This window comes from Prauserella rugosa, assembly GCF_000719975.1.
GTDB lineage: Bacteria > Actinomycetota > Actinomycetes > Mycobacteriales > Pseudonocardiaceae > Prauserella > Prauserella rugosa.
On the sequence record NZ_JOIJ01000007.1, the window covers coordinates 283,720 to 340,396 of the forward strand.

Below are 56,677 nucleotides of genomic sequence, written 5' to 3' on the forward strand. Positions count from 1 at the left end.
CACGCGCGGACGCGCGCGCGAGGTCGTCCAGCCACGTACCGCCGGGAATCGCCTCGGCGACGTCCTCGAAACTCACCACGTCACCTCCGCAAAGCCCTTGAACATGCCGTGCCGCGGACCGCGCGCCCACGTCGGCTCCCACGCGTCCTCGTCGCCCGGCCTGCACAGGAATCCGTCGAGCAGGCCGCTCATCGGGCGGACCCGGTCGAGGTACATCGCCGGCTGTTCGGCGATCACGCCGTTGAGCGTGAGCATCCCGTACAGCGCCTCGCGCGCGGGCCCGGTGAGGCGTTTCAGGCTGCCCCAGTCGTCCGGGATGAGCAGCACGTCGACATCGCGCGGCACGTTCTCCGAGCGCACCGTGATCTCGCCCGCGATCCACGCCCTGCCGGAGGGGATCAGACCACCGACGACACCGAGGTAGCCGGACAGCGCACTGAACAGCACCTCGCGTTCGTTGCGGTGCGGGGCGTCCCACACGAACCGTTCGTAGAGGTCCGACAGATCGGCGGGGTGTCGTCCAGGAGGCAGAACGTTGTCCGGAGTCCAGTAGGGGAGCGGCATCCACGTTCCTTACATCGCCGACGAAGCGCCGGAAGCGGCTCAGCGAACTTATCAGCCGCGACGCGACGCGCCCTCAGCCGCCTGAACGGGGGATATCGTGCTCGGTGGCGTGAACGTCGGCTTCGTCGGGCCACTCGTTGCGCGCGTGCCAGGCGCGGCGGGGAGGCAGCGTTCCGGACGTGCGGCCCGTGCCCGCCCATTCGTCGAGGGAACCGAGTACCTCACCCTCGTCGGCTCGTCCGCTGTCACCGGCCTGCGTGCGCTCGACGTCCGGCGTCCGCGGCGCGCGTGTCCTGCCCGTGCGGTGCGCCGCGCGCGAGCCCGCGTGCCTGCCGTGGGCTCGGTGCGACTCGCCGTGCTCGGCTTCCGGGTCCTCGCCGGGAAGCGTGCCCGTGGCCGGGAGCATGCCGGTCTGTTCCTCCGCGGAGACCGGAGGCAGCAACGCCGTTCCGGGGTGCTCACGTGCCGGGTCGCCGGCTCCCGCACGCGCGGGAACGTCCGGTGTCGCCTCCACGTCGGCCCGCGGGCTGCACTGCGGAGGCCGCAGGATCAGTGCGGTCGACAGGGCGCCGAGTGCGAACGCGATCAGCAGCCACAGCCAGATTTGTCCGAACAGCCACAGCATTCCCGTTCCCCTCCGTCCCGAAGCCCCTCCCGGAGCGTTCGTGTCTCAGAGCACCGTGATCTCGACGCGCCTGTCCCGCCGGTCCTCGGCAGCCGAACCGTTCGACCGGTCGCCGCCGGCAGGCTGGGTGTCGGCGTGCGCGATGGTCGTCAGCCTGCGATGGTTCACACCGGCCTCGACGAGCGCCGTCGCGACCGCTTCGGCACGTCCGCGCGACAGTTCCCGCGCCTGCCGTTGGTTCAGCTCCGGCACCTGGGCGGCGTGGCCGCCGATCCGGAACCGCAACTCCGGTGGCGTCGAGCGCATGACGTCGGCCAGCTGCGCGATGGCCCGGCTGCTCGCACCCTTCAGCTCGGTGCTGTAGGCCGCGAACCGGATCGGCGCACGCTCCAGCACCCGGTCGATCGAACTCTGCGCCCTGCGCTGGGCGTCGGTCATCTGCTTCTCGCGGACGTCGACGCCGCGGACACCCTCGATACCGCCGACGACCGCCTCGACACGTTCGGACCTGCCCTCCGGCACGTCCGAGATCACCGCGTCCCTGCCGTCCATCGTGACGTCGGCCGACCGCATGCCCGCGTCGTCGAGTGCGGCGCGGACGTGCGGGTGCAGGCTGCGTTCGATGCGGTCGGCCGACGCCCACGTCGCGGCGAATGCCAACATCCCCGACACTGCGAGCGCGAGCGGAATCAGCCAGAACCGGACATTGTTCCTGGCCATGCTTCGACGATAGGCGCACTCGACGGCATCCGCGAATGCTGAGATCGCTGGTGCGCGTGTGGGTGGGCGGCGGGCCCGTGGATCAGCTGTCGGCGTGGTCCACCAGGGTGCTGCCCTGCTGCGAGGCCAGCTCTCGTTCCGCCAACTCCCGGAGCGGGGCGAGACGCGGGCGCTTGGCCGTGATGCCGTCGCCGAGCGATTCGCCGCGAAGCTGACGCCGGATCCATGGCAGCAGGTGGACACGGGTCCACTCGAGATCGCTCCGGCGCAGGGTCAGCCAGTTGGGGTGGCCGCCGGTCTCCGGCCACGGTTCACGCCAGTCCTCGGCGGTCGGCACGCCCAGCACCTCGGCGGTGCGCAGCGCGATCCGCCGATGTCCCTCGGCCGTGAAGTGCAGGCGGTCGTCGCTCCAGGCGCGCACGTCGTGCAGCGCGTCCATGGACCACAGGTCGACGACCTTCGCCCCCTGCCGGTCGGCGATCGCGCGCAGGTGGGCGTTGTAGATCGCGACCTTGCCGCGCAGCACGCTCATCACGGACATGCCCTTGGTGTCCGGACCGGTGAAGATCAACACGTCGATGCCCTCGGCGCGCAATGCGGCGACCCCCTCCTCGAACTCGGCCGCCTTCTCGTCGGGGTCGGCGCCGGGCACGATGATGTCGTTGCCGCCCGCGCACAGCGTGACCAGATCGGGCTTCACCTCGAGTGCGATCGGGAGCTGTTCGGTGAGGATCTCGGTGAGCATCTTGCCGCGCACGGCCAGGTTGGCGTAGGCGAAATCGGGCGATCCGTCCGCCAGGATCTCGGCCAGCCGGTCGGCCCACCCCCGATAGGTGCCATCCGGCCGCTCGTCGTTCATCCCCTCGGTGAAGCTGTCCCCGATGGCAACGAAGCTGCGGTATCCGGTCACGACGTCTCCCTCCGCCCTGTGCATCGCGCGTCTCCCAGTCGATCAACGGCCGGCGCGGGCACGGTAATCCCCTGAGGTCGTTCGGCGGGCGCCGGTCGGATCAAGAGCCACAGTCTCCTCCTTCGACATCGACTTACGCAGCCGTAATCTCACGGACGACCGTTCACCTGTGGCGAAGCTAACGTCGGCGGATCGGCCGCGGCCTTCGCGGAGGATCAGGCAAGGTGGAGACCGTGAACGACACCCCGCCCGAGGAACCCGAGACGCCGCCCGGCCGCCGCGAGTCGCTGGCGAGCCTGCTCGGTGGGCGCAAGGGCGCGCTGGACGCCAGTCTCCCGCCCGTGGCCTTCGTCGTGGGCTGGTTGGTGTCCGGATCGTCGATCGGCTGGGGTGCGGCCGCCGCGATCGCCGTCAGCGCGGTGGTGGGCATCGTGCGGCTGGTGCGTGGCGACAAGGTCAGGGCGGTGCTGATCAGCCTCGCCGCCGTGGTCGTGGCGGCGCTGATCGCCCTGCGGACCGGGCGCGCCGAGGACTTCTTCCTGATCCAGCTGTTGTCCAATGTGGCCAGTGCGCTGGCGTGGGCGGTGAGCATCGTCATCCGGTGGCCGCTGCTCGGCGTGGTGGTCGGCACCGTGCTCGGGCAGAAGACCCGCTGGCGGAAGGACCCCGACCTGCTGCGGGCCTACTCGCTGGCCAGCTGGGTGTGGGTGTTCGGCCAGTACACGGTGCGGGTCGTGGTCTTCGGCGTCCTGTGGTGGGCGGGCGAGGTCGTCGCGCTCGGCGTGGCCAGGACGGTGCTGTCGTGGCCGCTGGTTGCGGTGACCGTCGCCGTCAGCGGCTGGGTCCTGCACCGGGCGCTGCCCGACCGGCATCCGGGGCTGCGGCATCCGGTGGTCGAGGCCGAGAAGTAGGTGGCCCCCGGCGAGGGGGGAGGTCCGGGGGCCGCGATCACTCTACTCTGTTCGGGTGAGGTACGTGTTGGCCGAACCCCTTCAACGCGGCCAGCCACGCGGCGCCGAGTACGCCGTCCTTGCTTTCCCGCACGTCATGGCTCCGCAGCCGATCATGGACGCGGGCCCGCACCGGGCTGCCCGCTCCGAGCACGCTGCCCACGAGCACGATCGGCGTGGTCTCGTCCGGCTCGCGCGCGGCGAGTGCGGTCTCGGCCAGCCACGCCGCGGCGTCGTCGACGATGCGCGCCGCCACCGGATCGGCCGGGGCACGCCGGCCACCCGTGGTGCTCGCCGCGGCGCTCACCAGCGGTGCGAACCGGGCCAGTTGTACGGGCGCGTGCTGGTTGACCACCGTGATGAGGCGGTGGAACGCCCGCGGTTCGGTCACCTCGATCCCGGCCTCGTCCAGCACCGCCGTGGCCAGCGGGCCGAGCGGAGCACGTCCGGTGAGCGCGTCGAGGGTGGCCCGGACCGCCTCCCTGCCGATCCAGTACCCGGAACCCTCGTCGCCGAGCAGCCATCCGTACCCGCCCGCGACCGACACCATCCGGTGGTCGCGGATGCGGCCGGCGATCGACCCCGTGCCCGAGACGAGCACCGTGCCGTCGGGCGCGTCCGTGGCCGAGGCGAACGCGGTCTCGGCGTCCGACACGATGTGCGGGGAACTGCCCAGTCCCGCGTCCCGCCAGGTGCGGTCGAACAGGTTCGCGATCGCCGGATCGGTGAGCTTGCTGGACCCGGCCATGCCGACGACACAGTGCGCGAGCTCGCTGCGGTCCAGATCGGCGGTCGCGGCCGCCACCGCCTCCGCGATGGCCGCGGCCGCCTTGTCCGGAGGGTGTGAGTTCGGATTGGCCCCACCCGCGCGGCCGGTACCCAGCACGTGGACGTTCTCGTCGACGGCGCACGCCCTCGTGCTCGTGCCGCCCGCGTCCACTCCCACGACGTACATCAGCGCGTCTTGGTCACTTTGTGCAGGCCACGCGGGTTGTCCGGGTTGCCGCCGCGTGCGAGGGACAACCGCAGCGCGAGCCGCTGGACCGGCAGGATCTCCAGCACGGGTGCGATCTCCTCGACCGTCTCCGGGACGTCGATGCGCAGCGCGGCCGGCATCCGCGACGCGGCAGACCCCACGGCGAGCACGTCCGCGCCGCGGTCGCCGACCGCCGCGAGGACGTCGCCCATGACGTCGCCGCCCCTGCCCGTGCTCGTCACGCCCAGCACGGCCGTCTCCTCGTCGACCGCGGCCACGGGGCCGTGCAGGAGGTCCGCACCGCTGTAGGCCCTGGTCTGGAGATAGCTGGTCTCGGCGAGCTTGAGCGACGACTCGAGCGCCGTCGCGTAGGAGTAGCCACGCGCGGCCGCCACGACGCGGTCGGCGAACCGGTAGCGGTCGACGGCGCGCGCGACCTGGTCCGCCGAGTCGCGCAGTGTCGCCTCGGCGCGTTCGCCGATGTCGGCTGCGGCCTCGCCCTTGCCGCCGCGGATGGCGTCGACCAGCAGGTACAGGCTCAGCAGCGTGGCCGTGTACGTCTTCGTGGCCGCCACGGCGCGCTCCTGACCCGCCCCGATGTCGACGGCCAGGTCGGCAGCCGCGAACAGCTGCGACGACGGAGTGTTGCTGACCGCGACGGTCCGTGCGCCCGCCTCCCGCGCCGCCTGGGTGACCTCGAGCAGGTCGGGTGATCCACCGCTCTGGCTCACCGACACCAGCAGCACGTCCCGCAGGTCGGGACGGGCGCCGTACAGCGTCGTCGTCGAAGGGGACACCAGGCCGACGGGCAGGCCGAGCAGCACCTCGATGAGGTACTTGGCGTAGATCGCCGCGTGGTCGCTCGAACCACGTGCGGCCAGCAGGGCGAACCTCGGCGGGTGGTTGGCGATGTCCTCTGCGACGGCCGCGATGTCGGCGCGGTTCTGCGCGATCGTGGCCAGCATGTTCGGCTGCTGGTCGATCTCCGCGGTCATCAGGGCGCCGGGCTCGGCATCTGTCACGATGATCCTCTCGTATCCCCTCGAAGGTCTAGACCAATAGTAGACAGGTTGAAACTGGCTCGCGAAGGGTAGTTTTGCGAGTAAGCGTCGGGGCGCTGAGTGAAGGAGTCGTCATGTTGGAGGTTTCCGGGGCCAAGGGCGGTACCGCAACCGTCGCGCGGCCTGGGCGTGAGCCGAAGTACTGGGCTCTGAAACAGCATCTGCTGGATCAGCTGGATTCGCTACCCGCGGGGGCGCCGATTCCCACCGAGCGTGCACTCGCCGGGGAGTTCCACGTCTCCCGCACCACGGTCCGTCAGGCCTTGGCCGACCTGACCGCGGAGGGCAGGCTGCATCGGGTGCAGGGCAAGGGCACGTTCGCCGCCGAACCGAAGGTGGCGCAGCGGTTGCAGCTCTCGTCCTACACCGAGGACATGCGTGCGCAGGGGCTCGAACCCTCGTCCCAGTTGCTCGAGGTGGACGAGGTGTTCGCGGAGGGTGACCTTCCGAAACTCCTCGGTATCCGCACCGGGGCGAAGGTGCTGCTGTTGCGCAGGCTGCGGCTCGCCGACGGCGAGCCGATGGCCCTCGAGACGACCCACCTGCCGTTGGCCCGGTTCCGCGGGCTGCGCAGGCACGTCATCGAGGGCGGATCGCTCTACGAAGCGCTCGCGGAGCGGTACGGGGTCGAGATGGAGAAGGCCGAGGAGACGATCGAGACGTCACTGGCCGGTCCCGAGGAGGCCGAACTGCTGGGCGCCGACGTCGGCGTGCCGGTGCTTCTGCTCAACCGGCAGACGTTCGGGTCCGACGGCAAGCCGGTGGAGTTCGTGCGGTCGATCTACCGCGGCGACCGCTACAAGTTCGTCACCACGCTGACGCGTCCTTGACGCGTTCTTGACACCGCCGTCCGAAATGGACGGAAGGCCACGTGTTCGCTCTCACGTCGGAAAATCTTGAATTCCGCGAAACGACGGGAGCATCGGAGACGATGCATTCGTTGAGAGTGGGGAGACGGGGAGCGGAGTGCGAACAGCGAGGCCATGACGCAGGACGACAGAACACGGATCAGTAAGGCACCCGAGGGTGCGGAGACGGCGCGGCCGGACGACTCCGGAGGGGAGAAGGAGAAGTCCGGTCTGCGGCCGGCGCAGATCGTGGCGGGTGGGGTCGCCGCGACGACGGCGGCGTTCCTGTGCTCGTTCCTCGGCGTGTACGGCACCGTGATCGGCGCAGGAGCGATCAGCGTGCTGAGTACCGTCGGCAGCGAGCTGTACCTGCGCTCGGCGCGCAAGTCGAAGGAGGCGGCCAAGAAGGCCAAGGCCAAGGCCGCCGCGCTGGCGGAGGCGAAGGGACGCACGGCGGTACTGCCGTCGGCGAAGAGGAACCCCGCAGCGCAGGCCGTGGCGAACACGGCGGAACGGAACACGGCGGAACACCGCGCATCAGTGCCGGACCCACGGCGTGATGCCGGTGCGACGAGGACGATGGCTCTGCCCGGCGCCTCGTCGACCCGGTCGTGGTCCGCACCCGGCGGGCCGGACCAGCCGACCAGGCGGATCCTGTCCAACGCCGATCAGCCCACGGACTACCTGGGCGTGCCCGCCGCGGCGGACACCTCGGGTGGTGACTCCGCGAGGGGGAGTTGGCTGAAGCGGCGTTGGCCGGTCCTGGCCGCCACGAGTGCCGTCGTGTTCGCCATCGGCCTGTTCGTCGTCACCGGTTTCGAGCTGGCCACGGGTCAGTCGCTCAACGGGCAGGGCCGCAGCACCGTCAGCCAGATCGTGGGCGACCGCGGGCACCAGCACGACACCGGAGGCGGTGTCGAGCAGGAGCAGCGCGACGACGTCGACGCGCCCGCCCCTTCGACCTCGACCGAGGGGACCACCGAGACCGAGGGAGACGGTTCGGCGACGCCCACGGAGCAGCCCACCGAGTCGTCGACCCCCGCCCCGCAGCAGCCCGAGCCCACGGACACGGCCGAGCCGACCGAGACCGAGCAGCCGGGGCAGACGGAGGTTCCGACCGAGCAGCCCACCGAACAGCCGCAGACCGGCGGCGACGGTGGTGCGGGAACGGGCGCCGGAACCGAGACGCCCTGACCTCACCGGCGGCGCGTCAGGCGAGGGCCGCGTGCTTCAGGAAAGGGCGGAGCGTAGCTGCGAGGCCGCGGCGCTCGGGTCGTCGGCGTCGGTGATGGCGCGCACCACCACGGCGCGTCGTGCTCCGGCGTCGACGACCTCGGGCATGCGTTCGGCGTCGATGCCGCCGATGGCGAACCACGGCCGCGGGGTGTCGACCGCGGTGGCCACCTCGCGCACCAGCTCGAGACCGGGTGCCGCCCGGCCGGGTTTCGTGGGCGTCGGCCAGCACGGGCCGACGCAGAAGTAGTCGACCCCCGGTTCGGCGGCCGCCGCACCTGCCTGCTCGAACGAGTGCGTCGAGCGGCCGATCACCGGCTCGTCCCCGAGGATGCGCCTGGCCACCTGCACGGGCAGGTCGTCCTGGCCGAGGTGCAGCACGTCGGCGCCTGCGGCGAGTGCGACGTCGGCGCGGTCGTTCACGGCCAGCAGCGCTCCGCGGGCGGCGCACACCTCGGCGAGCTGTTCGAGTGCGGCGAGTTCCTCGCGCGCCTCCAGCGCGGGTTTCTCCCGTAGCTGAACGATGTCCACGCCACCGGCCAGCGCGGCGTCGGCGAACTCGGTCAGGTCCGGCCGCATCGGCGTGCACAGGTACAACCGGGCGTCGGCGAGCCGCCGACGAATCTGATCACCGCTGAGGCCGGGCATGGCGTCACCGTAACGCGTCGGGGTAGGTTGTTGGCGTCCGCACGGGAGCCCCACCGGGCTGAGAGGGAGCACGGCCGCCGCTACGCGGCCCGACTCCGACCGTGGAACCTGATCCGGATCATGCCGGCGCAGGGAGCGTGAACCGCATGTACGAACTGGCCGTCGTGGGTGGCGGCGTGATCGGCCTCGCCGTGGCATGGCGGGCCGCGTCGTCGGGACATCGCGTCACCGTGTTCGATCCCGACCAGACCCGAGCGGCCTCGCGGGTGGCCGGAGGCATGCTCGCCCCCGTCACCGAGGCGTGGCCCGGCGAGGAGGACGTCCTTGCGCTGGGTGAGGAATCGCTGCGCCGTTGGCCGGACTTCGCCGCCCGGCTGGCCGCCGACGGCCACGATCCGGCGCTCTCCACGGCTGGCACGGTCGTCGCCGCGTTCGACCGTGCCGACGCCGACACCCTGCGCACCCTTGCGGCGTATCTGCACGAGCTCGGCCGGGACGCCGACTACGTCGCCGCGAGACAGTTGCGGCGCAGCGAGCCCGGACTGTCGGGGGCCGTCACCGGTGGTCTGATCGTGCCCGGCGATCTGGCGGTCGACACCCGGCTGCTGCTCGACTCACTGCGGATGGCGGCGCTCGCGGGCGGGGCGACGTTGCTGTCGGAGGAGGTGCTCGAGGCCGGCGAGTCCGCCACGGTGCGTACCAGGGCGGCGACCCGCCGATTCGACGCCGTCGTGGTGTCCGCGGGCGCGTGGAGCGGGCGACTGCTGCCCCATCTCGCCCAGCACATCCGTCCGCTCAAGGGCGAGATCATGCGGTTGCGGGCGCGCAGGACGACGTTGCCGCCTCCCACCAGGACCGTGCGTGCCATGGTCGAGGGCGAGCCCGTCTACCTCGTGCCGCGGGCGGGCGGGCACGACGGCGACCTCGTGCTCGGGGCCACGCAGTACGAGGCGGGGTTCGACACCGCCGTGACCGCCCGCGGCGTGCGCAGGCTGCTCGACGCGGCCGAACGCGTCTTTCCCGGGATCGCCGAGTACGAGGTCGTCGAGACCGCGGCGGGCCTGCGTGCGGGCAGTGCCGACAACCTTCCGCTGTTGGGCGAGGTCGCCGACGGGGTGTACGCCGCGACGGGGCACCACCGGGGCGGACTGCTTCTCGCGCCGGTCACGGCCGACGCCGTCGTGGCGTGGCTCGCGGGGGTGCCTGCGCCACCCGGCGTGGCCGCCGCCCATCCGGACCGGACGAAGGAGCGGGTCTGATGCGCGTGCACGTCAACGACGAACCCCACGAACTGCCGGACGGATCCACCGTCGCCGACGTCCTCGCCGAACTGGACGTGCCCGCGCGAGGCGTGGCGGTGGCACTCGACGGTTCGGTGGTCCGCCGAGCCGAATGGTCGGACGTCGTCGTGACCGACGGAGCACGTGTCGAGGTGCTCACGGCGGTGCAGGGCGGCTGAGAAACCGTGGCCGACGAACGTGGCTGAGCGATACGTGGCCGACGAACGTGGCGGAGAGAACGAGGTGGCCTGAGATGACGGATGCGAACCCGGCCGACCCCCTGGTGATCGGCGACCACAAACTCTCGTCGCGGTTGATCATCGGTACGGGCGGTGCGGCGAACCTGGAGGTGCTGGAACGCGCCCTCGTGGCCTCCGGCACGGAGCTGACGACCGTCGCCATGCGACGCGCCGACCTCGGCGCCGGTTCGGGCGTGCTCGATCTGGTGCGGCGCCTGGGGATCACGGTGCTGCCCAACACCGCCGGATGCCGTACGGCCGCCGAGGCCGTCCTGACGGCCGAACTCGCCCGCGAGGCCCTCGAGACCGATCTGGTCAAGCTCGAGGTGCACGCCGACGACCGGACGTTGCTGCCCGACCCGACCGAGACGGTCGACGCGGCCGCCCAGCTCGTCGAAGCCGGCTTCACCGTGCTCGCCTACACCAACGACGACCCGGTGACCGCGCTGCGCCTCGAGGAGGCCGGGTGCGCCGCCGTCATGCCGCTCGGATCGCCGATCGGCACGGGGCTCGGCATCCGCAACCCGCACAACATCGAGCTCATCGTCTCGCGCGCAGGTGTCCCGGTGATCCTCGACGCGGGGATCGGCACGGCCTCCGACGCGGCCCAGGCCATGGAGCTCGGCTGCAGCGCGGTGCTGCTGTCGACCGCCGTCACGCGCGCGCAGGATCCGGAGCGGATGGCCTCGGCGATGAGCGCGGCGGTGACGGCGGGCAGGTTGGCCAGGGAGGCGGGGCGCATCCCGAAGCGGTTCTGGGCGCAGGCGTCCAGTCCACCGCGCTGACGGCCTGGTGGTGAGGGCTGTTCGGCGGGCCGCGTATCGCATTCGCATCACGTCGTCACCCCGTGGCCGAGGTGGGAACGTATGGTGAACGCCCACTCAACGTGTGCGAGAAAGCGAAGGAGCGTAGGTGTCCACGCCGAACGACATCCCGCACAGGCTGTACCTGACCATCGGGCGACTGTCGCGCGCGCTGCGGCAGGCCGGGGCTCCCGGCCCCGGGCACGGCGCGATCTCCGCCATGGCCACGCTCGCCGCGCAGGGAGAGCTCCGGCTGGGCGACCTGGCGTTGAAGGAGGGCGTCGCGGCGGCGACGATGTCGCGCATCGTGGCCTCGCTCGTCGAGGCCGGATACGTGACGAGGGAACCGGATCCGGTCGACCGGCGCGCATGGCTGGCGGCGATCACCGACGAGGGCAGGCGCGTGCTCGGCGACGTCCAGTCGGTGCGGATCCGTGAGCTCTGCACCCGCATCGAGCGGCTCCCCGACGACCGCCGGGCCGCGCTCGAAGCCGCCCTTCCCGCCCTGGAGGCCCTCCTCGACGAGGAACAACCCCAGCCCTGAGCGCGAGAGCCGCGTCCGGACTACGGATCAGACCTGGGGGTCGACGTCCTCGGGGGCGAGCCGCCAGAAGGCCGACACCGGGCCGATCTTGGCGCCCATCGGGTAGGAGTGGGCGACCGCGCCGGTGACGAACCACTTCGCGAACCTCGCCGCGTCGACCATCGACATGCCGCGCGCGAGGCCTGCCGTCAACGCCGATGCCATCGCATCGCCCGCACCGTGCGTGTGCGGGGTGTCGAGGCGCGGTGCGGGCAGCTCGACGAACTCGGAGCCGTCGTAGAGCACGTCGACGCATTCGGTGTCCTGCACCAGATGGCCGCTCTTGACCAGGACGTAGCGCGGTCCCAGGTCGTGCAGCGCGACAGCGGCGTCGCGCATGTCGGAGCGATCGGTGACCTCGATGCCGGTCAGCAGGCGCACCTCGTCCAGGTTCGGGGTGACGACGGTGGCCCGGGGCAGCAGCCGCTCGCGCAGCGCGGTCAGGCCGCCGTCGTCGAACAGGGGGTGGCCCGTCATCGACGCCGCGACCGGGTCGACCACGAACGGCACGTCGCGGCCCGCGCCGATGCCCGCGTCGTCACAGGCGTCCGCCACCTCCTCGATGATCTCGGCGGAGGCGAGCATCCCCGTCTTGGCCGCGTCGACCCCCATGTCGGAGGCGACCGCGGCGACCTGCCCGGACACGATTCGCGCGGGGATGTCGCTGCGGTCGTGCACGCCGAGGGTGTTCTGCACGGTCACCGCCGTCACGGCGACGAGTCCGTGGACGCCGCAGGTGAGGAACGTGCGCAGGTCGGCCTGGAGACCCGCGGCCCCACCGGAGTCGGAACCGGCGATCGTCAGTGCGGCAGGAGGTCGGGTGGTCATCCCTCCAGTGTCTCTGCCGCCTCCGCGACCGGGCCAGTGGGCGTCGGCATGAACACACCACGATGAACTGAGCGTGAACGATCGATTCTCCGTGGTCATGGGCGCTGCCGGCCGACCATAGGCTGCGAGCACCATGAAAATCGCGGAAACGCTGCAGACGCTCGCATCGGTGCTGGGATCTGGGCAGGGCCTGGTGGCCATGTTGGTCCTGTCGGTGCTGGCGATCGCGGCTCCGTTCGCGGATCGGTATCTGATCCGCCGCAAACGTCTGGCCTACCGGGTGCTGTACAACTCGAAACTCGGCGTGAGCCCGGACGTCGACGACGAGGACGTCACCGCCGGTCTTCCGCCGGGTGCCGATCCGGGCATGCGGGAGCTCGCCGACGAGATGAGCCGTATGACGAGCGTCGTCGTGCGGCTGCGCAACGCGGGGATCGAGGACATCCGCCCCGAGGATCTGCAGGGGCATCCGCTGACGCTCGATTTCGGCGGGCGCGTGATCTGGAACGCGCGCATCTCCGATCCCAGCGTCGAGAACCACCGGCTCGCGCACAAACGCAGTCTGACCTTCCTGCCCGCCGACGGTGCCGACTCCGAGCCCGCGCAGCAGCCGTCGGCGAAGCTCGAGGAGGTGCGGAAGAGTTCGCGGCGCAGGTTCCCGTGGAACCGCAGGGCGGAAACAGCCGTCGCGGAGGCGCCGGCCGAGTCCGAATATCCACAGTGGACACGTCTGCAGTTGCGTGGGTTCGCGTTGCAGCGCAAGGAGAAGCTCAAGATCGCGATCGTGCTGCGGGAACCGAGGGATTCGCGGCGGCACACCAAGGACATCAGCATCCACGGCCAACTGGCGGGCGGCAGGCTCGTGGACGAGCGCGAGCAGACGAGGGTGACGTGGCCGCGTGTGGTCACCACGGCAGGCGTGCTCCCTGGTGGGCGTGCTGCTGGCCACGCTGCTCGCGAACGCCTCCCGTCCGGCCGCCGATCCCGCGCTGGCCTGCGGCGACGGTGAGCTGCGGGTGGTGGGGTCGAGTGCCTTCGCACCCGCGGTCGAGAACATCGCCGACGAATACGAACGTCTCTGCGCGGGCGCGACCGTCACGATCACCCCGACCGGCAGCAACGCGGGCGTGCTCGAGCTGCTGAACGAGCGGACGGAGGCCGGCACCACGGTCGCCCTCTCCGACGGGCTCGCGCGGCAGGACGCCGACGATCTGCACGCCACCCCGCTGGCCGTGATCGTCTACACGATGGTGGTCAACGAGTCGGTGGGCGTCGACGAGCTGTCCCTCGAACAGCTGCGCGGCATCTACTCCGGGCGGTACCGCGACTGGAGCGAGGTGCGCCCAGGCCCTTCGCTGCCGATCCGCATCGTCGGCCGCGGCGGGGAGTCCGGATCCCGCACAACCTTCGAGCAGAAGGTCCTCGGCCGGCCGGAGGGAGCGCTGACGTCCGACACCTGTGACGGCGCCGACCGCGTCGACGACGCCGACATCGTGCGGTGTGAACGGGGCAGCGAACGTCAGGTCCTCGAGGAGGTCTCGAGCACGCGCGGGGCGATCGGCTACGTCGACGTCCCCTCGGCCGGTGCCGCCCGCGCCGACGGGCGCGAACTCTCGGTCGTCGAACTCGACGGGACCTATCCCGACGTCGGCACCGTCCAGGACGGCTATCCGTTCTGGACGATCGAGTACCTCTACACCAAGGGTGATCCCGACTCGGCGCCCGTGCAGTCCGGGTTCCTGGAGTACCTGCGCAGCGGAACCGCGCGCGACGAGCTGCACAGCGCGAGGTACGTGCCCTGCCTGCGCAAGGACGGCAGGTTGCACGCGCTCTGCCGCTGGTGACCACCCGCGGCTCGGTTCAGACGAGCCGCCAGAACGGCGACACCGGCCCGATGCCCTGCCCGAGCGGGTAGGCCGAGGCCACCGAACGCTCGATGAACCGCTTGCCGTCCCGGACCGCTGTGGGCAGGTCCGCGCCGTGGGCCAGCGAGGCCGTGATCGCCGAGGCGAGGGTGTCGCCGCCGCCGTGGGTGTGCGGGGTGTCGTGCCGCGGGCCTTCGAGGTCGAGGTACTCGGTTCCGTCGGAGAGCAGGTCGACGCAGAGCGGTCCGTCGCCGAGGTGGCCGCCCTTGACCAGAACCCATTGCGGGCCCAGTGCCAGCAGCGCGTCGGCCGCGGCTCGCCTGCTCGCCGCGTCGGTGACCTCGACACCGGTGAGCAGGCGTACCTCGTCCAGGTTCGGCGTCACGAGAGTGGCCCGCGGGAACAGTTCCGTGCGGATGGCCTCGAGGGCCTCCTCGCGCAGCAGTGGATCGCCGTGCATCGACGCGGCGACGGGGTCCACGACGAACGGCGTCTCCGTCCCGCGTCCGATGTGGACCTCGTCGAGCGTCTTCGCCACGGCCGTGATGATCTCGGCGGTGGCGAGCATGCCGGTCTTGGCGGCGCTTGCACCCATGTCGCCGGTCACGGCGCGGATCTGTGCCGTGACGACGTCGGTGTGTACCTCGGCGAATCCCTCGACGCCGAGCGAGTTCTGCACGGTCACGGCCGTCACCGCGGTCATGCCGTGCACCCCGCAGGCGAAGAACGTGCGCAGGTCCGCCTGGATTCCGGCGCCACCGCCGGAGTCCGAGCCCGCAATCGTCAGTGCCGTGGGCGGTGGGGTGCTCATTCGACCACCGGGAGGTAGACCTGGTTGCCGCGTTCGGCGAACTCCTCGGACTTGGCCTGCATACCCGCCTCGATGGCATCCACAGTGGACAGGCCGTGCTCCTCGGCGTAGCGGCGAACGTCCTGCGTGATCCGCATCGAGCAGAACTTCGGCCCGCACATGGAACAGAAGTGCGCGGTCTTCGCCGGCTCGGCGGGCAGGGTCTCGTCGTGGTAGGCGCGCGCGGTGTCCGGGTCGAGCGAGAGGTTGAACTGGTCGATCCAGCGGAACTCGAACCGCGCCTTCGAGAGCTCGTCGTCGCGTTCCTGCGCCCGCGGATGCCCCTTGGCGAGATCGGCCGCGTGGGCCGCGATCTTGTAGGTGATCACGCCCGTCTTCACGTCGTCCCGGTTGGGCAGTCCCAGGTGTTCCTTCGGCGTCACGTAGCACAGCATCGCCGTTCCGTGCCGGCCGATCTCGGCCGCACCGATCGCCGACGTGATGTGGTCGTAGGCAGGCGCGATGTCCGTCGTGAGTGGACCGAGCGTGTAGAACGGCGCCTCACCGCAGAGCCGTTCCTCGAGTTCGACGTTCTCCTTGATCTTGTGCATCGGGACGTGCCCCGGGCCTTCGATCATCACCTGCACGCCGTGTTCGCGCGCGATGTGGGTGAGCTCGCCGAGGGTCTCGAGTTCGGCGAACTGCGCGCGGTCGTTGGCGTCGGCCACCGAACCCGGCCGGAGTCCGTCGCCGAGGGAGAACGTGACGTCGTAGGAGCGCAGGATCTCGCAGAGTTCGGAGAAATGCGTGTACAGGAACGATTCGCGGTGGTGGGCGAGACACCAGGCGGCCATGATCGAACCACCGCGGGACACGATGCCGGTGACCCGGCGCGCGGTCAGCGGGACGTAGCGCAACAGCACGCCCGCATGCACCGTCATGTAGTCGACGCCCTGCTCACACTGCTCGATGACCGTGTCCCGGTACAGCTCCCAGCTGAGCTTCTCCGGTTCTCCGTCGACCTTCTCGAGTGCCTGGTAGATCGGCACCGTCCCGATGGGAACCGGCGAGTTGCGCAGGATCCACTCCCGCGTCTCGTGAATCCGCTTTCCCGTGGACAGGTCCATCACCGTGTCGGCGCCCCACCTGGTCGCCCACACCATCTTCTCGACCTCTTCCTCGACCGACGACGTGACGGCCGAGTTGCCGAGGTTGGCGTTGACCTTCACGAGGAAGTTCTTGCCGATGATCATCGGCTCGGCCTCGGGATGGTTGCGGTTGACGGGGATCACCGCACGTCCTGCGGCCACTTCGGACCGGACGAACTCGGCGCTCACGCCTTCCCGGACCGCGACGAACTCCATCTCGCGCGTGATGACACCGTCGCGTGCCCACGCGAGCTGGGTGCGATGTTCGGACGACCAGCCGCGGCGAAGCGGATACAGTCCGTTGTGGACATTGATCTCGACGTCCGGATCGGTGTACGGCCCGGAGGTGTCATACACGTCGAAGTGGTCCCCGTTCGACAGCGCGATCCTGCGCATCGGAACGGAAAGTCCGGATTCGGTGGCCACGTATGTCTTCGTCGAGCCCTCGATGGGGCCGGTGGTGACCTGGTCGGACACAGGCGTCTGCAACGACGTTCACTCCCTACGCTGGCATTACCCAGTCAGGTTCGTGCGGTCGGCGACACCGGGTGATTCCCAGTCGCCCTCTCAGCCCGCCAAGGCGCGAGCTCCCGCGTTCGATGTAGTTGTTCCGACAGCGACGATGCCATCATCGGGCGCCACAAGCAACACCGCGCCCCGCGGCGATCGAGTCACCTGCGGGGCGCGGTGTTCGCTGTGGAAGCGTGTGAGCGGGGCGGAGCTCAGTGCTGTTTCGGCGGTGTCCAGGTGTTGCCGGGGACCGTCCAGTCGTTCTTCTTGATCATCTTCTTCGCGGCGCGCGCGTGCCTGCCGACCAGCCGGTCGAGGTAGAGGTAGCCGTCGAGATGGTCGGTCTCGTGCTGCAGGCAGCGGGCGAAGTATCCGGTGCCCTCGACCTCGATCGCGTTGCCGTCGGTGTCGAACCCGGTGACCTTCGCCCACGAGGCGCGCCCGGTCGGGTAGGCCTCGCCGGGAACCGACAGGCAGCCCTCCCAGTCGTCGTCCGGGTCGGGCATGGTCTCCGGGATCTCGGAGGTCTCCAGCTTGGGGTTGACCACGACGCCCTTGTGCTGGACGCCCTCGTCGTCGTGGCAGTCGTAGACGAACAGCCGCAGGTCCAGGCCGATCTGGTTGGCGGCGAGGCCCACGCCCTCGGCCGCGTACATCGTCTCGAACATGTCATCGACCAGGGTGCGGAGTTTGTCGTCGTACTCCGTCACCTCGCGGGTGGGGTTGTGCAACACGGGGTCACCGGCGATGACGATGGGATGAATGCTCACCGACCCATTGAAGCAGGATCGCGGAGCGATTCCTTGGGGGGTGGTGGCCGGGTGACGGGCGGGCCAGCGCCGCGTCGCGGCTCCGTGGGGGGTTGGCGGTCGGGCGGCGGGCCGGGCTGGTTCCGATGCCACTCGACCGGTCTACCCGGCGGGACGCGCCGGGGCCGGGTTCCACCACTCGGGGTGGTCGTGCGTGATCTAATGGCGCCTGCGGAAACCACACGCGTGTTATTTCGCCGAGAACGTTGCGAGGAGTCACATGGACGCCGCGGAGTCGATGGCGGGCAAGGGCAAGCCTGACAAGCCGTCCGCTTCGGCGGAGGGCACCGACGACTCCGGTGGGCTGTCCGAGCGCGAACGCGAGGTCCTGGCGTTCGAACGGCAGTGGTGGAAGTACGCCGGCGCGAAGGAACAGGCCATTCGCGAGCTGTTCGCGATGTCGCCGACGCGCTACTACCAGATTCTGAACCGGCTGATCGACAAGCAGGACGCCATGCGCGCCGACCCGATGCTGGTCAAGCGACTGCGGAAGGCCAGGGCCTCCCGGCAGCGGGTGCGCGCCGCGCGGCGGTTGGGGATTGAACTGTCATGAGCATCTTCGACGGTCTGTCCAGGCCGATGCGCGCCGCGGGGCTGGGACTGCTCGCCGTCGCCGTCATCGCGGCGGTCATCGGCGGCGTGACGTTGGTGAGCGGCGGCGGGGACGAGGAACCGGCCGCGCAGCAGACGTCGCAGAACAACCAACCCGACGGCGGCCAGTCCGGTTCCCCGGACGGCACCGACGGGCAGTCGCCAACCTCCGGCAACGGTTCCGGCGACGGCAACGGGAACGGCAACGGCAACAGCTCGGGCGACGAGTCCGGCAACGGTTCCGGCAACGGTTCTGACGAGGGCTCCGGCAACGGTTCCGACGGTTCGAACGGTTCCGACGGTTCGAACGGCTCCGGCGACTCCGACGGCTCTGGTGGCTCCGGCGACTCGGCCGAGGCAGGCGACGGCTCCGGCGGCGCGACCGACGGCGGCAACAAACAGGTCGGCGCCGCCGCGGTGGGCGTGCGGGTCTACAACAACAGCACCGTGTCCGGTCTGGCACACACCGCCGCGGGCGACCTGCGCGGCCGGGGCTGGAACGTCGTCGAGGTGGGCAACTACTCGCAGGGCGTCATCCCGTCGAGCACCGTGTACTTCCGGCCCGGCACCGCCGAGGAACCCGCGGCGCGTCAGCTCGCGGGCCAGCTCGGCATGCGGGTCGAGAAGCGGTTCGACGGCATCGAGGACTCCAGTCCCGGCGTCATCGTGATCGTCACCAAGGACTACGCCGACCGCTGAGCCGCTCGGGCCACCGGCCCGGCTCGGCAGGCAGGGCGCACGCCGGGCCCGGCGGCCCTCACCGGTTTCGCGCGTACGCCTCCAGCTCGGCCAGCTGCGCCGGGTCCAACGAGGGCTTCACGACCTGCCTCGCCTTGTCCAGATGCGCGGCGGTGACCTCCGTGGCCTCCAGCGACTCCCGCATCGCCGTGAGCGCGGCCTCACGGATCAACGCCGAACAGTCCGCGGCCGAGTAGCGCTCCAACGACCGGGCGAGTTCGTCCAGGTCGACGTCACCGGCCAGCGGGGTGTTCTTCGCCGCCGACCGGAGGATGTCGGCGCGGGCCTCCTCGGTGGGCGGCGGCACGTAGATCTGCCGTTCCAGCCTTCCGGGGCGCAGCAACGCGGGGTCGACCAGCTCGGGCCGGTTCGTGGCGCCCAGCACCACCACGTCCCGCAACGGTTCGACCCCGTCGAGTTCGGTCAGCAACGCCGCCACGACCCGGTCGGACACCCCGGAATCGCTCGACGCGCCGCGCCGAGGGGCGAGTGCGTCGACCTCGTCGAGGAAGATCAACGACGGGGCCGCCTCGGCCGCGCGGTGGAACAGCTCGCGCACCGCCCGTTCGGACTCGCCGACGAACTTGTCCATCAGCTCGGCACCCTTGACCGCGAACACGTTCAGCGCGCCCTCACCTGCGAGCGCACGCACGAGGAACGTCTTGCCGTTGCCGGGCGGGCCGTACAGGAGCACACCCCGCGGCGGTGCCACGCCGAGACGCGCGAAGGAGTCGGGGTAGCGCAGCGGCCACAGCACCGCCTCGGTGAGCGACTGCTTGATGTCGCCCATGCCGCCGACGTCGTCGAGCGTCAGCCCGCCCGTGGCGAGCGTGTCCGATTCGGACATCGAGAGTGGGCGGACCGACGTCAGTGCGTCGAGCAGGTCCTGGTGGGCGATGCGGGGTTCGGTCTCCCCACCCTCGTCGCGTTGGCGCAGCGCGGCGCGGACCGCCGCGTCGCGGCGCAGGGCGAGCAGATCGGCAGCGACCCAACCCGGCGTACGCTCGGCGATCCCGGCGAAGTCCACATCGGATTCCACCGGGATGTCGCGCATCAGGATGCGCAGCAGTTCGGTTCGGACACTCGCATCCGGTTGCGCGAGGGTCAGTTCGCGGTCGAGCAGGTCGACCGCGTTCAGCCGCGGATCGACCGCTTCCGGATGTGCCGTCGTGGCCACGAGCGCGAACCCGGGCCGGGTCAGCGCGGTGCGGAGGCGGTCGAGCAGCACCGTCGCCACCGGCGGCTGGTTCTGCGCGGGCAGGAGCGCATCGACGTCGGTCAGCAGCAGCACACCCGTCCCGTCCCCGGACGTCGCGGCCTCGACGGCCTGCGCGAGACGGTTCAGCGCGGCGTCCGGTTCGAGCACCGCGATCGTCGGTGCGGCCAGCGTCACGACGCGTACCTGTTCGGCGTGGGCCACCGAGCGCACGAGCGTGGCCTTGCCGACGCCCTCCGGTCCCGCCAGCAGCACGCCGAGGCGGGCCGACGTGCCCAGCTTCGCCAGCAGCTCGGGACGGTGGAACGCGAGGTCGAACCACTCCGACAGCGTGCGCGCCGCCGCGCCGTGTCCGGCGAGCTCGGACACCGGCGGGACGTCGGCCGCGTCGGCCGGTTCGGAGACGGTGATCTCGGCGACGTCCGGTTCGGCCGTCTGCGCCTGCCGCGTGGCCGGGGCGGTCGACGTGACGGCGTGGCCGGCGCCTGCGTCCACGGGAGCGGCGCCCGCCGCCTCGCCGGCTTCGGCTGCCGCACCCGGCTCGGTGGACTCCGTGCCGCGCCAGCGCACCACGGTGGACGGTCCGACGACCACCGGAGCGTCGGTGGGTTCGGTGGCCGTGACCGTCAGCAGTTCGGTGGTCCAGGTCGCACCGATCGCGCGCGAGAGCGTGCCGCGCACGGCGGCCACGTCGGCGCCGGGCGGCGGGGCGAGGTCCTGCGGCAGCAGCGACACGGCGTCGCCGACCGTCAGCACCTTGCCCGCGAGCGCCTGCCGCAGGGTCTGGGCGGTGAGCGACATCGTGGCGAGGCGGGATCCCGACACGGTCACCGTTCGCGCCACGGGCGCCTCGCACGGCGCCACCACCACGTCCGCGCCCTCGGTGACCCCGAGGTTCGACAACGTCAGCTCGTCGGCCAGCAGAACGCCCGGTGCCCCACCGTCGGTCGAAGGGGCGGCCAGCGCGGCGCTGACGCGCGCACCCGTGAGCCGCACGGCGTCCCAGCCGCGCAGGCCGAGTGCGTCGAACACCTCGGGGTGCAGACGGACTACGCCGCGCCGCGAATCGAGCGCGGACGGGGTGTGCCGGACGGTGAGCGTGAGCTGTGCGGAGGACGTCACGGTCGCCACTCTATGGGCAGTGGCGACCGGGCGTGGCGAAGGAGCCGGACACGGTCACCTGCCCTGCGTCAGCGTTCGCGCTGGCGCAGGCCGATGCGGCGCCAGCCCCGCTTGCGCGACGAGGTCCGCGCCGGATCGGCGGGCGGGTAGACGCGGGATACGTGCGAGGAGGCGGGCGCGTTGTCCGAGCGCTGCACCGCCCGCCGTGCGACACCCGCGACCCGGCGCAGCCGCGGCTTGCGGAGTCCGAGCCTGCGCTGGCCGCGCAGACCGCGGCGGATGGCCCTGCGCTCGTGCCCCGGCACGTCCCACGCCTCCGGATGCGCGGCCAGCCAGTGGTAGCGGCGCACCGCGTACGGGATGTGCGCCAGGTACAGCACGAGTGCCGTGGCGAGGGAGATCAGCGGGTACTGGATCACCGCGGCTGCCAGCAGGCCCACTCCGACCAGCAGCGGGGCGACCGCCTTGGCCGGGGCGCGCAGCTTCTTGAGCGACAACGTCGGGATCCGGCTGATCAGCAGTGCCGCCGTCGCCACCGTCCACAGCACGACGACGAGCTGTGCCGACCACCAGCCGTCGCCGAACTGCAGCGTGAGCATCACCGGCAGCAGCGCCACGAGACCGCCTGCGGGCGCGGGAACACCGACGAAGAACTCGCCGGCGAACGCGGGCTGGTCCTCGTCGAGCAACGTGTTGAACCGGGCGAGCCGCAGCACCATGCACACGGCGAAGATCAACGTGGCGACCCAGCCGAACCGGTCGTCACCCGGCATCCACACGTACAGCACCAGTGCCGGGGCGACACCGAAGGAGATGGCGTCGGACAGCGAGTCGAGCTCGGCGCCCATCTTCGACGAGGCGTCGAGCAGCCGCGCGATGCGCCCGTCGAGGCTGTCGAGGATGGCGGCGATGCCGATCGCGCCGATGGCGAGCACGTAGTCGCCGGTCAGCGCGAACTGGACGGAGGAAAGGCCCGCGCACAGCGCGAGCACGGTGATGGCGTTCGGCAGCAGCCGCACGCCGGGCGTGGTGCGGGACATGGCTTCTCAGTCCCTCGCAGCGATCGGTGCCGTCTCGGCGATGGCGGTCTCGCCGCCGATGGTGCGCTGACCCTTGCGCACCAGCACGCGGCTGCCGTGCGGCAGGTACGTGTCCACCCGTGAGCCGAACCGGATGAGCCCGTACGTCCGCCCGACCTGATGGCGCTCACCCTCGCCGACCTGGCACACGATCCGGCGGGCGACCAGGCCCGCGATCTGTGTGACGACCACGTCGTGGCCTGCGTCGGTGCGCACGAGCAGGGAGTTGCGCTCGTTGTCCTCGCTGGCCTTGTCGAGGTCGGCGGACAGGAACTTGCCCGGCCGGTAGGCCGCGCGTTCGACGACCCCCGTGACCGGCATGCGCTGCACGTGCACGTCGAACACCGACAGGAACACGCTCACGCGGGTGCGCGGCTCGTCGGAAAGGCCGAGCTCCGCGGGAGGGGCGGCCTCCTCGATCAGCGACACCGTGCCGTCGGCGGCGGCGACCACGAGGTCGGATCGCTCCGGTGGCACCCGCACCGGCTCGCGGAAGAACGCGGCCGTGGCGAGCGTTCCCAGGCCCGCGAGAACACCGAGCGGTGCGGAGACCTTACGGAGCGCGAGCGTCGCGGCGATCCCGCCGAGCACGAACGGCCTGCCGGCCGGATGCATCGGCGGCAGCGTCTCCCTGGTGATCGCCGCGGCGTGGCCGAGCGAGTTGGAACCCATGTGCCGTCTTGTCCCGTTCACGTAGGTGGCTCCTCGAACGTGCACACGCTACTCGGCTCGGGTAACGGCCCGGTCGCCCGCCCGGACCATCGGCCCGCGGTGGCCCCGGGACGTCGCGCCCGCCGACCGGATCAGAAGAGCAGGACGTCGACCTCGGAGCCCTGGGCCGCCTCGGTGACGTCCTCCCCGAGCACGATCAGGCAGTTGGCCTGGGTGAACGCCGCCAGCAGGTGCGAGCCGGGACCGCCGCGAGGGCCGACGACGCCGGTCACGTCGCCGTCCGTGCGGCTGTAGAACCCCCGGCGGAACTGCCGCTTGCCGGAGGGGGAGGAGAGCGTTTCGAGCAGGCGGGCGCGCACCCGCGTGCGGTCGACGTCGTCGTGGCCGAGTGAGCTGAGGATCGCCGGGCGCAGGAAGGCCTCGAACGACACCAGCACGCTCACCGGATTGCCGGGCAGCGTGACGACCGGGACGCCGTCCCACGTGCCGTGCCCCTGCGGGCCGCCGGGCTGCATCGCCACCTTCGTGAACGTCACGCCCGCTCCGGTGAGCGTGTCCTTGACGACCTCGTAGGCGCCCGCGCTGACCCCACCCGAGGTCACGACGAGGTCGACGTCGGGCAGTGCCGGTTCGATGGCAGCGCGGAAGCTGTCGACGTCGTCGGCGACGCTGCGCACCGTCGTCACCGTGCAGCCCAGCGACCGCAGCGCCGCGGCGAGCATGATGCTGTTCGACTCGTAGATCTGGCCGTGCTCGAGCGGCTCGGGCGGGAGCACCAGTTCGGTACCGGTGGACACGACGAGCACCCGCGGCGGGGTGTGCACGGCGAGGGTGTCCCTGCCGACCGCCGAGGCGAGGCCCAGCTGCGCCGGTCCGCACACGGTGCCCGCGGTCAGCGCGACCGTTCCCCTTGCGACGTCCTCACCCGCGCGGCGCACGTGCGTGCCGGAGGCCGACTCGGCGTACACCCGCACCGTGTCGCGGCCCCCGTCGGTGCGCTCGACCATGACGACCGCGTCGGCCCCGTCCGGCATCGGCGCCCCCGTCATGATCCGGTGCGCCGTGCCGGGCGGCAGCGGCGGAACGTCGACCCGGCCCGCGGGGATGTCCTCACCGACGCGCAGCTGCACCGGGGCGTCCTCGCTCGCGCCCGCGACCTCGTCCGAGCGCACGGCGTAGCCGTCCATCGCGGAGTTGTCGAAGGGCGGCAGGGACACGCTCGCCGTCACGTCCTCGGCCAGCACCAGCCCTGCGCAGTCCTGGACGGGCACGCTCACCGCGGGCCGCCTGCCCAGCAGTTCGGTCACCTGTGCGCGATAGTCGTCGACGGAGATCACTCCGGCCACCCTTCTGACATCCATGACCGTCCCGGTGAATACGGCGTCACCGCCCATGAGCACTGTGTCAGACTCTCCCCGCCCTGCGCCCGCGCGGGGAGAAGCAGGCGGGCACGGACACGGGGAGAGCCCATGCAGGTACAGCTACGGCATCAGCCGTCGTTCGCCGTCGCGCGCCTCATGCTCGCACCGGGAGAACCGGTGCAGGTGGAAGCAGGCGCCATGTCGGCGACGAGCTACGGGGTACAGGTGCAGGCCTCGACGCAGGGCGGCGTGATGAAGGGTCTCGGCCGCGCGATGCTGGGCGGGGAGTCGCTGTTCATCAGCACCTACACCGCCCCGCAGAACGGCGGATGGGTGGACGTCGCCGCTCACCTGCCCGGCGACCTGCAGGTGATCAACCTCGACGGCCGCACCGGATGGTGCGTCACCCGCGGCTCCTGGATCGCCTCGGCGCACGGCGTGCAGATGCAGACCAAATGGGGTGGGTTCAGCAATCTGTTCGGCGGCGAGGGCGGCTTTCTGACCTACGTGACCGGCCAGGGTCCCGTCGTCGTGTCCTGCTACGGGGCGCTGGAGGTCGTCACGCTGCAGCCGGGCGAGATGATCACGATCGACTCCGGTCACGTCGTCGCCTACGCCGAAACGGTCCAGACGCAACTGCGCCGCATCTCCGGCGGGATGGTCCAGAGCCTCAAGAGCGGAGAGGGATTCGTGTTCGACTTCGCCGGTCCCGGCCAGGTCATGACCCAGACCCGCAATCCGTCGGCGCTGGCGGCGTGGGTCGCCCAGCAGGTGCCGAGCCGGTAGGGCGGGGAACGCGCGATGGAGGTCCACACCCGGCACACGCCCACCTTTGGCGTCGCACGGATCGTGCTCGCCGAGGGCGAGTCCGTGCAGGCTCCCGACGAGGCGGTCATGGCGAGCGCATTCGGGATCTCGGTCTCCCGGGGCCCGCGCGGCGAGCATCCCGTGCTCACCGCACCCGCGGGAGGTGGCTGGGTCGACCTGGCCCCGGACACCCCGGGTGACGTCTATCCGCTCGGATTCGACGGGCGCAGCGGCTGGTGCGTGTCCAAGGTGCCGGCGTCGCGGGTGCTGGCCAGGCCCGCGTCGATCCGCAGGGACGAGCAGTGGCCCGCGTTGCAGTCGTTGTTCGGTGGCACGGCGGGGTTCCTGGAGCACTACAGCGGCACCGGTTCGCTCGTGCTGAGTGCCCGCGGTCCGGTGGATCTGCTGAACCTCGACGCGGGCGAGATGATCACCGTGCGTCCCGATTTCCTGGTCGCCTATCCGGACACGATCCAGGTTCGGCTGCGGGCGCTCGATCCGGCGGCGCCACAGTCCGTGCGCACCGGTGAAGGACTGGCACTCGATTTCGCCGGACCGGGCACCGTTCTGCTCCAGGCCAGGCGGTGAGTGTTTCCGGTTTTCCGGTTGATCACGTATCTGGTTGATTCCTTGTAGCGAACGTCGTGGGCTGTGTGGGTGAAGTGCATTCGGCCGAAGCTACGCAGAGCACATGCGGGAACGGAGCACCGCGCGGTTCCCGTTACCGCAAATTGACCATTGCCGAGCCGTGTGATTCCGGTAGCGTGATCGACGCTTGGAGCGCGGACAGGCTGGGCCTGAAGCGTTTTTCGGTTTGGTACAAGGAGGACGCCGTGGCAGTCGGCACGGTCAAGTGGTTCAACGCGGAAAAGGGCTACGGCTTCATCGAGTCCCCCGAGGGGCCCGACGTTTTCGTGCATTACTCCGCAATTCAGGCAGAAGGATTCCGCACCCTCGACGAGGGTGATCGAGTGGAGTTCGAGATCACGGCGGGGCGCGACGGCCGGAGTCAGGCCGCCGACGTCAAGAAGGTCTCGTAACGCGGAAGGGCCCGTCAGCGGGCCCGTTCCGTCTCCCCGGCGAGTTCCCCGGCGCATTCGCTCGTTCGTCGCACATGTCGGCGGACGGTCGGACACTTCACGTTCCACCTGCGGTCCGGCCGCTAGGCTTCGCGCTGTGTCAGGCGATGTGTCGGGGGACCTCACCGGTCGACAGCTGGGCAACTACCGCATCGACGGGGTGCTCGGCCGCGGCGGCATGAGCGTGCTCTACGAGGCCACCGACGTGCGTCTCGGCCGCAAGGTCGCCCTCAAGGTCATCGGCCAGCACCTCGGCGCCGATGACGAGTTCCGCACGCGGTTCGTCGAGGAGGCTCGCAACACCTCGGCGGTCGACCACGCCAACATCGTGCCGCTGTACGACTTCGGCGAACTCGACGGTCTGCTCTACATCGCCATGCGCTACGTCGAGGGTGCCGACCTCGCGGGAATCAGCGCGGGCGCGCCGATGGATCCCGACCGCGTCACGAACCTGCTCGACCAGGTCGCCGACGCCCTCGACACGCTCCACCGGGACGGGCTCGTGCACCTCGACGTCAAACCGGCCAACGTGCTCGTCTCGAACCGGCATCGCGCGCGCGACCACGTCGAACACGTCTACCTGGCCGACTTCGGTCTCACCGAGCGGGACGCCGCGACCAAGGCGTCGAGGAAGGGCGACTTCCTCGGTTCGCCGACGTACGCGGCGCCCGAACACCTTCGCGGAGAGCCCCTCGACGGGCGCACCGATCAGTACGCCCTCGCCTGCATGCTCTATTCGTGCCTCGCGGGCAGGCCGCCGTTCACGGGCGATGTCCAGACGGTGATCGCAGGTCACCTGAACCGCGAGCCACCCGCGCTGTCCGGCGTCGTGCCGCGCCTGCCCGACGGGATCGACACCGTCGTGCGCAAGGGTATGGCCAAGCGGCCGGAAGAACGGTATGCCACGTGTGTCGACCTCGTCGGCGCAGCCAAGGAGGCCCTCGGTGCGTCGGCGGGTACCAACGGCAAGGCGGGCACGAACGGTGAGGCGAGCGCCGAGGCGGTGATCGCCGCCGCCGACCGGGTGGACGCGGGACAGGCGGCGACGCCACCCACCGGCATGGACCAGGCGGCGGTCCGGGCGGCCGTCGCGCGACAGGGAGAGGCAGGGCCAGTGCACCCTCAGCAACCGAATCCCCAGCAGCCGGGGTGGCAGGGCCCGTACGGCCACGGCGGCCCGCCGCCCGGCCACGGCGGTCAGCCGGGGCAGCCGCCGTACGGCACACCACCGCCGGGCACCCCCGCGCCCCCGACACCTCCACCCGGGCTCGGCACGCCGCCGCAGGGCGCAGGGCCCGGGTTCGGCACGCCTCCCGGAATGGCCCAGCCCGGTATGCAGCCGGGTGGACCCCCGCCGGGTGGACCGCAGCCGGGCGGCTTCCCCGGCGGACCGTCGGGCCCCGAGGGAGGAAAGGGCGGCAAGCGGTGGATCTGGGCCGTCGTGGCGGCGGTCGTGGTCGTCGCCGCGGCCGTCACGGCGATCTTCGTGTTCACCGGCGGTGAGGACGAGAGCGAGGGCGGCGGAGGCAACGAGGGCGGCACGTCGAGCACCGTTCCGCACATCCCCGTCGGCCCCGGCGGTTCCCAGTCGGCCGATCCCGGCGAGTCCGAGGGCAACAACAACCCGCCGCCCACCGAGATCCCGATCGAACCCGGCGACAACTGATCGGGAGACAGTGATCGGGCCACCGGTCACGTCGTGTAGACGCCCGTCGGTTCCGAGTGGTAGCCCTTCGCGCCGACGACCCGGGCCAGTGGGCTGCGCACCGCGCCGGTGGTGCGGGCCAGTTCGAGCGCCGCGCGGATGTCGTAGGCCGGTCGCCAGCCCAGCACCGAACGGGCACGCTCGTTGGAGTAGACGCGGTCGAGGGTGGGCAGCATCCGCCAGCCTCGCCGCCGGTACTCCTCGGCCACGTCGGGCAGCACGCGGTCGAGGACGGCGGGCGCGTCCGTGGCGAGCTCGGCGGCGTCGTCGCGGCTGAACGGCGTGGTGGCGCTGATGATGAACCGGTCGAAGCCGAGGGCGGGTGCGCGATGCGCGGCGAGCAGGTGCGCCTCCACGACGTCCTCCAGGTCCACCCTGCGGTAGGCGAACTCGCTGACCTTGAGGTTCGTGTCGTCGAAGGCAGCGCGGACGTCGTCGCGGTCGTCGGCCTCGGGGAAGAATCGCGACGTCCGCAGCACGACCACCGGCGGGTCCAGATCGCGGGCCAACAGCTCGCACAGGTCCTCGGCGGCGATCTTGGTTGCCCCGTAGACGTTGCGGACCACAGGGCGCACGTCCTCGGTGATCCAGGCGGCCGGTTCGCCGGGTGCGGGTGTCAGCGCCCGGCCGAACGCGCTCGTGCTGCTGGTGAACACCACGCCGCGCACGCCGGCGGCCGCCGCCTCCTCGAGCACGGTCAGGGTCCCGGAGACGTTGACGTCCACGAACTCCTGCCGCGCGTGCGTGCCGACGTGCGGCTTGTGCAGGGTCGCCGTGTGCAGCACGCGCGTCACCCCGTCGAGGGCGCTGCGCACGGTGTCCCGGTCGGTGACCGACCCGGTGACGGTGGTGAATGGGGAGTCGAGGACGTCGAGTCCGACCACGTCGTCGCCGTGTTCGCGCAGCGTACGCACGAGCGCCTCGCCGAGATGTCCCGCGCTGCCGGTGACGAGATAGCGTTCCATGGTCGCCGATCGAAGCCGTTCTGGTACGCCCGTGTCAATCCGTTTGCCGACCCCCTTTCTTGCACTCTCCCCCGGAGAGTGCTAAACACGAGATTGGCACTCGACACCGTCGAGTGCTAGGCAGCCGGTCGCCGACCGGCGCCTGAAGGTCGGGACGGTGAGGCCAGGTTCGGGAGATCCCGGGCTGGTCGTCCGTCGCGGGCACCGAGCCTGGCCTGTGACGTGTCCGATTACCGGAGGACCACACCCCAATGGCCAAACTGATTGCGTTCGACGAGGACGCCCGCCGCGGACTCGAGCGCGGACTCAACACCCTCGCCGAGGCCGTCAAGGTGACTCTCGGCCCGCGTGGCCGCAACGTCGTGCTCGAAAAGAAGTGGGGCGCGCCGACGATCACCAACGACGGTGTCTCGATCGCGAAGGAGATCGAGCTCGAGGACCCGTGGGAGAAGATCGGGGCCGAACTCGTCAAGGAAGTCGCGAAGAAGACCGACGACGTCGCGGGTGACGGCACCACGACCGCCACCGTGCTCGCCCAGGCCCTCGTGAAGGAAGGCCTGCGCAACGTCGCCGCCGGTGCCGACCCGATCGCCCTCAAGCGGGGCATCGAGCAGGCCGTCGAGGCCGTCACCGAGCAGCTGCACAAGGCTGCTCAGGAGGTCGAGACCAAGGAGCAGATCGCTGCCACGGCCTCGATCTCGGCCGCGGACCGCACCATCGGTGAGCTGATCGCCGAGGCGCTCGACAAGGTCGGCAAGGAAGGCGTCGTCACCGTCGAGGAGTCGAACACCTTCGGCCTCGAGCTCGAGCTCACCGAGGGTATGCGCTTCGACAAGGGCTACATCTCGGGCTACATGGTCACTGACGCCGACCGTCAGGAGGCCGTGCTCGAGGACCCGTACATCCTGCTGTTCGGATCGAAGATCTCGAACATCAAGGACATGCTGCAGCTGCTCGAGAAGGTCATGCAGACCAACAAGCCGCTGCTGATCATCGCCGAGGACGTCGAGGGCGAGGCCCTGGCCACGCTCGTCGTCAACAAGATCCGCGGCACCTTCAAGTCCGTCGCCGTCAAGGCGCCCGGCTTCGGTGACCGCCGCAAGGCGATGCTGCAGGACATGGCCATCCTCACCGGTGGTCAGGTCATCAGCGAGGACGTCGGCCTCAAGCTCGAGAACGCCGACATCTCCCTGCTCGGCCAGGCGCGCAAGGTCGTCGTCACCAAGGACGAGACCACGATCGTCGAGGGTGCGGGCGACGCCGACCAGATCCAGGGTCGCGTCAACCAGATCCGCGCCGAGATCGAGAACAGCGACTCCGACTACGACCGCGAGAAGCTGCAGGAGCGCCTGGCGAAGCTGGCCGGCGGCGTTGCCGTCATCAAGGCCGGTGCCGCCACGGAGGTCGAGCTCAAGGAGCGCAAGCACCGCATCGAGGACGCGGTGCGCAACGCCAAGGCCGCCGTCGAGGAGGGCATCGTCGCCGGTGGTGGCGTCGCTCTGCTCCAGGCGTCCAAGGCTGCGTTCGACGGTCTCAAGCTCTCGGGCGACGAGGCGACCGGTGCGAACATCGTGAAGGTCGCCGTCGAGGGCCCGCTCAAGCAGATCGCCGTCAACAGCGGTCTCGAGGGCGGCGTCGTGGTGGAGAAGGTCAAGGGCCTGCCGCAGGGCCAGGGCCTCAACGCCGCCACGGGCGAGTACGAGGACCTCATCAGCGCCGGCGTGCTCGACCCGGCCAAGGTGACGCGTTCCGCGCTGCAGAACGCCGCTTCGATCGCCGGCCTGTTCCTGACCACGGAGGCCGTGGTCGCGGACAAGCCGGAGAAGAACGGTGGCGCCGGTGCTGACCCCACGGGCGGCATGGGCGGCATGGAAGGCATGATGTGATTCAGGCCTGAACCACACGTGAGCCCCGGGCACCCAGTGCCCGGGGCTCACGTGTATCCACCCCGACCCGCGTGTTGCGCCTTGCGGGGTCCGTGTTGCGCTTTCACGGGCCCGTGTTGCGTCCTGAGGGAGCCGTGTTGCGCCTTCGGGACCCCGTGTTGCGTCCTGAGGGAGCCGTGTTGCGCTTTCGGGGGCGCGTGTTGCGTCCTGCGGACCCCGTGTTGCGCTTTCCGGGCGTCCCCGTTGGAGGGCCGAATCCGTGGCGCCGTTCCTTGGTGTCCGGTGCGGGCGCGCGGCGCGCAGGGAACGGCGCGCAGGGAACGGCGTGGCCTCGGCTGTTCGGGGGAGCGCCGCCGGTGGCGCTCCGTCATCCCTAGGCATGATCAACGTCACGGGGTTAGTGTCGATCACATGCCTGGATCTGTTCTTGGAACCGAGGTGCGGCGGGTCGAGGACCCCGAGCTGCTACGCGGTGAAGCCACGTACGTCGACAACCTGCCGATCCCCGGCGCCGCGCACGTGGCCTTCGTGCGCTCGCCGTTCGCCCACGCCGAGATCACGGGCATCGACACGTCCGAGGCCGAACAAGCCGACGGTGTCCTGGCCGTCTACACCGCTGCCGACCTCGATCTTCCGCCCGCACGCCAGTTCATGGTGGTGAACCGGGACTGTGTGCGGACGCCGCTGGCGACCGATCGCGTCCGGTTCGTCGGCGATGTGGTGGCCGCCGTCGTCGCCGAGACCCGCACCGCCGCGGCGGACGCCGTGGAACTCGTCGACGTCGACTACGAACCGCTGCCCGTGGTCGCCGACCCCGAGGACGCGCTCGCCGACGACGCGCCCCTCCAGTTCCCCGAGCTCGGCTCGAACATCGCCGCGGGCGAGCGCGACGAGGTCGGTGCGGAGATCCTCGCCGACGCCGATGTCGTCGCCCGCGCGCGGATCGAGAACCAGCGCGTCGCGGTCGTACCCATGGAGGGCAACGCCATCGCGGTCGAACCCGGTGGTGGCTATCGCGGTGGCGACTACGACCTGACGATCCATGTCTCGACGCAGATGCCGCACGTCGCGTGGCAGACCGCGGCGAAGCAGCTCGGCGTGGACCCGGACCGGATCCACCTGGTGACGCCGCACGTCGGCGGTGCGTTCGGCGGCAAGATCGGCATGATCGCCGAACACCAGGTGGTGATCGCGGCGGTGCAACGCCTGGGCAGGCCCGTGAAGTGGGTGGAGACGCGTTCCGAGAACCTGCAGGCCATGCCGCAGAGCCGTGCCCAGGTGCAGTACGCCGAGCTGGGGCTGAAATCTGACGGCACCATCACCGGGCTGCACTGCAACGTGGTCGGCGACTGCGGCGCCTACGCGGGATTCGGTGGCGGGTTCGCTCTCGGCCCCACGCGTCTGATGTCGCAGGGCGTGTACCGCATCCCGAAGATCAGCTTCGGTTCCATCGCGGCGCTGACCAACACGACGCCGACCGGTGCGTTCCGCGGCGCGGGCAGGCCGGAGGCGGCCGCCATGGTGGAGCGGATCATCGACGTCGGTGCCGCCGAACTGGGTATGGACCCGGTCGAACTGCGGCGGAAGAACTTCCTGCAGCCCGACCAGTTCCCGTACACGACGCTCGTCGGCGCGACGTACGACTCCGGTGACTACGACCTGCCGTTGCGCGAGGCGCTGCGCGTCGCCGACTACGACGAGCTGCGCAAGGAGCAGCAGCGGCGGATCGACGCGGGCGAGACCGTGTTGCTGGGCATCGGAGTCAGCACCTACGTCGAGATCACCGGTGGTGGCGGTGGCGGCGAGTTCGCCGCCGTCGAGATGAGCGCCGACGGCCGGGCGACGGTCAAGGTGGGCACGTCCGGACACGGCCAGGGCCATCCGACGTCCTTCGCCATGCTCGCCTCCGACGCCCTGGGCATTCCGGTCGAGCAGATCGACTTCGTGCAGTCCGACACCGCGCAGGTGCCGCGCGGCGGGGGCACGGGCGGGTCGCGGTCGTTGCAGATCGGGGGCAGCGCCGTGCGTGAGGCGAGTGAACTCCTGGTCGCCAAGGCCAAGGAGCTCGCCGCGAGCAAACTCGAGGCCGCCGTGGAGGACATCGAGGTCGACGGAGAGGGCGGCCTGGGGGTGCTCGGCGTGCCGGGTGCCAGGCTGAGCTGGTCCGAACTCGCCGGGTATGCCGAGGAACAGGGCACGTCCCTCGCCGCCGACACCGACTTCACGCCGGGCGGCGCGACGTTCCCGTTCGGCGCGCACGTCTCGGTCGTCGAGATCGACACCGAGACGGGGTTCGTCCGCCCGGTCCGCCACGTCGCCGTGGACGACTGCGGCCGAGTGCTCAACCCGCTCCTGGTGCGGGGGCAGCAGCACGGCGGTGCCGTCCAGGGCATCTCGCAGGCGTTGTGGGAACACTTCACCTACGACGAGGACGGCAACCCGTCGACCGGCACGCTCGCCGACTACCTGGTGCCGTCGGCCATGGAGGTGCCGATGCTCGAGGTGTCGAACACCGAGACCGAGTCGCCGCTCAACCCGCTGGGCGCGAAGGGGATCGGCGAGTCCGCCACGATCGGTGCGACCCCCGCTGTGCAGAACGCCGTGGTCGATGCGGTCAAACACCTCGGGGTGCGGCACATCGACATGCCGCTCACCCCCCAGCGCGTGTGGAAGGCGATCCAAGCGGCGCAGGCGGGTACGCCCGAGGATCCGTGGCGCGATCCGCCGGCGGCGTTCGCGACCCTGCCGGTCCGCGACAGCGGCCCGAACCCGCACGCCGACGAAGCCGCGGTGTGACCGCCAGGTGTGAGGGTCGGCATGACGACGCGGCGTAGCCACCTCCGCTCGGGTCTCCCACGGGGCGGCGCCGGCGCGCCTGCCGGTCAGGCCGAACCGTCGGCGAGTGCACCCACCCGGCGGAGCCGTTCACTCCACCACTGAGCCGTGTCGGTGTCCGCGGCGTGCTGGTCGACCAGGTCCGGCTCGGGGGCGGTGCGGGGCACGGGCAGTCGTCCGTCCACAGGGGACAGTGGATTGCTCGTGACGTCACCGGTGAGCAGGCTCGCCGTGCCCAGGCCGCAGGCGAAGTCGAGGGAAGGGAGCGCGCCGGCGAGAGCCAGTCCGGCCGCGAGGCCGACGCTGCTGTCCACCGCCGACGACACCACGCACGGCAGCCCGCACGCCTCCGCGACCTGAAGGGCGCGTCGCACCCCACCCAGTGGGGCGGCCTTGAGCACGGCGACGTCCGCGGCTCCCGCCACGGCGACCCGCAGCGGGTCGTCCGCCCTGCGGATCGATTCGTCGGCGGCGATGCGCACGTCGACCCGGCGGCGGACCGCGGCCAGGTCCTCCACGGAAGGGCACGGCTGCTCGGCGTACTCGAGGCCGTGGGCGGCACGGTCCAGCTCGCGCAGTGCGGTGACGGCTTCGTCGACGTCCCAGGCGGCGTTTGCGTCGACGCGGATCGCACCGCCGGGCCCCAGCGCGTCCCGGACCGCCTCGACGCGGCGGCAGTCCTCGGTCGTCGAGGACCGCGGATCGGCCACCTTCACCTTCGCCGTGCGGCAGCCGGATGCGGCCACCAGCTCGTGGGCCCGTTCCGGCGACACGACGGGCACGGTCGTGTTGACCTCGACCGTGTCGCGTACCGGCTCCGGCCAACCCTCGGTGACGGCCTCCCGCGCGGATGCCAGCCACGGCACCGCGTCGGCGTCGCCGTAGTCGCGGAACGGGCTGAACTCGCCCCAACCGGCAGGGCCGCGCAGCAGCACACCCTCCCGCACCGTGATCCCACGGAAGCGGTTGTGCAGGGGCAGCGCGAACACGATCGGCCGGTGGAGCGCGGGCCGGCCGCTCCCGGCCGCGGCGTTGTCGAAGGACGTCACGAGAGTCATTGTCGTCACGTCGACCACGAGTTTCGGCACGGGTCGGCGTGGGGTATGCGCGAGAGGAACCGACTGGAGAGGAGTGATGAACGTGACCGGCAGCCTGAGTGGTCGTCGAGTCGCCTTCCTGGTCGCACCCGAGGGTGCTGAGCAGGTCGAGTTGACGCAGCCGTGGAAGGCGGTGCAGGACGCCGAGGGCCTGCCCGAGCTCATCTCCTTCGAGCACGGCGACGTACAGGCGTTCAACCACCTGGACAAGGCCGACGTCTTCCGGGTCGACAAACCGGTTTCGGAGGCCTCGGTGGACGACTACGTCGGCCTGGTGCTTCCCGGCGGTGTGGCCAACCCGGACCTGCTGCGCACCGATCGGGCTTCGGTCGACTTCGTGGCGCAGTTCTTCAGGGCGAACAAGCCCGTCGCGGCGATCTGCCACGCACCGTGGACGCTGATCGAGGCCGACGTGGTGCGGGGCAAGCGCATGACGTCGTACCCGAGTCTGCAGACCGACCTGCGCAATGCGGGCGCGGACTGGGTCGACGACGAGGTCGTCGTCGACAACGGACTGGTGACCAGCCGTAATCCGGACGACCTGCCCGCCTTCTGCAGGAAGATGGTCGAGGAGCTGGCCGAGCAAGCCGAACACGGTCAGGCCGCGCACGCCTGACCGGGCAGGGATCAGACACCGGCGTCCGGTGGTGTGATCGCGGCACCCGCGTTGCGGGCGAGCGTGATCGCGTCGCCGGGCGCCTTCGCTTTGCGATCGTTGTCGAAGTAGACGAACACGTCGCGGCTCCGCCTGCGCGCCGCGGGTGCCACCGTGTGATCCGAGCGTGGCGACCGTCCCGACCGCCACGCCAGCACTTTGTCCGCCCACTCGGCGAGTTCGGAGTCGGGATAGCCGCTGGCGTAGAGCTCCTCCGCGCCGTGCAGTCGTACGTAGACGAAGTCGGCCGTGACGTCCTCCAGGCGGGGCCATTCGCCCGCGGAGTCGGTGACGACGAGGCCGATGTCGTGCTCGCGGAGCAGGTCGACCGCCTCGGCGGTGGCGAAGCTCGGGTGGCGTACCTCCAGCGCATGCCGCACGCGCCGGTCGCGTTCCACCGACGTGTGCGGGGCGAATCGAACCGTGTTGTGATCGCGGGCCAGTTCGGCCGCCGCGCCGGTGCTGCGGGGCAGTTCGCCGAAGAACCCGCTCAGCAACTCGGCGTCGAACGCCGTCCGCGCGGGCAGCTGCCACAGCACCGGGCCGAGCTTGTGCTCCAGGGCGAGCACGCCGGAGGCGAAGAAGTTGGCCAGCCCTTCGGTGACGTCGCGCAGCCGCTTCATGTGCGTGATGAACCGGCCGCCCTTCACAGAGAACACGAAGTCGTCGGGCACCTGCTCGAACCAGGACCGGTACCGCTCCGGCCGCTGCAGGGAGTAGAACGAGCCGTTGATCTCGACGGTGTTCAGCCTGCGTGAGAGGTACTCCAGTTCGCGGCGCTGCGGCAGACCCTTGGGATAGAAGGTGCCGCGCCAGGGCGGGTAGACCCACCCCGACGTGCCGATGCGGATGTCGCCCTTCGTTCTGCCGGCGCCCATACCTCCAGGCTGGCATCACTCCCACCAGAACGACCACAGCCGCGCCCCGACGAGCCCGGCGCCGACGTCACCCAGCGTCCCCGGCTGGGCGCTGAACTGGTCGAGGCAGAACGCCCGGTGCTCGGCGGCGAGCAGTTCGGCGCGGTGGCGGGTCTTGGGTGGCGCGGCCACCGACAGGTGCAGCGCGTCGTAACCGACGGCGAGCAGCACGGCTCCGAACCGGTCCTCCCAGCTGCGCAGCACCGTGGACAGCAGGTCGGCGTGTTCGGTCGTGCGGAGCATGCCCTGCCACCCCAGCGCGGCCGGGACGTCGGCGGGGCGGTCGACCTCGGTGATGCCGAGGCGGTAGCGGCCGCCTGCCACCAGCCGCGATCCGGTGTTGCCGGCTTCGGCGAGCGGATCGGACCGCAACGGGGACCTCCTGGCCAGCCCGGGGAACGCCGCGCCGACGGGTTCGAGACACGTGCCGTCGCAGCACGGCCCGCGCCACCACGACGCGAGGATGTCGGCGGGCTCGCAAGCGCCGATGAGGTCGTCGGTGGGGGCACTCCACGGGCGGTCGTCGATCCAGTCCTGGCCGGACGCCTCGAAGCGCGGATCGTGCGGGATCAGCACGGGCCAACGGCCGGTGCGCGGGAAGGCCGCGACACAGCCCAGGTACAGCGCGGGGTCGGTGATCGGATCCTCGGACACCCACAACCCGTGGTGCATACGGCCGGGCGGGAGGGTGAGCGGGGTGGTGGTCGTCGGCGTGTTCATGCATCGAACGCTAGTTCGACCCACCGACAGTTCCGGGTCGGCTCCGGCGCCACCGGTTTGCACTTCACTCGAACGGATGGTCGAGTTAAGTGCCGCCAGGGTGGCCAGTGCCGCCAAGGCCGCCGTGGCGGTACTTACAGGGGACGGAGCAGGTCGTCGGCGTCGATGATGCGGTAGGCGTAGCCCTGCTCGGCGAGGAAGCGCTGCCGGTGGGCGGCGTAGTCGGTGTCGACGGTGTCGCGGGAGACGACCGAGTAGAAGTGCGCCTGGCGGCCGTCCTCCTTGGGTCGCAGCAGCCTGCCGAGCCGCTGGGCCTCCTCCTGCCGCGAACCGAACGTGCCCGACACCTGGATCGCCACCGACGCCTCGGGGAGATCGATCGAGAAGTTCGCGACCTTCGAGACCACCAGCTTGGTGATCTCGCCCTTGCGGAACCGATCGAACAGGGCCTCGCGTTCGGCGTTCTTCGTCGAACCCTGGATCACCGGTGCGTCGATTGCCGCCCCCAGCTCCTCCAGCTGGTCGAGGTAGGCGCCGATCACGAGGGTCGGCTGGTCCTGGTGCGAGTCGACGATGTTGCGGATCACCGAGGTCTTCGTGTGCGCGGTCGCCGCCAGGCGGTAGCGCTCCTCGGAGTCGGCGGTGGCGTAGGCGAGCCGTTCGCCCTCGGTCAGCGTCACGCGCACCTCGATGCAGTCGGCCGGAGCGATCCAGCCCTGCGCCTCGATGTCGCGCCACGGCACGTCGAAGCGCTTGGGTCCGATCAGGGAGAACACGTCACCCTCACGGCCGTCCTCGCGCACGAGGGTCGCGGTGAGGCCGAGCCTGCGCCGCGACTGCAGGTCGGCGGTCATGCGGAACACCGGCGCGGGCAGCAGGTGCACCTCGTCGTAGATCACCAGGCCCCAGTCGCGCGAGTCGAACAGCTCGAGGTGCTTGTACTCGCCCTTCGACTTACGGGTGATGACCTGGTAGGTCGCGATGGTGACCGGCCGGATCTCCTTCTTCTCGCCGGAGTACTCGCCGATCTCGTCCTCGGTCAGCGAGGTGCGTGCGACGAGCTCGCGCTTCCACTGCCTGCCCGCCACGGTGTTGGTGACCAGGATCAGCGTCGTGGCCTGCGCCTGTGCCATCGCGGCCGCGCCGACCAGCGTCTTGCCCGCACCGCACGGCAGCACGACGACACCCGAGCCGCCCGCCCAGAACGAGTCGGCCGCCTGCCGCTGGTACTCGCGCAGCGACCAGCCGTCCTCGTCGAGGGCGATGGGGTGGGCCTCGCCGTCGACGTAACCGGCCAGGTCCTCGGCGGGCCAGCCGACCTTCAGCAGTGCCTGCTTGAGCCTGCCGCGCTCGGAAGGGTGCACCGCCACGGTGTCCTCGTCGACCGCGACCCCGAGCATCGGCTTGATCTTCTTGTTGCGCTGCACCTCGGCGAGCACGGCGCGGTCGGTGGTCGTCATCACCAGGCCGTGTGCCGGGTGGTTGTGGATCTGCAACCTGCCGAAGCGGCCCATCGTGTCGACGATGTCGATCAGCAGCGGCTGCGGCACGGGGAAGCGCGAGTAGGTGGTGAGTGCGTCCACCACCTGCTCGGCGTCGTGCCCAGCGGCGCGTGCGTTCCACAGCGCCAGCGGCGTCACGCGGTAGGTGTGCACGTGCTCGGGTGCGCGTTCCAGTTCCGCGAACGGTGCGATCGCGATCCGCGCATCCTCTGCCTGGTCGTGGTCGACCTCGAGCAGCACGGTCTTGTCCGACTGGACGATCAGGGGGCCATCACTCACGCCTCCCTTTATACGTTCCTCGTCCGACAGGTTGGGCCGTCCGGTGAGAGGCTGGCGCTCATACTGGAGCTTGACCCGGCGACGCAATACCATCGCCCGGCGTAATACGCGCCACCGGACGGTGTGGATCTTGGTCCCCCGGTCGTGGCTACCATCCGAGTGTCTCTCGCGTTGACATGAAGGAAGTCAGTTGCCCCGTCGCAGCCAGGCCCCCAGGGATGAGGCGGCGGACATCGAGCGCTCGGGAGGGCGTTGGCGACTGCGCAACTGGCGGCTGAGAACCCGCCTGCTCGTCGCGCTGCTCGTGCCCGTCGTGGCGATGCTGGTGTTCGCGGGGCTGCGGGTCGAGGGCAATCTGTCGAGCGCGCACGAGTACGCGCAGGCCACCGAGCGGGTGCGGGTCGACGACACGGTCGCCGCCCTCGTGCACGAACTCCAGCGGGAGCGCGATCTCACGGTGCGCTACGTCGCGGGCGGCAGGCAGGGCCCTGCCGGTGACGTGATGCAGCAGCGCCAGGTCGTCGACGACGCGCGGGGCGAGTTCGACAAGGCCTTCACCGCGGCGCGGCCCGAGCTGCCCGCGCAGGCGATCGGGTCGTTCGAGCAGTGGGAACGCAGACTCGAAGGGCTGACCGACGCCCGGTACGCGGGCGAGCACTCCCAGCAGCCGCCGGGTCAGGTCCTGACGGCCTACAACGAGCTGATCGCCGGCCTGCTCGACATCGGCGACCAGGCCGCCATCGACACCGCCGACCGCCAGCTCGCGCGCACCTACCTGGCCGCGGGCGCGGTCGCACGCGTCAAGGACGCCCTGTCGATCCGCAGGGCGCTGGTGGCCGAGGCCCTCGCGGCGGGTGCCCACGACGAGCAGCGTGGAAGGGCTCTGGCCGGAGCCGAGGTGCAGGTCGACGACGCCCGCCGCGACTACGCCAAGTTCGCGACGTCGGCCCAGCGGCGCCTGCTCGAGGACACCCTCGCCCCGCGGGTCGAGGAGACGAACCCGACGGCGGGTGCGGTGCTCGACGGCGATCTGACCGCGGATCCGCGGTCCTGGGATCAGCAGGCCACGCAGGCCGTCGACGCGGCGAAGGAGGTCGAGGACTCCCTGCGCGACGAGGTTCGCGAGCGCTCCGACGCGCTGGCCTCGTCGACGCGGTCGCACGCCGTGATCGACGGCGCGGTCATCCTGGGCGTGCTGATCCTCGCCGGGTTGTTGGCCGTGGTCATCGCACGGTCGCTCGTGCGGCCGCTGCGGACCCTGCGCACCAGTGCGCTCGACGTGGCCCACTACCGGCTGCCCGAGGCCGTCAAGGGCATCCTGACCGACCCGGACCCGAAGCCGGAGGACGCGCACCGGCGGTCGGTCGAACCGGTGCCGGTGTACAGCAGGGAGGAATTCGGCCAGGTCGCGCGGGCGTTCGACGCGGTGCACGGGCAGGCTGTGCGGCTCGCGGGGGAACAGGCGATGCTGCGCGAGAACGTCAACTCGATGTTCGTGAACCTGTCGCGGCGCAGCCAGGACCTCGTCGAGCGTCAGCTCACCGTGCTCGACCGGATGGAGGAACACGAGCAGGACCCCGACGTGCTGGGCGGGCTGTTCGAACTCGACCACCTGGCCACGCGGATGCGGCGCAACAGCGAGAACCTGCTCGTGCTCGCGGGCCAGGACGTCGGCAGGCCGCTGCCGGGAGCCGTCGCCGCCGAGGAGATCATCGGTGCCGCGCTGTCGGAGGTCGAGCACTACCAGCGCATCAACGTCGCCGCGACGCCGCAGATCGGCGTCCGTGGTGACATCGTCGGCGACCTCGTGCACGTCATCTCGGAGCTGTTCGAGAACGCCACCGACTACTCGCCTGCGGACACGCCCGTGTCGGTCGTCAGCGCCGTCACGCAGGACGGCGAGTGGCGCATCGACATCACCGACCGCGGCGCGGGCATGCCCGAGATGGAGATCCGGAGGGCCAACGCGCGGTTGTCCGAGGTGCCGGACGTCGACGTCGAGGTGTCGCGCCGGATGGGGCTCTACGTGGTCGCCCGGCTGGCCCGTCAGCACGACATCCGGGTGTGGTTGTCGGCCGCCGAACTCGTCGGACTGACGGCGACCGTCGTCGTGCCCTCCGCACTGATCACCAGGGCCGACGAGTTGGCGAGCGATTCGCCGGTCGCGCTCGAGGACGCGGAGGAACCGGACCGGCAGCAGGCCCGTTCCGTCGTGTTCGGCCCGGAGCCGGTTCGTCCGGCGCGCACGGCTCTGCCTTCGGAGCCGGAGCCGTCCGAACCGCTGGCGCCCGCCGGCGAGCCGGAGCCGTCCGAACCCGCGCAGGTGCCGGCCGAGATCGCGGAAGCAGGTCTCGTGGACGCAGACCCGGCCGAGCACCGCCCTGAACCGGAGTTCGAGCCGGACGTCTCCTCGGAGGTCGCCCGGCCGGAGCCGCTGGCCGAGCCGGCTCCCGAGTCCGAGCCGTCGCCTGCCGCCCCGACCGAGGCCGAGGAGGCCGCCATGGAGACACCGGTCCGGCCGCGGGAGCCCGAAGCCCCGCTGCCGCGCCGTCGCACGCGTGCGCAGGAGGCGGCGCGTGGAGCCGGCGAACCGGCACCGGACGAACGGGAGACCGAGGAGATCCGGCTGCCCACACGCCCGCCGCGGCTGCGTTCGGCGGCCCCGCCGCGGGACGAGCCGACGACGGAGGAACTGCCCCGGGTCGTCGGCTCCCAGCACGAGATGCCGCCCGAGCCAGCCCGACCCGCCGAGCCGGCCGACCCCGAATCGAGGCCCGAACCAAGGCCCGAATCGAGGCCGGAACCCGAGCCCTGGGCCGAGCTCGGGACCGAGCACCACTCCGAGCTGGGCCGTGATGCGGATGCCGGCCGGGCCGCGACCGCACCTCGGGGTGTCGCCGAGCCCGCCCGCGTGCGCCCCAGCAGGGAGCCCGAACCGGACCCGGCCGAGCAGACCGACGTCTCCGGATGGGGGCCGGGCCCCACCTGGCCCATGCGGGACGACGACGAGCGTTCCCGCGGTGGCGCCGAGCAGCCGGACAGCCGTGCCGCCGCGCAGGCCCCTCGGCCACCCGCACCCGCGCAGCAGGCCCCTGCGCGCCAGGACGAGGGCCTCTCCGCGGACGACGACCCGGACGGCGTGGACGCGCCGACCGACCGGATGGCCGCCTACCAGCGGCTGGTCACGCGCTGGTTCGATCCCGACGCCGAGGTGCAGGACTGGTTGTCGGAGGTCGCGGCAGTCACCCCCACCGGTGACCACAGCCAGGAACACCGCGGCGAGCGGAACGGGTCGGTCCCGGGTCGGGCCACCGACGGCCGCACGCAGCAGGCCTCTCGCGCCGACCGTGCAGCCGCCGACCGCGTAGCCGACCGTGGCCCGGCCGAAGGCCTCCCCGCGAACGACACATCCGCGAACGACACATCCGCGAACGGCGCGGCCGCGAACGGGGTTCCGGCGCCCGGCACCCCGGCCGGCGCGGGCGACGACATCCACCCACGTCCCGCGGCCGACGATCCGACGTCGATCGACCGCTCACCCGAGGCGATCCGCAGGCGAATGGCGAGCCTGCAACAGGGCACGGCCCAGGGCCGGCACGCCAGGAGCCGCTGACGGTTCACGTGTCGGCGGTCGTCAGCTCCGAATCCGCCGAACCGGCCGAATCCGCCGAACCCTCACCCGCCTGCTCGGCCTCGGCGGTGCGCTGTGCACGGGGGCTCTGCAGCAGACGGGCCACCTCGCCGCGCAGAGCGACGAATCGTTCGGACTCCCGCGTGGTGATCTGATCGCGCTCGGCCGGCAGGTCGATCGACAGGTCCGCAACGATCGAGGCGGGCGACTTCGACAGCACCAGCACACGGTCGGCGAGGTAGACGCTCTCGTCGATGTCGTGGGTGACCAGCAGGATCGTGCTGCCCAGGTCGCGCTGCACGGTGCGGGTCAGGTCCTCGAGCTCGCCGCGGGTCTGCGCGTCGACGGAGGCGAACGGCTCGTCCATGAGCAACAGGGCGGGCCTGCCGACGAGCGCGCGGGCGATCGACACGCGCTGCTGCATGCCGCCCGAGAGCTGCCACGGGAACTTCTTGCCGACACCCGCCAGCCCGACCGCCTCGAGCACCTCGGCGGCACGCCGGGTGCGTTCCGCCTTCGACACCTTCTGCCAGCGCAGCGGGAACTCGACGTTCTTCGCCACGGTCAGCCACGGGAACAGCGAGCGGCTGTAGTCCTGGAACACCACGGCGAGGTCGTCGGGCACGCCGGACACCTCGTCGCCGTGCAGCCGCACGGAACCGCCTGTCGCCTCGATGAGCCCGGATATGCAGCGCAACAGGGTGGACTTGCCGCATCCGGACGGGCCGACGATGCACGCCAGCTGTCCGGCCTCGATGGAGAACGTCAGGTCCTGCACGGCGACGTGCGCGCGCTCGCCCTGTCCGTACTGGTGGGTGAGCCCGGAAACCTCGAGCATGGTCGACACGGTCGGCCTCCTACGGGATGTGTCGAGCGGTGGGTCGGACAGCCGTGGGTCAGACAGCGGTGGGTCAGACGTCGTCGCCCCGACCGGGTTGCCAGCCGAGGACGAGCCGTTCGATCGCGAGCAGCAGTGTGTTGAGCAGGTAGCCGATCGCGCCCAGCATCAGCACCCAGGCCCACATCACGGCATATTCGGAGTTCAGCTGCGAGGCCGCAAGTTCCTTGCCGATGCCGCTGCTGCTGACGATCTCGGCCACGACCATCAGCAGGATCGCGATCGACAGGCTCAGCCGCAGGCCCGCGAAGATCTTCGGCATCGCGGCAGGCAGCACGATCATGCCGATCCAGTACCGCCGCGGGGTGCCCAGGCTGCGGGCGGTGTCGACCTTCACCGAGTCGACCGACCGCACACCGTCCACCGTGTTGATCACGATCGGCCACAACGTGGAGAACACGATCGCCGCGATGCGCATGTCCGGACCGGCGCCGAACAGCACGATGAACACGGGCATCAACGTCACAGGCGGGATCGACCGGAAGAACGAGATCAGCGCCCCGAAGTAGTCCATCGCCCACGGCGACCTGCCCAGCGCGGTGCCGATCACCACGCCCACCACCGAGGCGAGCGCCCACGAACCGAGCGCGAGCAGCAGGCTCGGCAGGATGGCGTCGAACACCGCGTCGCCGAGGAACAGGTGCGAGGCCGGACCGGACAGCAGCAGGTCGACGGCGGCCCCGAGGATCTCGGTCATCCGCGGGAAGTAGAAGCTGTCGGCCGCGCCCGCGACCAACTCCCACGTCACGAGCGCGACCACGAAGACCGACCAGGTCATCGCGGTTGAACCGAGGAGCGCCCGGGCGCGGTTCGACCGCGTCGGTGTCGTCGTGGCCATCACGCGGCCCTTTCCTCTGCGTCGGCCCAGCGGAACAGCCACCTGCCGGTCGCCTCGAGCGCGGCGTTGATGCCCCATCCGGCCAGGCCCGCGAGCACGGTGCCCGCCATGACCTGGTCGAGGTATCCGCCGTTCTGGCCCATCATCAGGATGAATCTGCCCAGCCCGATCTCCGAGCCCGCGATGTACTCGACGCTGATCACCGCGATGAGCGCGATCGAGGCCGACACGCGGATGCCGGTGAAAATGAACGGCGCGGCGTGGGGCAGCGCCACCCAGGTGAGCATCTGCCTGCGGTTGGTGCCGGACGCGCGGGCCGAGTCGAGCAGCACCGGGTCGATCTCACCGAAGGCGTAGACGGTGTTGAACAGGATCGGCCACACCGCGGCGTACACGGCGAGCGTGATCTTGGCGTCCGGTCCGCTGCCGATGGTCACCATGACGAGCGGGATCAGGGCGACCGCCGGGATGGGGCGCAGGAACTCGATGAGTGCGCGGCTCGCGGACTGCAGCACCGGCACGTTGCCGAGCACGAGCCCGAGCGGTACGCCGATGAGGATCGCGATGCCGAGCGCCAGCAGCCACGCCAGCAGGGTCGCGATCACGTCGCGCAGGAATCCCTCGTCGCCGAGCAGGTCGACGAGCGCGAGCGCGACGTCGCTGACCGGCGGGATCCAGTGGGCGGGCAGCAGACCGGCCTGCACGGCGAACTCCCAGACGAGGAAGAACCCGAGCAGGCCGGTCAGACTTTTCGCGAATGTGCCCACGCCGTTACTCGGAGGCCGAGTCGTCCGACGAGTCCGGAGCGATGATCATGTCCTTGACGTCGATCTTCTTGGAGATCGCGTCGCGTTCGAGCATGAGGTCCGGAACCCGCTGGATGCGCTCGGGGTCGAGGCTGCTCTCGAAGGTCAGCAGCGTCGTGAGCGGTGCGAGGTCCTTCTCGATCTTGGCGTGCTCGACGAGCAGCGGGTCGATGACCTTGGTGCGGTCGGCGGTCTCGGCCTCGTCGCTGGCCTTGACCATGGCGCGCTGGAAGGCGGCGACCGTCTTGGGGTTCTCCTTGGCGAACTCGGCGGTCGTGCCGTAGCCGGCCATCGGAAGGTCCTTCAGCGGGCCGGTCATCGGGTCCCACCGTGCCTCGGCGCCGAAGTTCTGCTGGTTCATGGCGATGAACGGGTCGGGCATGAACGCGGCGTCGAGGTCGCCCTTCTCGAGCAGTGCGGCCATGTCACCGAAGCCCATGTGCTGCCAGTTGACCTTCTCGAGGTCGACGTCGTTGGTCTCGGCCCACGCCTTGGTGAGGATGTCGGCCAGCGTGCCCTCTGGCGTGACGCCGACCTTCTTGCCCTCGAGGTCCTTCGGGTCCTCGAGCTGCGAGTTCTTGGGCACCATGATCGCGTTGGACTTGGGCGCCGCGGACGAGGCGTCCGCGATCAGCTTGAGGTCCATCGAGCCCTTGTCCTGCTCGGCGAAGAAGCCGGTGTAGCCCGAGTAGATGATGTCGGCCTCGCCGCTCTGCAGCTTGGCGAAGCCCTTGTCCGCGCTGTCCACGAGGACCGGGTTGACCTCGAGACCCTCGTCGGAGAAGTAACCCTTCTCGTTGGCGAGGTGGAACGCGGCGAGGTCGATGGTGCCCTGGATCGACACGTTGATCTTGGACTTCTCGACCTGGGCGTTGCCACTGTCCTCATCGTCGGAGCCACCGAGCAGCCCGCAACCACTGATCGAGGCGAACACGGCGAGGCCGGCGGCGAGTGCGGTCAGGCGCCGGCCGCGGCGTAATGATGGACGCAAGGCAACTCCTCGTGGGACTGGACATTCGCGGTTGGATGCGACCGGCCTGCCACGATCCAGTTGTTCGGACCTGCGGCCTCCCGGGCGGCGGTCCCACTGTATTAACCGCGCAAAGCGATCACAACGGGTGCTCAACACGAAAGGATGGGTGGCGCAGGTCACCCTCCCGGCAGCGAGTTGGATTATGAAACACTACGGACGGTGTTCTCGCTGCTCGAGTTCACAGAGGTAGAAGTGAACGCTTAGTAACAGGATGGTGGGTTTCTTCCACTTCTGAGCTAAGAGGGTTACGTGTTCACGGGACGTTCGCTACTCTCTGCCTCTACTTACTCGGGAATCGGGTTCCACGCTCACTGAACTGAGTGTCGAACAGTGTCGAGGGGTGGATTCCCGCGACGGGATGAAGACCGTCGTCAGGTGTCAGCGCCTCGGCGGATGGGACGAGCACTCATCCGGGGGCGTGGTGGCCGGCGCGTGCACTCACGGCAGCCGGCGATCGGTCCGGCGACCGATCGCCATCGGTGTGGCTGGCGGCTCGGTACCCGGGGCCGGCACGAGAAGGTCCCGGTCGGGATGGCCAATCGGTAGGAGTCGCAGGGCTCGAACTTTGGGAGTGTGCTCGTAGTGCTCGACGAGAAGGCGGAGGAAGGGCAGGCCGGCGGCGACGGCCCCCAAGGCCCGGCCGCCGAGGCGGCCGCCTCCCCGTCGACCCGCGAAGGGTCCGGTAACGGCGGCTCCGGACGCGGCCTGCGCAACTGGCGGCTCCGATCGAAGCTCGCACTGATCCTCATCATCCCGACGATCACCGCGCTCGTGCTCGGTGCCCTGCGGGTGTACGAATCGCTGGACCGTGCCGACCAGCTCCGCCAGACCGCGGACCAGGTGCAGCTCGCCGACCAGATCAGCAACGTCGCGCACCACCTCCAGAGCGAACGCGAACTCGCCGTGCTCAAGCTGGGTGCTCCCAACCCCAACGACGCGCGCAGGGCGGGCCTGTTCGAGGCGCAGGTGGAACAGACCGACCGCGCCGTCACCCGACTGGGTGGAATGGCGTCCGACCTCACCGTCGACGACCCGGCGATGCAGGCCCGCTACGAAGCGGGTGTCGGCAGGCTCGAGGCCCTCGACTCGATGCGCCAGGCGGTCTCCGAGGGGCAGATGACCCCGCGGACGCTCCTCGACCGTTACTCCCTGCTCATCACCACGCTGGTGCAGCTCGACCGTGAGGTCACCACGGCGATCAGCGACCAGGAACTGCTCCGCGACAGCAACGCGATCCACGCGCTGTCCGAGGCGAAGGAGTACATCTCCCTCGAAGGCGCGATCGTCTCGCTCGCCGCCCAGTCCGGCGACTTCCCGCAGTACCTGCTCGACGACGCCAAGAACGCCACGGCGAGCGGCGACTCCGCGATCGACGACTTCCACGCCTACGCCTCGCTGGAACAGCGGCAGTTCTTCACCGACACCGTCGCGGGCACCGAGCTCGACCGCAGGCAGATGCAGCGTGACCAGGCCTACGCCCGCGTCGAGCGTGGCGAGCCGCCGGCACTGAACGAGCAGGAGTTCACGAACGACGTCTCGGTCTCCCGCGACAAGTACCGCGAGGCCGAGTCGGGTCTGCTCGACGAACTCGAGTCGGAGTCGGCGGGGCTGGCCGACTCGGCGACCTTCTCGGCCTGGCGCGACGCGGCCATCGTCGCGGTCGCCCTCATCGCCGCACTGGCGTTCATGCTGTGGGTGTCGCGCCTGATGCTCGCGCCGCTGCGCACCCTGCGGGAGAATGCGCTCGAGGTGGCGTACGTCCGGCTGCCGGAAACGGTCCGCCGGATCCTGGCCGACCCGAACCCGATGGAGGCCTCACGGCAGGCGATCTCCCCGGTGCCGGTCGAGACCAAGGAGGAGATCGGCGAAGTCGCCCGGTCGTTCGACGTGGTGCACGAACGCGCCGTCCGCATGGCCGCCGAACAGGCCCTCCTGCGCGAGAACGTCAACGGCATCTTCGTCAACCTCTCGCGGCGCAGCCAGCGCCTCGTGGAGCGCCAGCTCGGCGTCATCGACAACCTCGAGTCCGACGAGCAGGACCCGGACCAGCTGGCGCACCTGTTCGAGCTCGACCACCTCGCCACCCGGCTCCGGCGCAACGGCGAGAGCCTGCTGGTGCTCTCGGGTGCCGGCCTGTCGAAGTCGATGACCAAGCCGGTGCCCGCCGCCGACGTCGTGGGTGCGTCGGTGTCGGAGATCGAGCAGTACGCGCGGGTCGAGGTCGGCGGCGTTCCGGACGTGGCCGTGCACGGGCGCGCCGTCAACGACCTGGTGCACCTGCTGGCCGAGCTGCTCGACAACGCCACCTACTTCTCCGAGCCCGACACGAGGATCAGCGTGCGGGCCGCGGTGACGCGCAAACGTTCGCTCGCCATCCAGATCACCGACCGTGGTGTGGGCATGAGCGAGCAGCAGTTCGCCGAGGCCAACGAACGGCTCGCCGACCCGCCGGACCTCGACGTGTCCGTGACCAGGCGCATGGGCCTGTATGTGGTGGCCCGCCTCGCCCAGCGGCACGGCATCGACGTGCGGCTCAGGGAGAACGAGGACATCGAGGGCGGCGTCGTGGCCCGTGTGGTCGTGCCGCGTGAACTGCTCACCGAGGTCGAGGCCCCGCAGGGCGGCGGTGTCCCGCCCGCCCGCCCCTCGCAGCACAACGGCTCCTACGCCGGCGTGCCCGCCGCGGCCGAGCTGCCGATGCGCAGGCTCGACGGCGGCGAGGCCGAGCAGGGTGCGGCGCAGGGTGGTGCCTTCGACGCGGCCCAGCCCGTCGACGAGAACCGCTGGCCGGGTGTGGAGGACGTGCCCGAGGACGCCTCGGCGCTCGACTACCTGGCGAACGATCCCGACTCCGTCCGCGGCGGCGACCAGGCCACGACCGTCATGCCCGCCATGGGCCAGTCCGGTCAGGGCGGTCAGTCCGGGCAGGGAGCCGACGACGACGAACAGCCCGGCCTGACGCCGCTCGAACAGCCGATCAGCCTCGACGACCTCGTGGGTGGCGGCAGCAAGGCGGCGGGCCCGTTCGTCAGTCCCGCGCAGCAGGAGCCGGACGACCTTCCCAAGCGCACCCCGGGTGCGAGCACCGGCGGCACATCGGCGCCGGGACAGCCCGCGTGGCCGCGGCAGGCAGAACCCGCGCAGCCGTCGCCGCAGCCCTCGCCACAGCCGTCGAACGGCGGAACCACCGGCGGTAACGGAACCGGTACGGTGCCCGGGGACAACCCGCTCGCGCTGCCCACGCGCGAGCCGCGATACGTGTCGCCGGAATCGGCGACAGGGGCCGACCCGTCGCAGGGGGCGACGGGCCAGAGCGCCCACGGTGCCGCGGGAGCGGCGCAGACTGGATCCGACGGTGCCGCACTGGAGGAAGAGGCGCCGACGAAGCGGCTGCCGATCTACCAGTCGGTACTGTCGCGGTGGTTCAGCGAGGAAGAAGACGTGCCGGAGGCAGGGGCCGGCGACGAGACCGACGATGCCGCGGCAGGGTCCGCGCGCGCCGGCGCTTCCTCCGGTGGCGCCTCCGCCGGGGGAGTACAGGAGGACTGGCGGAGCGTGTCGGACACCGGTTGGGAAGCGGCACAGTCGCTGCTCGAGCCGAAGGGCGAGGAGATCACGACGGCGGGCCTGCCGAAGCGTGTGCCGAACGCCTATCTCGTGCCGGGCTCGGTCACGGAGGCCGGTGGCGGTGGCGATACGTTCGCCGGCGCGTCCGCGTCGCCCCCGAGCGCGCCCGCAGCCGTCGAGAAACCGGCCGTCTCCCGGTCGGCCGAGGCGGCCAGGAACCGCATGGCCGCGTTCCAGCGCGGTTTCACCAGCGGCCGGCACGCACTGCGGGAACAACCGGAAGAAGGCACACACCAGGCTGGGTCGGGTGGATCGGACCGATCGACCGACAACGGCGTTCACGGGGCGAAGGAGTAAGAGTTGACACGCGCTGGTTCGATGCAGCCGGGTACGCCCCGGCAGGGCAACTCCGGCCAGGCCGGGAGCTTCTCCTGGCTCATCACGGACTTCGTGCACCGGGTGCCGGGCGTCGCGCACGCCGTGGTCGTCTCCGCGGACGGTCTGTTGCTGGCCTCGTCGAAGGGGCTGCCCAAGGACAGGGCCGACCAGCTCGCCGCGGTGGCCTCGGGACTGACGTCCCTCGCCCGCGGTGCGGCGCAGGTCTTCGAGGGCGGCCCGGTGGCCCAGACCGTGGTCGAGATGGCGAACGGGTTCCTGTTCCTCATGTCGGTGTCCGACGGATCCTGTCTCGCCGTGCTCGGTGCGCCGGACAGTGATATCGGTTTGGTCGTGTACGAGATGACCTTGCTCGTGGACCGAGTCGGACAGCAGATGACGCCCGAACTGCGCGCGCAGCTGCAAGGCAGCACGCGCAGGTGAGCTCACCACCGAGAACGCATGGCGCAGAGTTAGTCGATGACGTATCCGCCGACAGTGAGCACACACCGAGGAGACCGCCGTGGATTCCGGGTACTCACCAGGTGATCGTCGGCCGGGCCGGGGCCAACAACCCGGCAGGCCGGACGGGCAGGACGACCGCGCGGGCGGCGGGCGCGCCGACGAGGCGTGGCGGCCGATCCGTCCCAGCAAGCGCGTAGACCGCGGTGGGGACTGGCTGTACCAGTCCGAGGAGTCGGGCGACCCGGCGGACTTCAGTGTGTCCGAGTACCGCGAGCGTCTGCTCGGAGGGCCCGGTTCCGAACTGTACGGCTCGCACGGGTCCCGTTCGGCCAACGACGCGCCGTTGCGCGATTCCCCGGATTTCGACAGCGGCTACCACGTGCCCTACGCCGAGCAGTCGCTCAGCGGACGCAACGACTTCGCCCGCGACCTCGATCGTTACGAGGACCGCTACGACGATCGTTACGACGACAGCCACTACGGGGACTACGGCGACGAGTACTACGGGTACGAGGGCGGCGGCTACGACAGCGGTTACCGCGCTGCCCGCGGCGGCTACAACACGGGCGAGTTCCGACCCGGGGACTTCGGCACCGGCCAGTTCCGCGCCGTCGGCGGGGGCGAGGGACGTTTCACGCCGTCCCCGGTGCCGCGGCAGGCGTCGAACGACTCGTTCGGCGCCGAGCGGATCAACCTCGGCGGTTCGGGTCCCATACCCGAGGAGACCCCCGCCGAGAGCTCAGGGCTGGTGCGGCCGTACTTCCGCACGAAGGGCCGGACCCGGCCGAGTCAGGACCTCGCCATCGAGACACTGATCTCGACGTCGGAGCGGGGCAGGCGGCTCGACGGTGTCCGGGTCCCCGAGCACAAGTCCATCTGCGGGCTGTGCCTCGACACCCGATCGGTCGCCGAGGTGGCCGCCCTGCTGAAGATGCCGCTCGGCGTGGTGCGGGTTCTTGTTGGTGACGTAGCCGGTCTCGGGTTGGTGCTGGTGCACTCCCCGAACACGAACGCCATGGTGGGCGACCGGCCCAGTATCGAATTCATGGAAAGGGTTCTCAGTGGCCTTCGGCGAATTTGATTCCGACCCGTCCACGCCTGCCGCTGCGGGACCCACGTCGTCGACGAAGATCGTGGTCGCGGGCGGTTTCGGCGTCGGGAAGACGACGCTGGTCGGTGCGGTGTCGGAGATCGACCCGCTGACGACCGAGGCGTCGATGACCGAGGCGAGCGTGTCGGTCGACGACCTGTCGGCGACGCCGCAGAAGGCGACGACCACCGTCGCCATGGACTTCGGCCGGATCTCGCTGGACTCCGACCTCGTGCTGTACGTGTTCGGCACGCCGGGCCAGCACCGGTTCTGGTTCATGTGGGACGACCTGGCCAAGGGTGCCATCGGCGCGGTCGTGCTGGTCGACACGAGGCGACTCGCCGACGCGTTCCCCTCGATCGACTTCTTCGAGAACCGCAAGCTGCCCTACATCGTGGCGATCAACTGCTTCGATCGGCTGCTGCACCACTCCATCGAGGACGTCCGGCACGCCCTGACGATCTCGCCGTCCGTGCCGATCATGGCGTGCGACGCGCGGGACAGGGAGTCGGCCAAGCAGGTGCTGATCTCCGTGGTCCAGCACGCCATCGCGCACGACTCCGGCGCACTTCAGGCAGGTTGACACCGGCACCCCTTGCGGCCGCTCAGGTGAAACCGGACACGGGTGAGGGGTTCGAGGTCGAGCGTCGAGTACCGGCCTAATAGTCTGACGGCCGGTACGTGTGTGCGCGTGCGAAGGAGGGATTGTGACGGAACCGGGGCAGCAGGGGGATTTCGGCTGGCTGCTCACCGATTTCGTCCGCCGTGTTCGCGGTGCCGCGCACGCGGTGGTCGTCTCCGCCGACGGGCTGCTGCTCTCGGCCTCGGACGGCCTGCCCCAGGACCGCGCCGATCAGCTCGCGGCCGTGGCCTCCGGGCTCGTCTCGTTGACCGACGGCGCGGCGCGCTCGTTCAACGGCGGTCACGTCAACCAGACTGTGGTCGAGATGGACCGTGGCTACCTGTTCCTCATGTCGGTGGGCGACGGTGCGTGCCTGGCCGCGCTGGCAGCGCCGTCGACCGACATCGGCGCGCTCGCCTACGAGATGGCGCTGCTCGTCGACCGCGTCGGAAGGGAGCTCTCGCCGGAGCTCCGCGGCGGTGGTGGGGCACGGTGACGCCGATGCACGACCGGGACTCCGCCGACTGGGACGTCCTCCACGAGGGGTTCGACCGCGAGTACGACGCCCCCGATCGGTTCGACCTCGGCAGCCTGCCCCGGCAGATTCCCCGCGTCGAACCCATGCCCCCACCCTCGCCGCCGCAGTACGCCTTCCCGCAGGAAGCGTGGCCGGAGGTGTCGCCGGAGCAGGTATGGCCGCAGCAGGAGGCGAACCCGTACGACCGGCCACACGCCGGTGGCAGGCAGAACCCGCCGGCGCTGCCTCCGCAGGGTGTGCAGCCCGGGCAGGGTGCGGCGGCGCCCGCGCCGAGGAGGCGCACGCATCGGTCGCTCGTGCGTCCCTACGCGCGCACCGGTGGACGGGTCCGGCCCGCGACGGATCTGCAGCTGGAATCGCTCGTGTCGACCTACGACGTGGCGGGCGCGATGGCGGCCGGGGCGGTCGCGACCACGGTGCAGCGGTTCATCTGCGACCTGTGCGTCGAGGTCAAGTCGGTCGCCGAGATCGCCGCCTACGCCCGACTTCCGCTGGGGGTCGTGAAGGTCATGGTCTCCGACCTGGCCGACGCCGGAGCGGTGACGATCCAGCGCCCGGGCATGCTGTTGGGCGACCGCTCGTCGCAGGCCTTCATGGAGCGGATCCTGGAAGGTCTAAAGGCCCTCTGACGCCTGCGCCCGTTCAGGCTTCGACCAGGGCGGCGGAGGTGATGCGGTGCAGCGGGTAGCGCTCGTTATCGGAACCCTCGAGGATGCCGCCGCCGACCCGCACCGGCGTGACGACGCGCTGGGTCGCGGTGCCGTGGGAGTCGACGAACCCGATCCACACCTCACGCTGTTCGCGCGTGGCCTGGGCCAGTAGCGCCATCGTCGCCGACGTGTCCGATCCGCCGCCCGCGGGCAGGCGGACCGTCGTTCCACGCCGGGTGGTGGCCGCCCGGTCGCCCGCCCTGATGTGGGCCAGCACGGCCGAGACCTGCTCGTCGCTGATGGGAGCGGGCGCGTGCGAGGTGCGCGCGGCCGGCCGGCGTTGGGCAGGCACGCGCCGGCCGCTGGGACGCAGGTCGAGGATCCGCCCGTCGGGTCCCTCGGCGGCGGGCGTGAACCCGGCTCCGCGGAGCGCCTCGAGCAGCTCACCCAGTGGGTACGGGCTGACGAGCACGGTCGGGGCGATCCTGCGCAGTTCGTAGTCACCCGCGACCTGGTGTGCCATCACCTCGGCGATCAGCACCTCGTCGTCGCAGCGCAGGAAGGCTGCCGCCGCCCCGCCCCGCAGCCTGCCGTGCCTGCGGGCGACGTCGTCGATGAGGTACGTCAACCCCTGGGGAACGGGCGTCGCCGAGCGGGTGCGGAACAGTTCGTGCAGGTCGTCGGCGGTGCGCCCGGTGTCGAGCGCCCGCCGGACGGAGGCCTCGGTGACGCGGTAGACCGTCGCGTGTCCCGCAGACTCGACGTCGGCGACCGTCGTGATCTCCGTGGCCAGGTCGGCCTCGAGCGGTCCGGGAGCGACCACGGTCAGGTCGGCCTGGACGAGGACCTGGTCGACGGGCGTGGGCATGGCGTCGGCCATCGCACTGGCCGCCGTGTGCGGATCGTCCTCGACGAGCGCCGCGGCGGCCGACGTGATGGCGCCGAGGCCCACCATGCCGAGTGCCGATCCTTCCGACATGGTCCAGCGCACGATGTCGTCGCGGAGCCGTCCGCCGCGGCGCGGCGCGTGCCAGGCCAGGTGGGCGACGAGCTCGTCGACGCTCTTGACGCCGGCACCTCCCGGCAGTTCCGCGAGGGTCGACAACACCCGGCGACGGAGCATCGGGGCGTTCGGCCTGCGCAGCTCCTCGGACAGCGCGGCCAGCGCCTTGTCCTTGTCGTCCCGCCTGCCTGCCAGTCCGGGCAGGCGGGGCAGCTCCAGCCACGCCTGGGCCAGCGTCATCCACCGGATCGCGGGCGGGGACGACAGCCACGAGTCGGTCAGCGTGGTCGGTACCCACTCGGGCGTGGTCTCGTTGCTGGCGACCACGAGGCCCGCGCCGACGACGAGCTCGGCCAGCAGGGCCAACCGTTCCTCGCCGACGTCGAGGTCCTTGGCGAGCCGTTTCACCTCGCGCACGCCCAGGCCACCAGCCTTGAGCACGGGCGAAGGGGTGTCCGACCACGACCGCAGCAGCGCCTCGGTGTGCCGGAGCAGTTCCATCGCCTCGCCGGCGGCCGTCTCGTCCACTGTGGACTGCTCGTGCGGATGCACCGGCAGTTCGGGTTCGGTCAGCGCGTCCTGTGAGTGGATCGTTCCGCCCCGCAGTGCGATGCCCAGCTCACGCGGCAGCTCCACCGTGCCGGAGTCCCTGCGGATCAACAGCCCGCGGGCGAGCAGCTTCTGCACCGGCGTCTCGGCGCGCTCGAACGGCACATCGGCCGCCGCGTCCTTCGTCCTGCCGATCGGCGGTCCCGCAGCCAGGGTGCGCAGCAGTGCGTGCTCGTCGTCGCCGAGGCCGAGCGCGTCCACGTCCGTGCCGGCCAGTGCGGGCACCGATGCGCCGAGGCCTGCCGGGAACGGTCCGAACGTCTCCCGCGCGCCCGGCGGCACCTGGATCTCGCCGGAGTCCGGGTCGTCCCACGCCAGCGCGAGCTCGAACAGCCGGTCCAGCGCGGGCCGGCCGCCCAACAGGGAGTCCAACCGTGCACGGGTGACCGGTTCGGTCTCCGCGTCCAGGACCACCAGTGCCTCGTACGTCGACAGCGTGGCGGAGTCGAGCTGTTCGCACGCCCTGGCGATGGACCCCGGCGTGCTCGCACGGGTGGCGAGCACCGAGGAGTCGGAAGGGGGCGGGGTCGCCAGGTCGCGTCGCGCGCGCAGCAACGAGGCCAGACGTTCGTCGGACAGTGTGCGCAACCAGTCCGCGAGAGCGAGGGCGGGCATCGTGACCAGGATATCTTCCGGCTTCCCGCATCGGGCACACTGTGTTGGAGTCGTAGCGGGCACGGCGGTGCCGTCCCCGGTAGTCGGCATGCAGGTTCGCGGATTGATGGAGGACGACGTGGCGAAGGCCAGCGAGCGGAAGAACCACCGGATCGACCCGGCGTGGCCGCAGGTCGAGGACGGCCACCCCGTGACCGAACTGGCCGCCGACCGGCAGGGCGCGCTCTCCCCGTACGGCGAGATGACGTTCCCGCTCGAGACCGTGCCGTACGAGCACCCCGAGACCGAGATCAACAAGCGCGCCTGACCGCCGGGGAACACGCGGTGCTGACCAGTGCGAAGTTACTGGTCAGTCACCCCGTCGGGGCTCGGTGACGCCCGCCACGCGACTAGTGTTGCGGGTGCATTCAGCTCGTCTGTCCGACCTCACGGGGGTAGCGCCATGCCGGTTCCCGGCCCGGGATATTCGATCACCGTTCGAGTCGACGCACCGCCGTCGGCCAGCGCGGCCGGGGATCTCACGACCGCGGTGGGCAAGGTCGGTGGTGTGCTGACGGCCTTCGACGTCGTCGAGTCGCACGCCGACGCCATCGTCGTCGACATCACGGCCAACGTCGCCTCGGCCGACCACGCCGACGACATCACCAGCGCGCTCAACGCCCTTCCCGGCGTCGAGGTGCGCAAGGTCTCCGACCGCACGTTCCTCATGCACCTCGGCGGCAAGCTCGAGGTCAGCCCCAAGGTCGCACTGCGCAACCGAGACGATCTGTCCAGGGCCTACACGCCCGGTGTCGCGCGCGTGTGCCAGGCCATCGCCGCGAACCCCGAGGACGCGCGCAGGCTGACGATCAAGCGCAACACCGTCGCCGTCGTCACCGACGGGTCCGCGGTGCTGGGCCTCGGCAACATCGGCCCCGGTGCCGCACTTCCCGTCATGGAGGGCAAGGCGGCACTGTTCAAGAAGTTCGCGGGCGTCGACGCCTGGCCGGTCTGCCTGGACACCCAGGACACCGAGGAGATCATCCGCACCGTGCGCGCGCTCGCGCCCGTGTACGCGGGGGTCAACCTCGAGGACATCGCCGCGCCGCGGTGCTTCGAGATCGAGGCGCGGCTGCGGGAGCAGCTGGACATCCCAGTGTTCCACGACGACCAGCACGGCACCGCCATCGTCGTGATGGCCGCACTGCGCAACGCGCTGCGGGTGGTCGACAAGGACATCGAGAACTGCCGCGTCGTGGTCAGTGGCGTCGGCGCCGCCGGTTCGGCGATCATCCGCCTGCTGCTGCGGAAGAACCCGGCCGACGTCGTGGCCGTCGACATC

At 70.7% G+C, this 56,677-nt stretch carries 53 protein-coding genes and 1 riboswitch (2 of these 54 running past the window's edge); of the genes, 27 read left to right on the forward strand and 26 right to left on the reverse strand.

From position 1 onward, the window contains the following. From IF64_RS0112815 to IF64_RS0112835, 5 genes are all read right to left on the reverse strand, one after another. A protein-coding gene (locus IF64_RS0112815; RefSeq protein ID WP_030532309.1) for a hypothetical protein crosses the window boundary here: on the reverse strand, window positions 1–79 show its 5' portion. It extends 800 nt beyond the left edge of the window; only the first 79 of its 879 coding nucleotides appear in the window; its start codon is at window positions 77–79; its stop codon lies off the left edge, out of view. Then, the gene (locus IF64_RS0112820) at window positions 73–564 is read right to left on the reverse strand and encodes a DUF6932 family protein (protein WP_030532310.1); all 492 of its coding nucleotides are present in this window, start codon (window positions 562–564) and stop codon (window positions 73–75) included. Before IF64_RS0112820 ends, IF64_RS0112815 begins: the two co-directional genes overlap by 7 nt. A gap of 73 nt (window positions 565–637) precedes the next feature. Next, complete coding sequence (locus IF64_RS26060) at window positions 638–1,189, reverse strand: hypothetical protein (RefSeq protein WP_051757793.1); 552 nt, start codon at window positions 1,187–1,189, stop codon at window positions 638–640. A 45-nt stretch (window positions 1,190–1,234) separates the two neighbouring features. Next, window positions 1,235–1,909, reverse strand: coding sequence for an OmpA family protein (locus IF64_RS25435; protein WP_036876461.1), 675 nt, complete (start codon window positions 1,907–1,909; stop codon window positions 1,235–1,237). An 82-nt stretch (window positions 1,910–1,991) separates the two neighbouring features. Continuing rightward, window positions 1,992–2,843: an SGNH/GDSL hydrolase family protein gene (locus IF64_RS0112835; protein WP_048808475.1), complete on the reverse strand. Its 852-nt coding sequence runs from the start codon at window positions 2,841–2,843 to the stop codon at window positions 1,992–1,994. 209 nt (window positions 2,844–3,052) lie between these two features. Here IF64_RS0112835 and IF64_RS0112840 point away from each other — a divergent pair, with 209 nt between their 5' ends. Continuing rightward, entirely contained in the window at window positions 3,053–3,730 is a 678-nt protein-coding gene (locus IF64_RS0112840; protein ID WP_030532313.1) for a DUF3159 domain-containing protein, read from the forward strand. Window positions 3,731–3,767: 37 nt separating this feature from the next. Here IF64_RS0112840 and IF64_RS0112845 read toward each other — a convergent pair whose 3' ends face one another. Further along, the gene (locus IF64_RS0112845; protein WP_030532314.1) at window positions 3,768–4,724 is read right to left on the reverse strand and encodes an N-acetylglucosamine kinase; all 957 of its coding nucleotides are present in this window, start codon (window positions 4,722–4,724) and stop codon (window positions 3,768–3,770) included. Beyond that, window positions 4,724–5,740, reverse strand: coding sequence for an SIS domain-containing protein (locus IF64_RS0112850; protein WP_030532315.1), 1,017 nt, complete (start codon window positions 5,738–5,740; stop codon window positions 4,724–4,726). Before IF64_RS0112850 ends, IF64_RS0112845 begins: the two co-directional genes overlap by 1 nt. Before the next feature lie 140 nt (window positions 5,741–5,880). Here IF64_RS0112850 and IF64_RS0112855 point away from each other — a divergent pair, with 140 nt between their 5' ends. Together IF64_RS0112855 and IF64_RS0112860 are read left to right on the forward strand one after the other, a co-directional pair. Beyond that, window positions 5,881–6,636: a GntR family transcriptional regulator gene (locus IF64_RS0112855; RefSeq protein ID WP_030532316.1), complete on the forward strand. Its 756-nt coding sequence runs from the start codon at window positions 5,881–5,883 to the stop codon at window positions 6,634–6,636. Window positions 6,637–6,789: 153 nt separating this feature from the next. After that, on the forward strand, window positions 6,790–7,848 hold the full coding sequence (locus IF64_RS0112860) for a hypothetical protein (protein ID WP_030532317.1): 1,059 nt from the start codon (window positions 6,790–6,792) through the stop codon (window positions 7,846–7,848). A 36-nt stretch (window positions 7,849–7,884) separates the two neighbouring features. On the opposite strand, the gene thiE is transcribed toward IF64_RS0112860, so the two are convergent. Further along, entirely contained in the window at window positions 7,885–8,535 is a 651-nt protein-coding gene (thiE, locus tag IF64_RS0112865) for a thiamine phosphate synthase (RefSeq protein ID WP_030532318.1), read from the reverse strand. Window positions 8,536–8,681: 146 nt separating this feature from the next. Here thiE and thiO point away from each other — a divergent pair, with 146 nt between their 5' ends. The 4 genes from thiO to IF64_RS0112885 all read left to right on the forward strand — a co-directional run bounded on the left by thiO (window position 8,682) and on the right by IF64_RS0112885 (window position 11,401). Next, entirely contained in the window at window positions 8,682–9,794 is a 1,113-nt protein-coding gene (gene thiO / locus IF64_RS0112870) for a glycine oxidase ThiO (protein ID WP_030532319.1), read from the forward strand. Then, window positions 9,794–9,994: a sulfur carrier protein ThiS gene (gene thiS / locus IF64_RS0112875; protein ID WP_030532320.1), complete on the forward strand. Its 201-nt coding sequence runs from the start codon at window positions 9,794–9,796 to the stop codon at window positions 9,992–9,994. The genes thiO and thiS overlap by 1 nt, the downstream gene beginning before the upstream one ends. 74 nt (window positions 9,995–10,068) lie before the next feature. After that, entirely contained in the window at window positions 10,069–10,839 is a 771-nt protein-coding gene (thiG, locus tag IF64_RS0112880; protein ID WP_030532321.1) for a thiazole synthase, read from the forward strand. Window positions 10,840–10,966: 127 nt separating this feature from the next. Beyond that, the gene (locus tag IF64_RS0112885) at window positions 10,967–11,401 is read left to right on the forward strand and encodes a MarR family winged helix-turn-helix transcriptional regulator (RefSeq protein ID WP_030532322.1); all 435 of its coding nucleotides are present in this window, start codon (window positions 10,967–10,969) and stop codon (window positions 11,399–11,401) included. Between the two features lie 27 nt (window positions 11,402–11,428). Here IF64_RS0112885 and thiD (IF64_RS0112890) read toward each other — a convergent pair whose 3' ends face one another. Next, on the reverse strand, window positions 11,429–12,268 hold the full coding sequence (thiD, locus tag IF64_RS0112890) for a bifunctional hydroxymethylpyrimidine kinase/phosphomethylpyrimidine kinase (RefSeq protein WP_030532323.1): 840 nt from the start codon (window positions 12,266–12,268) through the stop codon (window positions 11,429–11,431). A gap of 133 nt (window positions 12,269–12,401) precedes the next feature. Between thiD (IF64_RS0112890) and IF64_RS27135 the strand changes: the two genes are divergently transcribed. Next, window positions 12,402–13,277, forward strand: a complete 876-nt coding sequence (locus IF64_RS27135) for a hypothetical protein (protein ID WP_051757797.1) — start codon at window positions 12,402–12,404, stop codon at window positions 13,275–13,277. After that, on the forward strand, window positions 13,168–14,112 hold the full coding sequence (locus IF64_RS27140; protein ID WP_145600480.1) for a PstS family phosphate ABC transporter substrate-binding protein: 945 nt from the start codon (window positions 13,168–13,170) through the stop codon (window positions 14,110–14,112). The genes IF64_RS27135 and IF64_RS27140 overlap by 110 nt, the downstream gene beginning before the upstream one ends. A gap of 16 nt (window positions 14,113–14,128) precedes the next feature. On the opposite strand, the gene thiD (IF64_RS0112900) is transcribed toward IF64_RS27140, so the two are convergent. The 3 genes from thiD (IF64_RS0112900) to IF64_RS0112910 form a co-directional block, all read right to left on the reverse strand. Beyond that, window positions 14,129–14,944 (reverse strand): bifunctional hydroxymethylpyrimidine kinase/phosphomethylpyrimidine kinase, encoded by an 816-nt coding sequence (gene thiD, locus IF64_RS0112900; RefSeq protein ID WP_030532324.1) that lies wholly within the window; start codon window positions 14,942–14,944, stop codon window positions 14,129–14,131. After that, on the reverse strand, window positions 14,941–16,560 hold the full coding sequence (gene thiC, locus IF64_RS0112905; protein ID WP_030532325.1) for a phosphomethylpyrimidine synthase ThiC: 1,620 nt from the start codon (window positions 16,558–16,560) through the stop codon (window positions 14,941–14,943). The genes thiD (IF64_RS0112900) and thiC overlap by 4 nt, the downstream gene beginning before the upstream one ends. Then, window positions 16,554–16,675: riboswitch (TPP riboswitch) on the reverse strand. It overlaps the preceding gene by 7 nt. Window positions 16,676–16,793: 118 nt before the next feature. After that, window positions 16,794–17,351 (reverse strand): peptide deformylase, encoded by a 558-nt coding sequence (locus IF64_RS0112910; RefSeq protein WP_030532326.1) that lies wholly within the window; start codon window positions 17,349–17,351, stop codon window positions 16,794–16,796. A gap of 259 nt (window positions 17,352–17,610) precedes the next feature. Here IF64_RS0112910 and IF64_RS0112915 point away from each other — a divergent pair, with 259 nt between their 5' ends. Continuing rightward, window positions 17,611–17,943, forward strand: coding sequence for a DUF3263 domain-containing protein (locus IF64_RS0112915; protein ID WP_030532327.1), 333 nt, complete (start codon window positions 17,611–17,613; stop codon window positions 17,941–17,943). Continuing rightward, entirely contained in the window at window positions 17,940–18,680 is a 741-nt protein-coding gene (locus tag IF64_RS0112920; RefSeq protein WP_030532328.1) for a LytR C-terminal domain-containing protein, read from the forward strand. The genes IF64_RS0112915 and IF64_RS0112920 overlap by 4 nt, the downstream gene beginning before the upstream one ends. Window positions 18,681–18,738: 58 nt before the next feature. On the opposite strand, the gene IF64_RS0112925 is transcribed toward IF64_RS0112920, so the two are convergent. The 4 genes from IF64_RS0112925 to moeA form a co-directional block, all read right to left on the reverse strand. Then, on the reverse strand, window positions 18,739–21,057 hold the full coding sequence (locus IF64_RS0112925) for an AAA family ATPase (protein WP_030532329.1): 2,319 nt from the start codon (window positions 21,055–21,057) through the stop codon (window positions 18,739–18,741). Window positions 21,058–21,125: 68 nt separating this feature from the next. Next, window positions 21,126–22,097, reverse strand: a complete 972-nt coding sequence (locus IF64_RS0112930) for a CDP-alcohol phosphatidyltransferase family protein (RefSeq protein WP_030532330.1) — start codon at window positions 22,095–22,097, stop codon at window positions 21,126–21,128. Between the two features lie 6 nt (window positions 22,098–22,103). Next, window positions 22,104–22,808 (reverse strand): phosphatidylserine decarboxylase, encoded by a 705-nt coding sequence (locus IF64_RS0112935; protein WP_030532331.1) that lies wholly within the window; start codon window positions 22,806–22,808, stop codon window positions 22,104–22,106. A gap of 131 nt (window positions 22,809–22,939) precedes the next feature. Continuing rightward, window positions 22,940–24,145: a molybdopterin molybdotransferase MoeA gene (gene moeA / locus IF64_RS0112940; RefSeq protein ID WP_030532332.1), complete on the reverse strand. Its 1,206-nt coding sequence runs from the start codon at window positions 24,143–24,145 to the stop codon at window positions 22,940–22,942. A 132-nt stretch (window positions 24,146–24,277) separates the two neighbouring features. On the opposite strand from moeA, the gene IF64_RS0112945 reads away from it, so the two are divergent. From IF64_RS0112945 to IF64_RS0112960, 4 genes are all read left to right on the forward strand, one after another. Then, the gene (locus IF64_RS0112945; RefSeq protein ID WP_030532333.1) at window positions 24,278–24,955 is read left to right on the forward strand and encodes a TIGR00266 family protein; all 678 of its coding nucleotides are present in this window, start codon (window positions 24,278–24,280) and stop codon (window positions 24,953–24,955) included. A 15-nt stretch (window positions 24,956–24,970) separates the two neighbouring features. Then, window positions 24,971–25,564: an AIM24 family protein gene (locus tag IF64_RS0112950; protein ID WP_030532334.1), complete on the forward strand. Its 594-nt coding sequence runs from the start codon at window positions 24,971–24,973 to the stop codon at window positions 25,562–25,564. A 245-nt stretch (window positions 25,565–25,809) separates the two neighbouring features. After that, window positions 25,810–26,016, forward strand: a complete 207-nt coding sequence (locus IF64_RS0112955; protein WP_030532335.1) for a cold-shock protein — start codon at window positions 25,810–25,812, stop codon at window positions 26,014–26,016. Between the two features lie 136 nt (window positions 26,017–26,152). Continuing rightward, the gene (locus IF64_RS0112960; RefSeq protein ID WP_030532336.1) at window positions 26,153–27,721 is read left to right on the forward strand and encodes a serine/threonine-protein kinase; all 1,569 of its coding nucleotides are present in this window, start codon (window positions 26,153–26,155) and stop codon (window positions 27,719–27,721) included. Between the two features lie 26 nt (window positions 27,722–27,747). Here IF64_RS0112960 and IF64_RS0112965 read toward each other — a convergent pair whose 3' ends face one another. Next, window positions 27,748–28,725 carry an NAD-dependent epimerase/dehydratase family protein gene (locus IF64_RS0112965; protein WP_030532337.1) on the reverse strand — a complete coding sequence of 326 codons (978 nt, stop codon included), beginning with the start codon at window positions 28,723–28,725 and terminating at the stop codon, window positions 27,748–27,750. A 251-nt stretch (window positions 28,726–28,976) separates the two neighbouring features. On the opposite strand from IF64_RS0112965, the gene groL reads away from it, so the two are divergent. Further along, window positions 28,977–30,611 (forward strand): chaperonin GroEL, encoded by a 1,635-nt coding sequence (gene groL, locus IF64_RS0112970; protein ID WP_030532338.1) that lies wholly within the window; start codon window positions 28,977–28,979, stop codon window positions 30,609–30,611. A gap of 411 nt (window positions 30,612–31,022) precedes the next feature. Then, window positions 31,023–33,407 (forward strand): xanthine dehydrogenase family protein molybdopterin-binding subunit, encoded by a 2,385-nt coding sequence (locus tag IF64_RS0112975; protein WP_030532339.1) that lies wholly within the window; start codon window positions 31,023–31,025, stop codon window positions 33,405–33,407. Window positions 33,408–33,493: 86 nt separating this feature from the next. Here IF64_RS0112975 and IF64_RS0112980 read toward each other — a convergent pair whose 3' ends face one another. Beyond that, the gene (locus IF64_RS0112980) at window positions 33,494–34,504 is read right to left on the reverse strand and encodes an o-succinylbenzoate synthase (RefSeq protein WP_084705823.1); all 1,011 of its coding nucleotides are present in this window, start codon (window positions 34,502–34,504) and stop codon (window positions 33,494–33,496) included. A 76-nt stretch (window positions 34,505–34,580) separates the two neighbouring features. Between IF64_RS0112980 and IF64_RS0112985 the strand changes: the two genes are divergently transcribed. Beyond that, window positions 34,581–35,159 (forward strand): type 1 glutamine amidotransferase domain-containing protein, encoded by a 579-nt coding sequence (locus IF64_RS0112985; RefSeq protein ID WP_030532341.1) that lies wholly within the window; start codon window positions 34,581–34,583, stop codon window positions 35,157–35,159. Window positions 35,160–35,170: 11 nt separating this feature from the next. Here the strand turns inward: IF64_RS0112985 and IF64_RS0112990 are convergent, their stop codons facing one another. The 3 genes from IF64_RS0112990 to IF64_RS0113000 all read right to left on the reverse strand — a co-directional run bounded on the left by IF64_RS0112990 (window position 35,171) and on the right by IF64_RS0113000 (window position 38,616). Beyond that, on the reverse strand, window positions 35,171–36,076 hold the full coding sequence (locus tag IF64_RS0112990; protein WP_030532342.1) for a DUF72 domain-containing protein: 906 nt from the start codon (window positions 36,074–36,076) through the stop codon (window positions 35,171–35,173). Between the two features lie 15 nt (window positions 36,077–36,091). Next, window positions 36,092–36,835 carry a DUF4253 domain-containing protein gene (locus IF64_RS0112995; RefSeq protein ID WP_030532343.1) on the reverse strand — a complete coding sequence of 248 codons (744 nt, stop codon included), beginning with the start codon at window positions 36,833–36,835 and terminating at the stop codon, window positions 36,092–36,094. A 134-nt stretch (window positions 36,836–36,969) separates the two neighbouring features. Beyond that, the gene (locus IF64_RS0113000; RefSeq protein ID WP_030532344.1) at window positions 36,970–38,616 is read right to left on the reverse strand and encodes a DNA repair helicase XPB; all 1,647 of its coding nucleotides are present in this window, start codon (window positions 38,614–38,616) and stop codon (window positions 36,970–36,972) included. A gap of 190 nt (window positions 38,617–38,806) precedes the next feature. Here IF64_RS0113000 and IF64_RS0113005 point away from each other — a divergent pair, with 190 nt between their 5' ends. Further along, window positions 38,807–42,229: a nitrate- and nitrite sensing domain-containing protein gene (locus tag IF64_RS0113005; RefSeq protein WP_051757801.1), complete on the forward strand. Its 3,423-nt coding sequence runs from the start codon at window positions 38,807–38,809 to the stop codon at window positions 42,227–42,229. A gap of 4 nt (window positions 42,230–42,233) precedes the next feature. Here IF64_RS0113005 and IF64_RS0113015 read toward each other — a convergent pair whose 3' ends face one another. The 4 genes from IF64_RS0113015 to IF64_RS0113030 form a co-directional block, all read right to left on the reverse strand. Beyond that, complete coding sequence (locus IF64_RS0113015) at window positions 42,234–43,085, reverse strand: ABC transporter ATP-binding protein (protein WP_030532345.1); 852 nt, start codon at window positions 43,083–43,085, stop codon at window positions 42,234–42,236. A gap of 73 nt (window positions 43,086–43,158) precedes the next feature. After that, the gene (locus tag IF64_RS0113020) at window positions 43,159–43,923 is read right to left on the reverse strand and encodes an ABC transporter permease (protein WP_246134786.1); all 765 of its coding nucleotides are present in this window, start codon (window positions 43,921–43,923) and stop codon (window positions 43,159–43,161) included. A gap of 59 nt (window positions 43,924–43,982) precedes the next feature. Beyond that, window positions 43,983–44,750: an ABC transporter permease gene (locus IF64_RS0113025; protein ID WP_030532347.1), complete on the reverse strand. Its 768-nt coding sequence runs from the start codon at window positions 44,748–44,750 to the stop codon at window positions 43,983–43,985. A gap of 4 nt (window positions 44,751–44,754) precedes the next feature. Further along, window positions 44,755–45,780: an ABC transporter substrate-binding protein gene (locus IF64_RS0113030; protein WP_030532348.1), complete on the reverse strand. Its 1,026-nt coding sequence runs from the start codon at window positions 45,778–45,780 to the stop codon at window positions 44,755–44,757. A gap of 615 nt (window positions 45,781–46,395) precedes the next feature. On the opposite strand from IF64_RS0113030, the gene IF64_RS27665 reads away from it, so the two are divergent. The 6 genes from IF64_RS27665 (at window position 46,396) to IF64_RS0113060 (ending at window position 53,108) form a co-directional block, all read left to right on the forward strand. Next, window positions 46,396–49,746 (forward strand): nitrate- and nitrite sensing domain-containing protein, encoded by a 3,351-nt coding sequence (locus tag IF64_RS27665; RefSeq protein WP_084705824.1) that lies wholly within the window; start codon window positions 46,396–46,398, stop codon window positions 49,744–49,746. Between the two features lie 3 nt (window positions 49,747–49,749). Beyond that, entirely contained in the window at window positions 49,750–50,208 is a 459-nt protein-coding gene (locus IF64_RS0113040; RefSeq protein WP_030532350.1) for a roadblock/LC7 domain-containing protein, read from the forward strand. 79 nt (window positions 50,209–50,287) lie between these two features. Beyond that, window positions 50,288–51,310, forward strand: a complete 1,023-nt coding sequence (locus IF64_RS0113045; protein WP_030532351.1) for a DUF742 domain-containing protein — start codon at window positions 50,288–50,290, stop codon at window positions 51,308–51,310. Further along, window positions 51,291–51,902, forward strand: a complete 612-nt coding sequence (locus tag IF64_RS0113050; protein WP_030532352.1) for a GTP-binding protein — start codon at window positions 51,291–51,293, stop codon at window positions 51,900–51,902. The genes IF64_RS0113045 and IF64_RS0113050 overlap by 20 nt, the downstream gene beginning before the upstream one ends. A gap of 124 nt (window positions 51,903–52,026) precedes the next feature. Next, window positions 52,027–52,437, forward strand: a complete 411-nt coding sequence (locus IF64_RS0113055; protein ID WP_030532353.1) for a roadblock/LC7 domain-containing protein — start codon at window positions 52,027–52,029, stop codon at window positions 52,435–52,437. Window positions 52,438–52,442: 5 nt separating this feature from the next. Then, complete coding sequence (locus tag IF64_RS0113060; protein ID WP_030532354.1) at window positions 52,443–53,108, forward strand: DUF742 domain-containing protein; 666 nt, start codon at window positions 52,443–52,445, stop codon at window positions 53,106–53,108. Window positions 53,109–53,121: 13 nt separating this feature from the next. Here IF64_RS0113060 and IF64_RS0113065 read toward each other — a convergent pair whose 3' ends face one another. Next, window positions 53,122–55,356, reverse strand: a complete 2,235-nt coding sequence (locus IF64_RS0113065; protein ID WP_030532355.1) for a helicase-associated domain-containing protein — start codon at window positions 55,354–55,356, stop codon at window positions 53,122–53,124. A 106-nt stretch (window positions 55,357–55,462) separates the two neighbouring features. Between IF64_RS0113065 and IF64_RS0113070 the strand changes: the two genes are divergently transcribed. Both IF64_RS0113070 and IF64_RS0113075 read left to right on the forward strand, forming a co-directional pair. Next, window positions 55,463–55,663, forward strand: a complete 201-nt coding sequence (locus IF64_RS0113070) for a hypothetical protein (protein ID WP_211252574.1) — start codon at window positions 55,463–55,465, stop codon at window positions 55,661–55,663. A 135-nt stretch (window positions 55,664–55,798) separates the two neighbouring features. Further along, on the forward strand, window positions 55,799–56,677 hold the 5' portion of the coding sequence (locus tag IF64_RS0113075) for an NAD-dependent malic enzyme (protein WP_030532357.1). It continues 513 nt past the right edge of the window; 879 of the gene's 1,392 nt are visible here — the first part of the coding sequence; its start codon is at window positions 55,799–55,801; the stop codon falls past the right edge of the window.

Excerpts from the sequence above, each read along its gene's own strand:
- IF64_RS0112820 (WP_030532310.1), bottom strand. The coding sequence starts at position 564 with ATGCCGCTCCCCTACTGGACTCCGGACAACGTTCTGCCTCCTGGACGA.
- IF64_RS26060 (WP_051757793.1), bottom strand. The coding sequence starts at position 1,189 with ATGCTGTGGCTGTTCGGACAAATCTGGCTGTGGCTGCTGATCGCGTTC.
- IF64_RS25435 (WP_036876461.1), bottom strand. The coding sequence starts at position 1,909 with ATGGCCAGGAACAATGTCCGGTTCTGGCTGATTCCGCTCGCGCTCGCA.
- IF64_RS0112835 (WP_048808475.1), bottom strand. The coding sequence starts at position 2,843 with ATGCACAGGGCGGAGGGAGACGTCGTGACCGGATACCGCAGCTTCGTT.
- IF64_RS0112845 (WP_030532314.1), bottom strand. The coding sequence starts at position 4,724 with ATGTACGTCGTGGGAGTGGACGCGGGCGGCACGAGCACGAGGGCGTGC.
- IF64_RS0112850 (WP_030532315.1), bottom strand. The coding sequence starts at position 5,740 with ATGACCGCGGAGATCGACCAGCAGCCGAACATGCTGGCCACGATCGCG.
- IF64_RS0112855 (WP_030532316.1), top strand. The coding sequence starts at position 5,881 with ATGTTGGAGGTTTCCGGGGCCAAGGGCGGTACCGCAACCGTCGCGCGG.
- IF64_RS0112860 (WP_030532317.1), top strand. The coding sequence starts at position 6,790 with ATGACGCAGGACGACAGAACACGGATCAGTAAGGCACCCGAGGGTGCG.
- thiE (WP_030532318.1), bottom strand. The coding sequence starts at position 8,535 with ATGCCCGGCCTCAGCGGTGATCAGATTCGTCGGCGGCTCGCCGACGCC.
- thiO (WP_030532319.1), top strand. The coding sequence starts at position 8,682 with ATGTACGAACTGGCCGTCGTGGGTGGCGGCGTGATCGGCCTCGCCGTG.
- thiS (WP_030532320.1), top strand. The coding sequence starts at position 9,794 with ATGCGCGTGCACGTCAACGACGAACCCCACGAACTGCCGGACGGATCC.
- thiG (WP_030532321.1), top strand. The coding sequence starts at position 10,069 with ATGACGGATGCGAACCCGGCCGACCCCCTGGTGATCGGCGACCACAAA.
- thiD (WP_030532323.1), bottom strand. The coding sequence starts at position 12,268 with ATGACCACCCGACCTCCTGCCGCACTGACGATCGCCGGTTCCGACTCC.
- IF64_RS27135 (WP_051757797.1), top strand. The coding sequence starts at position 12,402 with ATGAAAATCGCGGAAACGCTGCAGACGCTCGCATCGGTGCTGGGATCT.
- thiD (WP_030532324.1), bottom strand. The coding sequence starts at position 14,944 with ATGAGCACCCCACCGCCCACGGCACTGACGATTGCGGGCTCGGACTCC.
- IF64_RS0112915 (WP_030532327.1), top strand. The coding sequence starts at position 17,611 with ATGGACGCCGCGGAGTCGATGGCGGGCAAGGGCAAGCCTGACAAGCCG.
- IF64_RS0112920 (WP_030532328.1), top strand. The coding sequence starts at position 17,940 with ATGAGCATCTTCGACGGTCTGTCCAGGCCGATGCGCGCCGCGGGGCTG.
- IF64_RS0112930 (WP_030532330.1), bottom strand. The coding sequence starts at position 22,097 with ATGTCCCGCACCACGCCCGGCGTGCGGCTGCTGCCGAACGCCATCACC.
- IF64_RS0112935 (WP_030532331.1), bottom strand. The coding sequence starts at position 22,808 with ATGGGTTCCAACTCGCTCGGCCACGCCGCGGCGATCACCAGGGAGACG.
- IF64_RS0112945 (WP_030532333.1), top strand. The coding sequence starts at position 24,278 with ATGCAGGTACAGCTACGGCATCAGCCGTCGTTCGCCGTCGCGCGCCTC.
- IF64_RS0112950 (WP_030532334.1), top strand. The coding sequence starts at position 24,971 with ATGGAGGTCCACACCCGGCACACGCCCACCTTTGGCGTCGCACGGATC.
- IF64_RS0112965 (WP_030532337.1), bottom strand. The coding sequence starts at position 28,725 with ATGGAACGCTATCTCGTCACCGGCAGCGCGGGACATCTCGGCGAGGCG.
- groL (WP_030532338.1), top strand. The coding sequence starts at position 28,977 with ATGGCCAAACTGATTGCGTTCGACGAGGACGCCCGCCGCGGACTCGAG.
- IF64_RS0112975 (WP_030532339.1), top strand. The coding sequence starts at position 31,023 with ATGCCTGGATCTGTTCTTGGAACCGAGGTGCGGCGGGTCGAGGACCCC.
- IF64_RS0112980 (WP_084705823.1), bottom strand. The coding sequence starts at position 34,504 with ATGACTCTCGTGACGTCCTTCGACAACGCCGCGGCCGGGAGCGGCCGG.
- IF64_RS0112985 (WP_030532341.1), top strand. The coding sequence starts at position 34,581 with ATGAACGTGACCGGCAGCCTGAGTGGTCGTCGAGTCGCCTTCCTGGTC.
- IF64_RS0112990 (WP_030532342.1), bottom strand. The coding sequence starts at position 36,076 with ATGGGCGCCGGCAGAACGAAGGGCGACATCCGCATCGGCACGTCGGGG.
- IF64_RS0112995 (WP_030532343.1), bottom strand. The coding sequence starts at position 36,835 with ATGAACACGCCGACGACCACCACCCCGCTCACCCTCCCGCCCGGCCGT.
- IF64_RS0113015 (WP_030532345.1), bottom strand. The coding sequence starts at position 43,085 with ATGCTCGAGGTTTCCGGGCTCACCCACCAGTACGGACAGGGCGAGCGC.
- IF64_RS0113020 (WP_246134786.1), bottom strand. The coding sequence starts at position 43,923 with ATGACCTGGTCGGTCTTCGTGGTCGCGCTCGTGACGTGGGAGTTGGTC.
- IF64_RS0113060 (WP_030532354.1), top strand. The coding sequence starts at position 52,443 with ATGCACGACCGGGACTCCGCCGACTGGGACGTCCTCCACGAGGGGTTC.
- IF64_RS0113065 (WP_030532355.1), bottom strand. The coding sequence starts at position 55,356 with ATGCCCGCCCTCGCTCTCGCGGACTGGTTGCGCACACTGTCCGACGAA.
- IF64_RS0113070 (WP_211252574.1), top strand. The coding sequence starts at position 55,463 with ATGGAGGACGACGTGGCGAAGGCCAGCGAGCGGAAGAACCACCGGATC.